At 56.2% G+C, this 40,909-nt stretch carries 37 protein-coding genes (1 of these 37 running past the window's edge); 22 read left to right on the top strand and 15 right to left on the bottom strand.

Going from position 1 to position 40,909, the window contains the following annotated elements; genetic code table 11:
* The coding region (locus tag VH413_05645) for an SIR2 family protein (GenBank protein HEX3798167.1) at window positions 1-1,401 on the bottom strand (1,401 nt) is incomplete at its 3' end.
* A 373-nt stretch (window positions 1,402-1,774) separates the two neighbouring features.
* On the opposite strand from VH413_05645, the gene VH413_05640 reads away from it, so the two are divergent.
* The 3 genes from VH413_05640 to VH413_05630 all read left to right on the top strand — a co-directional run bounded on the left by VH413_05640 (window position 1,775) and on the right by VH413_05630 (window position 3,930).
* The gene (locus tag VH413_05640; protein HEX3798166.1) at window positions 1,775-2,425 is read left to right on the top strand and encodes a hypothetical protein; all 651 of its coding nucleotides are present in this window, start codon (window positions 1,775-1,777) and stop codon (window positions 2,423-2,425) included.
* Between the two features lie 163 nt (window positions 2,426-2,588).
* Window positions 2,589-3,386, top strand: a complete 798-nt coding sequence (locus VH413_05635; protein ID HEX3798165.1) for a class I SAM-dependent methyltransferase — start codon at window positions 2,589-2,591, stop codon at window positions 3,384-3,386.
* 91 nt (window positions 3,387-3,477) lie between these two features.
* Entirely contained in the window at window positions 3,478-3,930 is a 453-nt protein-coding gene (locus VH413_05630) for a R3H domain-containing nucleic acid-binding protein (GenBank protein ID HEX3798164.1), read from the top strand.
* 446 nt (window positions 3,931-4,376) lie between these two features.
* On the opposite strand, the gene VH413_05625 is transcribed toward VH413_05630, so the two are convergent.
* A complete protein-coding gene (locus VH413_05625) occupies window positions 4,377-4,856 on the bottom strand; it encodes a hypothetical protein (protein HEX3798163.1) in 480 nt (159 codons plus the stop codon).
* 151 nt (window positions 4,857-5,007) lie between these two features.
* Window positions 5,008-6,246, bottom strand: coding sequence for a PQQ-binding-like beta-propeller repeat protein (locus VH413_05620; protein ID HEX3798162.1), 1,239 nt, complete (start codon window positions 6,244-6,246; stop codon window positions 5,008-5,010).
* Between the two features lie 288 nt (window positions 6,247-6,534).
* On the opposite strand from VH413_05620, the gene VH413_05615 reads away from it, so the two are divergent.
* From VH413_05615 to VH413_05555, 13 genes are all read left to right on the top strand, one after another.
* On the top strand, window positions 6,535-6,774 hold the full coding sequence (locus tag VH413_05615) for a hypothetical protein (GenBank protein ID HEX3798161.1): 240 nt from the start codon (window positions 6,535-6,537) through the stop codon (window positions 6,772-6,774).
* 108 nt (window positions 6,775-6,882) lie between these two features.
* Complete coding sequence (locus VH413_05610; protein ID HEX3798160.1) at window positions 6,883-7,491, top strand: hypothetical protein; 609 nt, start codon at window positions 6,883-6,885, stop codon at window positions 7,489-7,491.
* 6 nt (window positions 7,492-7,497) lie between these two features.
* Entirely contained in the window at window positions 7,498-8,226 is a 729-nt protein-coding gene (locus VH413_05605; protein HEX3798159.1) for a hypothetical protein, read from the top strand.
* Window positions 8,223-8,810: a TIGR00730 family Rossman fold protein gene (locus VH413_05600; protein ID HEX3798158.1), complete on the top strand. Its 588-nt coding sequence runs from the start codon at window positions 8,223-8,225 to the stop codon at window positions 8,808-8,810. The genes VH413_05605 and VH413_05600 overlap by 4 nt, the downstream gene beginning before the upstream one ends.
* A gap of 328 nt (window positions 8,811-9,138) precedes the next feature.
* Complete coding sequence (locus VH413_05595; GenBank protein ID HEX3798157.1) at window positions 9,139-11,259, top strand: immunoglobulin domain-containing protein; 2,121 nt, start codon at window positions 9,139-9,141, stop codon at window positions 11,257-11,259.
* Window positions 11,260-11,553: 294 nt separating this feature from the next.
* Window positions 11,554-12,597, top strand: coding sequence for a carbohydrate kinase family protein (locus VH413_05590; GenBank protein HEX3798156.1), 1,044 nt, complete (start codon window positions 11,554-11,556; stop codon window positions 12,595-12,597).
* Window positions 12,598-13,146: 549 nt separating this feature from the next.
* Window positions 13,147-14,328, top strand: a complete 1,182-nt coding sequence (locus tag VH413_05585; protein ID HEX3798155.1) for a fibronectin type III domain-containing protein — start codon at window positions 13,147-13,149, stop codon at window positions 14,326-14,328.
* A 200-nt stretch (window positions 14,329-14,528) separates the two neighbouring features.
* A complete protein-coding gene (locus VH413_05580) occupies window positions 14,529-16,529 on the top strand; it encodes a TonB-dependent receptor (GenBank protein HEX3798154.1) in 2,001 nt (666 codons plus the stop codon).
* Between the two features lie 5 nt (window positions 16,530-16,534).
* Window positions 16,535-17,176, top strand: a complete 642-nt coding sequence (locus tag VH413_05575) for a YfiR family protein (protein HEX3798153.1) — start codon at window positions 16,535-16,537, stop codon at window positions 17,174-17,176.
* On the top strand, window positions 17,176-19,179 hold the full coding sequence (locus VH413_05570; GenBank protein ID HEX3798152.1) for a CHASE sensor domain-containing protein: 2,004 nt from the start codon (window positions 17,176-17,178) through the stop codon (window positions 19,177-19,179). Before VH413_05575 ends, VH413_05570 begins: the two co-directional genes overlap by 1 nt.
* On the top strand, window positions 19,176-21,341 hold the full coding sequence (locus VH413_05565; GenBank protein ID HEX3798151.1) for a response regulator: 2,166 nt from the start codon (window positions 19,176-19,178) through the stop codon (window positions 21,339-21,341). The genes VH413_05570 and VH413_05565 overlap by 4 nt, the downstream gene beginning before the upstream one ends.
* Window positions 21,334-21,987: a hypothetical protein gene (locus VH413_05560; GenBank protein HEX3798150.1), complete on the top strand. Its 654-nt coding sequence runs from the start codon at window positions 21,334-21,336 to the stop codon at window positions 21,985-21,987. Before VH413_05565 ends, VH413_05560 begins: the two co-directional genes overlap by 8 nt.
* A 5-nt stretch (window positions 21,988-21,992) precedes the next feature.
* Complete coding sequence (locus VH413_05555; GenBank protein HEX3798149.1) at window positions 21,993-23,573, top strand: ATP-binding protein; 1,581 nt, start codon at window positions 21,993-21,995, stop codon at window positions 23,571-23,573.
* Here VH413_05555 and VH413_05550 read toward each other — a convergent pair.
* Together VH413_05550 and VH413_05545 are read right to left on the bottom strand one after the other, a co-directional pair.
* Window positions 23,515-23,943, bottom strand: a complete 429-nt coding sequence (locus VH413_05550) for a nuclear transport factor 2 family protein (protein ID HEX3798148.1) — start codon at window positions 23,941-23,943, stop codon at window positions 23,515-23,517. The genes VH413_05555 and VH413_05550 overlap by 59 nt on opposite strands.
* Before the next feature lie 4 nt (window positions 23,944-23,947).
* Window positions 23,948-24,547: a pyridoxamine 5'-phosphate oxidase family protein gene (locus tag VH413_05545; protein ID HEX3798147.1), complete on the bottom strand. Its 600-nt coding sequence runs from the start codon at window positions 24,545-24,547 to the stop codon at window positions 23,948-23,950.
* Between the two features lie 180 nt (window positions 24,548-24,727).
* Between VH413_05545 and VH413_05540 the strand changes: the two genes are divergently transcribed.
* Complete coding sequence (locus VH413_05540) at window positions 24,728-25,996, top strand: redoxin domain-containing protein (protein ID HEX3798146.1); 1,269 nt, start codon at window positions 24,728-24,730, stop codon at window positions 25,994-25,996.
* Between the two features lie 4 nt (window positions 25,997-26,000).
* Here VH413_05540 and VH413_05535 read toward each other — a convergent pair whose 3' ends face one another.
* The 10 genes from VH413_05535 to preA form a co-directional block, all read right to left on the bottom strand.
* Window positions 26,001-26,288 (bottom strand): hypothetical protein, encoded by a 288-nt coding sequence (locus VH413_05535; GenBank protein ID HEX3798145.1) that lies wholly within the window; start codon window positions 26,286-26,288, stop codon window positions 26,001-26,003.
* 73 nt (window positions 26,289-26,361) lie between these two features.
* Window positions 26,362-26,985 (bottom strand): sigma-70 family RNA polymerase sigma factor, encoded by a 624-nt coding sequence (locus VH413_05530; GenBank protein HEX3798144.1) that lies wholly within the window; start codon window positions 26,983-26,985, stop codon window positions 26,362-26,364.
* A gap of 138 nt (window positions 26,986-27,123) precedes the next feature.
* The gene (locus VH413_05525; protein HEX3798143.1) at window positions 27,124-27,936 is read right to left on the bottom strand and encodes a urate hydroxylase PuuD; all 813 of its coding nucleotides are present in this window, start codon (window positions 27,934-27,936) and stop codon (window positions 27,124-27,126) included.
* A 7-nt stretch (window positions 27,937-27,943) separates the two neighbouring features.
* The gene (locus tag VH413_05520; protein ID HEX3798142.1) at window positions 27,944-29,284 is read right to left on the bottom strand and encodes an aminotransferase class III-fold pyridoxal phosphate-dependent enzyme; all 1,341 of its coding nucleotides are present in this window, start codon (window positions 29,282-29,284) and stop codon (window positions 27,944-27,946) included.
* Between the two features lie 118 nt (window positions 29,285-29,402).
* Entirely contained in the window at window positions 29,403-30,878 is a 1,476-nt protein-coding gene (locus VH413_05515) for an NCS1 family nucleobase:cation symporter-1 (protein ID HEX3798141.1), read from the bottom strand.
* 343 nt (window positions 30,879-31,221) lie between these two features.
* Window positions 31,222-32,604 (bottom strand): dihydropyrimidinase, encoded by a 1,383-nt coding sequence (hydA, locus tag VH413_05510; protein HEX3798140.1) that lies wholly within the window; start codon window positions 32,602-32,604, stop codon window positions 31,222-31,224.
* A gap of 3 nt (window positions 32,605-32,607) precedes the next feature.
* Window positions 32,608-32,958, bottom strand: a complete 351-nt coding sequence (locus VH413_05505) for a hypothetical protein (protein ID HEX3798139.1) — start codon at window positions 32,956-32,958, stop codon at window positions 32,608-32,610.
* Between the two features lie 44 nt (window positions 32,959-33,002).
* A complete protein-coding gene (locus VH413_05500) occupies window positions 33,003-34,493 on the bottom strand; it encodes a CoA-acylating methylmalonate-semialdehyde dehydrogenase (protein HEX3798138.1) in 1,491 nt (496 codons plus the stop codon).
* A 206-nt stretch (window positions 34,494-34,699) separates the two neighbouring features.
* Entirely contained in the window at window positions 34,700-35,245 is a 546-nt protein-coding gene (tnpA, locus tag VH413_05495) for an IS200/IS605 family transposase (GenBank protein HEX3798137.1), read from the bottom strand.
* 280 nt (window positions 35,246-35,525) lie between these two features.
* Complete coding sequence (gene preA / locus VH413_05490; GenBank protein HEX3798136.1) at window positions 35,526-36,653, bottom strand: NAD-dependent dihydropyrimidine dehydrogenase subunit PreA; 1,128 nt, start codon at window positions 36,651-36,653, stop codon at window positions 35,526-35,528.
* Window positions 36,654-36,814: 161 nt separating this feature from the next.
* Here preA and VH413_05485 point away from each other — a divergent pair, with 161 nt between their 5' ends.
* The 5 genes in view from VH413_05485 to VH413_05465 are tightly spaced (at most 44 nt apart) and all read left to right on the top strand, a layout consistent with a single transcriptional unit that may run on beyond the window.
* Complete coding sequence (locus VH413_05485; GenBank protein ID HEX3798135.1) at window positions 36,815-38,062, top strand: Zn-dependent hydrolase; 1,248 nt, start codon at window positions 36,815-36,817, stop codon at window positions 38,060-38,062.
* A gap of 44 nt (window positions 38,063-38,106) precedes the next feature.
* Complete coding sequence (uraD, locus tag VH413_05480) at window positions 38,107-38,613, top strand: 2-oxo-4-hydroxy-4-carboxy-5-ureidoimidazoline decarboxylase (GenBank protein ID HEX3798134.1); 507 nt, start codon at window positions 38,107-38,109, stop codon at window positions 38,611-38,613.
* A gap of 7 nt (window positions 38,614-38,620) precedes the next feature.
* A complete protein-coding gene (gene uraH / locus VH413_05475; protein ID HEX3798133.1) occupies window positions 38,621-38,977 on the top strand; it encodes a hydroxyisourate hydrolase in 357 nt (118 codons plus the stop codon).
* Between the two features lie 3 nt (window positions 38,978-38,980).
* Complete coding sequence (locus VH413_05470) at window positions 38,981-40,231, top strand: allantoate amidohydrolase (protein ID HEX3798132.1); 1,251 nt, start codon at window positions 38,981-38,983, stop codon at window positions 40,229-40,231.
* Window positions 40,232-40,256: 25 nt separating this feature from the next.
* Window positions 40,257-40,909: the 5' portion of an allantoinase gene (locus VH413_05465; GenBank protein ID HEX3798131.1), read on the top strand. Its footprint extends 697 nt past the window's final position; only the first 653 of its 1,350 coding nucleotides appear in the window; it begins with the start codon at window positions 40,257-40,259; its stop codon lies beyond the right edge, outside the window.

The raw sequence follows: 40,909 nt of genomic DNA, 5'->3' as shown, positions 1-40,909 counted from the left end.
CATAGGCTCGGCATGTTTATAATCAACCCAATTATCCTTGCGGTCTTCCATCAACGAACATTCACTCAAAGAAACATAAACATTTTCCGGCTCGAGATCTAGAATTTGCTTGATCGCGTCTTTGGCCTCACGAAACTTGTTTAACCGGGCAGAGCAAAGAAATCTTCGATGCAATAGGATTTCCTTAAATTTTTTATCGTCTGTTTTGGCGAGTTCCTCACTTAGCTTGCTTAGAGCAAGCTCCGGATTTCTGTCCTTAAGGGCTCGCTCAATTTCTAAATAAACAAGCAAATTTTTATCTGTGAGGCCCGCCGAAGCGATTTTTTCAGTGTTTAATGCCTTCATTAAATCTGATAGAAGTGAAGCATTTTTATCTGCTTCTAGAATTTCGAGATGCTTCTTTATTGTTCGAGACGTCGTTATTTTTAGCTGACTGTTTTGAAGATAAGTTTCGATTATGTGCGCTGCCCTATCGGATGCTAATTTCGCATTGAAAGGAGTCGCGTCGGTAGAAAGCATCGTATACAGATCTGCCATTAGTTCATCAAATCCGGGAGTCAAAACATAAAATGAATTTGGTCTTTCGAGAATTGAAAACGCTTCTTGAGTTATTTCATCCTCGTCTCTAAAACACCAAAATAGGCCGTTTTTTAGGAAGAGCGGGCTATGGGACATTTCCTCGATGGTCCGTGTTATTGATTTATCCGATCCAGAATATCCCGCAATAATAAGCCCATATTCTTTTAGAAATTCTTTGAGCTTTTCTTTCATGTTTTCCTCCAAATTTTTAGTTTCATCGGAGGTGTTTTTTAACCCATCAAACAAATAGTCTCCGTGCAATTTAATAATTTTTGTGCGTCGAGACGTTATGCTGATTGTATGAACAGAGGAATCATGCGCACAAACGAGGGCCCTCTCAGATGAAAATTGATAGAAAGCCTCATTTAATAAATCGTCGAAATTAGTTGTAAAAATGGTCTTTAATTGGCCGGCTTCAGTTATCCTAACTAAATACGCGTAGCCAATAGATGGAGTCTTTTCAGCTACCTCTCTTTCAATAAATTTCCTTCGATTTGTTGGAAGGGGGTAATTTCTTTCGATTAGGCTGGAATATTCACGGTTTTCGTCGTACCAGTCGGATGCGTTTTCCCGCAGCCATTGTTTCATTTGATCAATCGGATGTTCACTAGAATCTCCTTTTAAATCCTCATAAATTATTTTCCTCCACTCTTCCACCATTTCACCCGCCGTTCTAATGCCGCTATTGCGAGATGCGCCAGCCCCCAAGAAAAGGCAGAAGTTTGGGTTTTGATCCGCACGAGTGGAAATAATCTGCTTTAGCTCAGAAACGGTTTTGTGTTTTTTCTTTCCAAGTCTTTTTTCCAATTCTATTGCTTTCATTTCATTATATACTGAAAACCAGTGTTTAAGTAACACGTAAAATATTTTAATGATGGTAAATAGTTTATCAGTTAATTAGGTATAGATTCACAAGATAAAGGTTTCCCACGAGTATTGATATTGAATTCCTGACATGGTATCATAATTTATGACGTTCTGCCAACAGTGATTTTTGCAGCAGCACTGTGACATTAAGCATCCTAAGTTATCGCTAAGCTCAAAATGAGCATAGATCACAGGGCGAGTCCGGAAACCACGTGCAGGAAGTATTTACACGCACAGATTACATGAATTGCTTTCACGGCGAAGACCGATGCCCTCAGCATAAAATCTGCACGCAACTTTCCAAAACCCGTGGTGTAACCCTTTAACCATGCTCCTCAAATCCCTCTGCCTTCTCTTTCTCACCTCAACCGCGTGCTTCGCGCAACCGCCCACCACCAACTCAATCACACCTGCCGAACCCAAAGGATTTCTGGTATTCGAAATCGAGCGGTATTTATACAGCACGAGAAACGGCAAAGGTGATCAGGACGGAGACCTCAAACAAAGTTTCAAAGTCCCTTTGATCCCGGAATTCATGACCAATTTCAAGGAACTTCCCGGCCAAAACAGTTCCGGCACTGGATTCTATTGCCGCGCGGGAGATCCTAAGAGCGATTCCACCGGCACCGGCTTTATGTGGTGGATTCGGAGAACCGCAGACCATCGGTGGGCGATCAACATGTGGGGAAAAGGCGCTGAAGCCATTGATGGAGTAAAACTCAACTCCGCAAACTGTAATGTCTCCCAAAACGTCACCATCAGGAACTGGGAAGACCTGGACATGAATTACCTGCTCTCCTTTTTTAGCAAAGATAAAGGGTTGAACGTCTCCTTCACCGCAAAATATCTCACCGCCCAGGAAATGAAAACCGCCGGCCCCATCCCCACAGCTCCCGTGGAAACCGCCGACCATTCAATTATTTTTAAAGGTGAAAACCCCGCTCAATCGCCCATCCAAATCGAATGTGGCTTCCAATGAACCCAAAGGCCACGCCAATTTTCCCCACTGAAAACTGAAAACTTGAAACTGAAAACTTCCCCACCCCATCCAAACGATAAAGATTGTGAACCACCCGCGTTTTTGCTCTCATCGTGCGATGCGCGCCAACGCCGCCGTCGCCAATCTTTGATCGAACCAGACCATGACCCAATCCAGTTTCACCATCCCGCCCCACCCGAAATCCTCCCTCAAGGAATCCGTCATGCGTTTCCTTTGGCACGCCTCCGGTCGCCGGCCCAGCCTCGACGGCTTTTTCACCGCCCTCCTCAAGCACCGCCACTACCTGCCCGAAGTGGACCCCGCCGCCTGCATCCCGCGCTTTGACGAATCCGAAGTCAAATTTCGCCGCTGCCCCGTCGGCGCCTGGTCCACCCCCATCATAGACGTTTACGTCCTCATCAAAGCCGCCATCGGCTTCAACTCCAAACGCATCCTCGAACTCGGCAGCTACCGCGGCGATACCGCCCGCCTCATCGCCGAAAACACCCCCGACGACGTCCGCATCTGCACCGTTGACGCCCACCCCGACCACGGCGCCTCCTATCGCGACACCCCCTACGCCAAACGCATAGACCGCAAAATCGGACAAATCTCCCCGCAACTATTCGCCCCCGGCGAAAAATACGATTTCATCTTCGTGGACGCCAACCACGACTACCACTCCGTCATGAACGATACTATGGTCGCCCTCCAGGTACTATCCGATCAAGGCGTCATCTTCTGGCACGACTACCACTTCAAAGCCTACTTCCACGGCATGGGCGGCGTGAACGAAGCCATGAAATATTTCTCCGCCCAACAACCCATCGTCGCCATCAACGGAACCGTCCTCACCATGTCCTCGCGCCATCCCGGCTGGGAAACCGACCGCATCCTCCGCGCCCTCCCCGGTAAAACCGGCGCCGCCAACGTCTGGCAAGACACCGGCTTCCGCGGCTAAAATACCGCTGCTGAAAACCGAACCGCTTCCCTTTAAAAAAGAAATAATTGACGGCCCCACGTTCGCCATTCAAAAATGGCAAAAATAAACTATGCCTGCGCAACCCAAAGCCACCCTCGAAAAACTTTTGCAACTCCTCGGCTTCGATGCCACCGTCGAGGAAAGTGCGCTCGAAGACGGCTCCTTCCTCGACGTGAAGACCGAGGATTCCGGCCGCCTCATAGGCCGCCAGGGCCAGGCCCTCTCCGATCTCCAATACATCACCAACCGCCTCCTCTTCCAGCAGGACCCGAACTGCCCCAAAGTCATGGTGGACGTGAGCGGCTACCGCGCGCAAGCCCGCGATGCCCTCGTCAAAAAAGCCAAAGACGCCGCCGAAAAAGTCCGCCGCTGGGGTGACGTCGTCGAACTCGAACCCTTGAGCGCCTTCGACCGCCGCATCGTCCACAACGCCATCAAAGACGACCCCGACATCGAAACCCACAGCGTCGAAGTCGAAGGCACTGATAAAAAAGTCATCCTCTTCCGTCCCCGCAACCGCTGACTCGCCCCCGCCGAAAAATTTTAGCGCGCCAAAAATTGCGCGTACAAAAACTTTCGCTCGCACCCTGGCGCCGGTGATAGCTCGCTTCGTCGTCAGTAAAATTTCCATCTTGGCGCATCACGAGAAACAATCCAGCGCCGCAGAGCGAGGATTTTTAATTTATGGCGAGGCTTCGGCGAAGGAGTGGGTCAGCGACCCACGACTGAGCCGAAACGAAGCCATAAACTAAAAAGACCGCTCTGCCTAAAAAAAAGAAGTGGGCCTTCGTGTACAAGCAAGGCCCGCTGGCGGATGTGCATTGAGGTATTGCGTTATACGCGGAGGTCTTGCCGAATTAGCCACCTCCATTTTCCCTTACGTTACGCGGCTCGTTCCTACTAATACAGACACCGCCCGGCGGATTTTGATTCAAAATATTTAAAAAATTTTTCTAACCTGCCCATGCCTCACTCACACTCCTTGCTCTCCCGCGAACCTTTTTCCAGCATATACTTCGTCATCAAAACCAGCCCCAGCGTCTGCACCCACTCCGATACGATATTTCCCACCACCTGGCCCCAGCGCGAATTCGCATCCATCCGCACATACAAGATCAACCACCCGATTCCCGTAATCACCAAAAAAATGCTCAACGAATGGCCGTGGATAAAATCGCGTATCCGGTTCTTCAAATGCCCGCGTGCCGGCCGGCTCTCCTCCGAACCCCGCTCCAAAAAATATTTCGTCGCCACGATGATCACCAGCGAGCCGCTCCAATCCGCAATCGCATTTCCAAAAAACGAACCCAAATGTTTGTTCGGATCGGATTTGCAATAACCCACGATCCAGAAAATCAAAATCCCCAGCGTGACGAGCGACAGCGAATGAAACCGAAAAAAATGTTTCCGGCTCGATACTTTGCTTTTCCGATGAAGTTTTTTTATCATGACTCGTTGTTGGTTACGGGAATATGAGTGCGAAAGCACCTGTTGTAAAGATGCAGGCAAATTCCAACGCCGCCAGCATCCTCGCCTCCGCGAAATAGCGGTAATCAGGTTTAACTTTTTCCCGCAACGCGAAAGCTTTCTCCCAACCCACTTACAACTTCGCCGCGCCCTTCCGCACGTCCAGGCAAACCAAATCGCCCTTCGCATTGCGACAATAAATCCGCCCGTTGGCCAACACCGGCATCGTCCAGCATTTCCCGCCCAGCACCTGCGCGCGCGAAATCGGCTTGAACGCCACCGGCGAAGCCTCCGCCACCATCAACTCGCCCTTGTCGCTCAGGCCAATGATTTTTCCATCGGCAATCATCAACTCGCCCTTGCCAAAAGTTGGCTCCTCCCATTTCACCTCCCCGGTTTTCCAATCGAGACATTTCAAAACGATCACGCTGCTCGACACGTCGTCTACGCCATAAATATATCCCTGCCACAACACCGGATTCGTGATGTGCGAACGCATGTTTTTGTTTTGCCAAATCGTCGTGGGTTTGTCGTTGCTGATGTCCACCAGCGCGCAGCCGTGGTCGCAGCCCGACGTGATGAACATTTTCTGGTCAAAAATAATCGGGTCGGCGGCGTTGATGTCGTAGAGCGTTTTCCACGGATAACTCCACACCGTTTTTCCATCCGCCGGTTTGAATGCCTCCGCCGTGGCCGACGCCGCGATCACCACTACGCGCTCGCCCTTATCCATGAATATATGCGGTGAGGAATATCCCGGAACCGTCGTGCCCGAATGCCAGACCATCTCGCCGGTTTTCTTGTTCAACCCCATCCCCGCGCTGCCCGCGTCCAAAATCAAAACATCCCCTTCGACCAGCGGCGAACCGGCAAATCCCCACGTCGGAATTTCCGCGCCGTAATCCGCATGCACATTTTTATTCCAGATTACCTTGCCCGTCGCCGCGTCGAGACAAAATAAATCCCCCTGCCGGCTGAGCGTATAGACGCGCCCATCTTCGACCGTCGGTGTGCAACTGGGTCCGCCCTCATAATATTTCGGCTCGAGAATGCACTGATAGGAATGCTTCCAGATCGGCGCGCCGCTGGCGGCATCGAAACAATAAATCGTGTCCGTCTTGTCGCCGTCATTGCCCATCGTATAAACGCGGCCCACGCTCACCGACATCGAGGAAAATCCCGTGCCCACCGAGGTTTTCCACAAACGCGTCGGACCTTCATCCGGCCAGTTCGCCGACCAGCCGGTCTCCTTGGAAATCCCATTCGCATCCGGCCCGCGCCAGCGATTCCAATCCTCCGCCCGCGCAACGGGAACGCTCAACGAAATTCCCATCCCCACCGCGAAAACCATTCCGATCAGCCTCAAATTCATGACGCAGAAGTACTGCAAGCGCAGGCAAGTGTCAACCGCCTCCCCACGGACCGCGAGTCTGCGACCCGCAGCAACTCCCGCCAAGATTGCCGCTTACGATTTGGCAATTATTTTGAAAAGTAACCAGCGGCTAGTTTTGAATGTTTTTTATACAATACGGGCTGAGCCGCAGGCGGCTTGACCGTATGAACCTTGCTGCGGGTCGCAGACCCGCGTTCCGTCAGGACAAGTTGACATCGCGCGCTTCGCGTGGCTCATTGAGTCCGCTCGGTTAATTTTATTACCTCCATGCACGCTGACATCTGCACCGCCAACGATGCCGCTGCCGTCGCCCGGCTTCGCGACATACTCCGACGCCTCGGCGCGCAACCCGGCGACAAAGGCTGGTTCACCGGTTGCGACCTCTACCCATTCACCATCGGCAGCGAACAACTCTGTGTCACCCGCGACGAATGGTCCGTGGATATCGAAGGCCCCGATGCTCTCGTCAAAAAAATCGTGAGCGAATACACCCAGGCCGAAACCTAAAAATCCTTTTCATTTCCATCCGTGTCCCGTCCGTGTTCCATCCGTGGCAAAAAAATTTCCACCATCCAGATAACTAGACAAACTCTTTCAAACGGGCCAAACTGGGCCATGTCTTTCAACCCCGAGTCGCGACTGGACGCCCTCTGGCAGGAATACAGCCAGGCGTTCGTGGATTTCGACGACCTCACGCTCGCGCGCTGGCTGGCGCAGACTCTCGGCCAGCTTGAAGGACGCGTCTGGCGTCTTTCCCATCCGCTCCTCGGCGCGTACCGGCTCGCCGCGCAACTCGCCCATCAGCGCCAGGTCTGGCTCAAGCGCCTCGCCACGCCGCCCGCGAGTTACTCCGAAGCTCCCTGCTGCCGCGCGCCGACGTTGCTTTTGCTCACGCGCGATGTCCGCGAATCCGGTTTGCTCTGCCAGCATTGCAACGAAACCCTCGTGCCCTTCGAGGAAATTCCCCAGCCTTTGCGCGACGAACTTTCCGACTGGGCCGCGAAGTACGCCCCCGTCCACGCCGTTGCGCATTGGGACGACCGCCAGCGCAAGTCCGCCGGCAATTACGATCAGGCTTACGAAGACGCCGCGGAGGAAGCGGAAATCCTCCTCGGCTTCGCCGGCCGCCAGCTCATGCCCAAGCTCCTCGAATATTATCCCGCCGCCGTCTGGGAAGACCAGGACGAGTGCCTCGCCGTGCAGCCCGAGGACATCGAGCTTTAACTTCGCATGAAGACCCTGTTTCGTTGGGCGTTTCGGCTCTTCCTCGTGCTGATCGTTTTGTTGATCGCCGCGATTTTGCTGCTGGACACGATGGCCCGCGAATTCGTCGAGTATCAACTGCGCAACGATACCGGCCTCGAAACCAAAGTTGGCCACGTCACCGTCGGCCTTCTGCATCCCGAACTTACCATTGAAAATTTGGTGCTCTATAATCGGGCGCAGTTCGGCGGCTCGCCCTTTATCGAATTGCCGGAACTGCACGTGGAGTACGATCCCGACGCCCTTCGCTCGCGCAAACTTCACTGCACGCTGCTGCGTTTCAATCTCGCGCGCGTCAACCTCGTCGAAGACAAACAAGGCCGCCGCAATTTTGAAGCGCTGTTGAAATTTTTCGCCGCGTCCACCACCACTCCCGCAGCGCCCGCGCCTCCTTCGCATCCGAACCATCCAACCGCCCCCGCGTGGCACGACGTTCGTTTCGGCGGCATTGACACGCTCAACATCTCCATCGGTCGGGCTACGTATCTCCACATGACGCAGCCTGGCAAAGTGGACGAACTTAAATTCAACGTCGAGCATCAGATCTTCACCAACGTGAAAACCGAACAGGATTTTTCCGCCGACCTCATCGTCGCACTGCTCAAGAGCAACGCCAGCCTCATGCAAAGCGGCAATCCGCAAACCTGGATACAACTGTTTTCACCGCCAGCGCCACCGCCAGCCAAAAAACCATGACGCTCAAACGCATCTGTGTGTATTGCGGCTCCAATAGCGGCAGCCATTCCGACTACGCGGACGCCGCGCGCGAACTCGGAACCACGCTCACCCATCGCGGTCTCGGGCTCGTTTACGGTGGTGGACGCGTCGGGCTCATGGGAGTCATCGCGGATTCGGTGCTCGCGGCCGGCGGCGAAGTCATCGGCGTCATTCCCGAGGCGCTCGTCAAAATGGAAGTGGCGCACGGCGGTCTCACCGACCTGCGCGTCGTCAAATCCATGCACGAACGCAAGGCTTTGATGGTGGACCTGTCCGATGCCTTTATCGCCATGCCCGGTGGCTACGGCACGCTTGACGAATTTTGCGAAGTCCTCACCTGGGCGCAACTGGGCATTCATCAAAAACCACACGGCCTTCTCAATGTTCGCGGTTATTACGATTCTTTCCTCGCGTTCCTCGATCACTCCGTCGCCGCCGGTTTCATCCGTCCGGCGCATCGTGAATTAATCCATACTTCCGCCAATCCCATCCAGCTTCTCGACCTGCTCGCCAACGCCCGGCCCTTGCACACTCATAAGTGGCTCGACCGCAATGAAACGTAAGCGTAGCTAAGTTGCCTGCAATTCCTTTACGGCCTTTAACCGCGCTCCCAAAATAAAAGGCGCAATCCATAATAAATCTAAAAACATATCTTATGCACACGTATCAAAAAATTCGGACTCGACCTTTTTTCCCAAAATAATCCGACTAACTGCTTGTCATTTATTTTAGTGATGTCAGGATAGCACGATTACGTTCTGACAAGTGAATGACTCTGGTTGTAACCGCATAAAGAAGTTGGCAAGTCGCAAGGAGATTTGTTTCTCGTAGTCTATTGAAGCTTCTGCGCAGCCGGATTCGTTCCCTTCCTGAAAAACCAAAATCCACGCCATGAAAACCAGCCTCACCAAACAAATCAGTCTGCTTGCCGCTTTCCTGCTGCTCGCCCTGCACCCGGCCTTCGCCCAAGTCACCCTCACCGGAACGAATTATTTCGAGGACTTCGATGATCTCGCAAATGGATTGCCAGCTAATTGGAGCATTTATAAAGGTGACATTTCCCCCACCTCTTTAGGCGACTTGGCGCCGCCCTTCACGAATTCCGCCACAAGCTGGTCTGCCACTACGGGTGCGTTTGCCAACTATGCTTCCACCACGGACGGGAATGGAACCACCTTTACCGGCACGGAAAGCACCGCAATTCAAAAAGCCGCGGTCAATCGCGCCTTGGGCGTCCGCGAAACGGCGGCTTTCGGAGATGGCAGTGGAAGCAGTCTGGGCGTGGCTATGGCCGTCGAAATCCATGACACCATCGGTCTGGGCAACTTCGTGCTGGATGTGGATTGTTTGAATCTGAGTCCGCAGGGCCGCACAATGCTTTGGGCGATTGAATATGGTTTTGGTGATACACCCAACAGCTTTGTCCAGGTCACCAACTTTTTGGTTCTCAGCACGACCTCGGGCGGCGTCTTTGGCGCCATGCACAAAACCATCACATTTTCCAATGTGCTCGACAACCAGCCCGGCCCCGTTTGGATTCGTTTTGTTACGGACACCAACACCATCAGCGGCAGCGGCAGCCGTCCTACCTTCGGCATAGACAATTTTAATCTCCAATATTCGGCGGTTGCCGTCACCGTCAATCCCGTGGTCATCACCAGCCAGCCCGTAAGTTCGACCAATGGTGCAGGCTCTTCCGTCACTTTCACGGTCGGCGAATCCGGAACCAGTCCCATCATGAACCAATGGTTCCAAGTCAAGGATGGCGTCACTAATCAACTCTTTGACGGCGGCTCTCCCAGCGGCGACGGCGCGCAAATTTCAGGTTCGAGTGGTCCGAGTCTCACGATCAGCGGCCTCCTTGGCTATGAATCCGCCACTTACTTCGCGGTCGCGGGAAATTCTTTGACGACCGCGACGAACAGCGCCTCAGCCACGCTCGTCGTCGTTGACCCTTTCATCTCCGCCCAACCGTCGGACAATACCAACCTTACCGGTGACCTCGATGAATTCTTCGCCACCATGATCGGCACATCGCCCTTTGAATTGACTTGGTATCACGGAACCAATGTCATCCTCGACGTCGTCACCAACAGTTTCTTGAATACAAATTCCATTCCCATCTTCGTGACCAATTCCGCCGCGAACTCCGGAAATTATTACGTCGTCGTCTCGAACATGTTTGGCGTCACCACCAGCCTCGTCGCCACCGCGACCGTGCCCGTCACGCCTTCCACCGTCATCACGCGCTGGGATTTTGACGACACCGGCGATTACACGCCCACTGCTCCGCTCGCCGCCGTCGGCACCGGCACAGGTTCCACCGTCGGCGGCCCGACGATCACTAATTACACATTCGCAAACGGTTCGTTCGCCGATCCGAATCTCGGCACCGGCAACTTCGCGTGGGAACTCGAGAATTATCCTCCGCAAGGCACCAGCAATAAAATGGTCGGCTTCCAATTCAACACCAGCACCGTCGGCTACCAGGATATTTTCCTCGCCTGGCAGGAGCGTCACAGTGCCACCGCCAGTTCCTACATGCGTTTACAGTACAGCACCAACGGCACGGATTTCATTGACGGCGATGTCATCCGCCAAACGCTCGTGCAATACAATTACGCTTCGAGCGATCTGTCGTCGAAACCCGGCGTGGCGAATAATCCCAACTTCGCCTTCCGCATCGTCGCTGAATTTGAAAGCACCGCCATCGGCACGACGAATAATAATTATGTCGCGACCACTTCTACCTCAACTTACGGCCCCGGCACCGGCGGCGGAACCGTGCGTATTGATATGATGACCGTGCTCGGCGATGCTGCCGGCTCCGTCCCTATCCCGCTCGCCATCCAGTCCAGCGGCACGAACATCGTTCTCAGTTGGTCCGACTCGGCGTTCCAACTCGAATCCGCGCCCGCCGCGACCGGCCCTTGGTCTGCGCCGCTCTCCGTGACCAGTCCGTACACGAACGCCACCACCGGCACGCAGCAATACTTCCGTCTCGTGAAGTAACCGCATTTAAAATTATCAACCGCAAAGGGACGGCGCGAGCCGTCCCTTTTTCTTTCCCACGGACCGCGGGTCTGCGACCCGCAGCAAGGTGAATAGGGTCAAGCCGCTAACGGCTCAGCCTATGGTTGTATTGCATCCAGGACCAGCAGCCTTGGTGATTTTCAACTGATCGTCAAATCGTAATCGGCAATCTTCGTGGAAGTTGCTGCGGGTCGCAGACCCGCGGCCCATCAGGACGCGAATTGAAACCCCCAAAAATATTGCCGCCTTGCGCGAACCCGATACCCTGTCGCCATGAAATCTACCTCCGCCCGCGCTGGTTTTCTTGCCGGCGGCAACTGGATCATGGACCAGGTCAAGATCATTGACGTCTATCCGCGGCGCGAACAACTTGCCAATATCCGTTCTCAATCCCAGGGAACCGGTGGCGCGCCCTACAATGTCCTCCGCGATCTCGCGCGCCTCGGCGTTTCCTTTCCGCTCGCCGCCGCCGGGTTGGTTGGCAACGATACCCTTGGCCGCGAGATTCTTGCCGATTGCCGCCGCCACAAAATTGACACGCGCCAGCTTCGCGTCACTCCGCGCGCGCCGACTTCCTACACCGATGTCATGACCGAAGCCACCGGTGGTCATCGCACCTTTTTTCACGCGCGTGGCGCGAATGCGCTTTGGGACGGCGCCGATCTCAATTTCAAAAAATCCCGCGCGAAGATTTTTCACCTTGGCTATTTGCTGTTGCTCGACGCGCTCGACCAGCCCGACAAAATTTTCGGCACCCGCGCCGCGCGCCTGCTCGCCGCCGCGCAAGCCGCCGGTCTCAAGACCTGCGTGGATGCCGTCAGTGAGGACAGCAGCCGCTTCGCACAAATCGTCCGCCCCGCACTGAAGCATGTGGACTATTGCATCCTCAATGAAATCGAGGCCGGCAAGACCACCGGTTTTCAAATTCGCCTGCCCGACGGCCGCCTGGACACCACCGCGCTCCGCCACGCAACCGGCGCATTGCTGCAATGCGGCGTGCGCGAAATTGTAGTCGTGCATTTTCCCGAAGGCGGTTTCGCGCGCACCCGCAATGGCGAGGATTTTTGGCAATCGTCCTTGAAGCTGCCCGCCAAATGCATCGCGGGCACGGCTGGCGCGGGCGATGCCTTTTGCTCCGGCGTTCTGTTCGGCTTGCACGAAGGCTGGGACATCCCGCGCTGCCTCAAGACCGCCGTGTGCGTGGCCGCCGCCTCACTCTCGCATGCCACCTGCACTGAAGGCGTGAAATCATTGAACTCATGTCTCGCGCTTGGGAAAAAATATGGCTTTCGCCCGCGGCTCGAACCGGTGGAATAAATTTTTCGTCAGATTATCTCTCCCTACTGTCTCGTCCTGCATTGTCCGTGTCTCGTTAAAGCCTTTTAGCGCGGGGACATTTTCCGATTCGGATTTGGCATGTGTCGGCCTCTGTGATTCAGATTATCCGCCGTTGGCCCGCGTGGTGTCAGTATCTATCTGACACGCTGTCAGCATTGCCGTACGATTTACTTCCTCACTTTCACTTTTGCTCTCCGCAAGCTCAGGCTGCAAACCAAATAATTCCGCAGAAAATTTGCGGAATGTGTCCAAGGAGTTTTCGTTTCGCACATTATTGAAAACCAGCTACTTCCAATCGCGCATAAATTTTTGTGCATCTGCAAAATCATTCGTTTTGTTATAAGCCTCGCCGACCCATGCCAATTTTTTCATGCAGACTATCGTGTTCGCAGTTTAAAGAAATTTTTTCTGTTCTCATTTGCGCCCGCCTTACACATCGCAAATTTTGGAATTCGCGTTGCTTGAGTGCCGGGCATGTTAGAAATTGCTCGACACTCGATTAGGAAGACCGCTTCGTGGTTTCAATTTTTGTGGCTGCTCGCGGCCTTGGTCATCGTCACGCCGGCGCGCGGTGCTCAGGACATCAGCCTGGCGTGGGATGCCAGCACGGACACGAACGTGATGGGTTACGCGATTTATTACAGCACCAATAGTGGCGACTGGAATGCGCGCTTCGATTGCGGCTCGAATATCCTGGCCACTTTCTCCTCGCTGAACATGGGAACGACCTATTATTTCGTCGTCGTGGCCTATGATTCCTCCGCGATGGAAAGCCTGCCTTCCGACGAAGTTTCTTTTACCGTTCCGACCAACACCACGCCCGCGCTTGATCCCATCTTCAATCAAACCGTGACCGTGGGCCAAACTCTCACCATCACCAACACTTCCACCGTTACGCCCGGCGCTTCGACCAACTTGACTTACACGCTCGTGTCCGGTCCGGCGGGAATGGAACTGAACCCCACGAACGGCGTGTTGACCTGGGCGCCTTCCTCCGCACAGGCGGGGAGCGTGAATATGGCGACCGTGCTCGTCAGCGACGACAGCGTTCCGCCGTTGACTTCCTGGCGGACGTTCACCGTGACCGTGGCTGACATGGTGCAACTCAAAGTGGATTCCACCGTCGTGGGCATGGGCCAAACCAGCACGGCGAACGTCACCGTGTCTTCCACCAGCCCGGCAACCAATTTAAGCTTCACCCTGGACGCCCCGGCTGGTTGGGTCGCGAACCTTTCCGTCCAATCTTTATTTCCGCAAAACGTCGCCGTCACCCAGAACCCGCCCGGCGCGGCGCACTCCGTCATCACCGTGCAAACGACTGATGGCTCCACGCTGCCGAACGGTCAACCTCTGGTGCAACTATCCATTACCGCCGTCGCCAATCAAACCACAGCCGCGACCATGCTCTACGCTTCCGCCATCACCACTTCACTGGCAGACGGGCAAACTCCCTTGGTTCCCAATGCCGCGTCCTCGCTGATTTTCGTCGGCTCCAGTTCCCTCCTTCAACTCCAGGTTATTAGCGGTCAACCGAGTCTGACTCTTTACGGCCAGCCGGGAAATTATCAGATTCAGTCCACCACCGATCTGACCTCCGGCAACTGGACGAATGAATCTTCCACCACCCTGACCGGTCTTTCGCAAACGATTCCGAGCACGAATTCCTCCGGCGTCACCGCCAAGTTCTTCCGTGCAAGCATCTCGCAATAAGTAGCTTGCGTTCAACGCAAGCTATTTTCATTCCGTAGGATGGCCGCTGACACAAAAATCAGCGGCCAAGGCATTCATGTTCTGCCGCATTCTGACGATTTCAAGATGGGAATACATGGATCGCAGGGCAAAAAGGCTGGATTAGGCGGGCGGGTCGAATTGTTTCGGCCTGTCCAGCCTTTTTGCGGGGTCCGGACCGAATGAATATAGTTTTAAAAAATAGTCTGGGTGCGCTGGCGCTGCTGGCGTGCCTTGCCGCCGAGGTTGTTCGCGCGGAAGACGCGGGTTCGAAGTCCTTTTCGGACGCCGCCGATCTTTCGCTCGAACAGCTTGTCAATATCCACGTCACGTCGGTGGCCAAAAAGGAAACCGAACTCAGCCAGTCTCCCGCCGCGATTTTTGTCATCACGCCTGAAGATATTGACCGTTCGGGAGTCACGAGTTTGCCCGATGCCCTCCGCCTCGTCCCCGGAATGGACGTCGCCCAAATCAATTCCAGCGATTGGGCCATCAGTTCACGCGGCTTCAACAGCCAGTTCGCCAACAAGCTCCTCGTCATGGTGGACGGCCGTTCGATTTACGATCCGGCTTTCGGCGGCGTGCTGTGGGAAATGCAAGATCTCGTGCTCGAGGATCTCGACCAGATCGAAGTCATTCGCGGTCCCGGCTCGACGCTTTGGGGCGCGAACGCCGTCAATGGCGTCGTCAACATCAACACAAAAAGTTCTAAAGATACTCAGGGTCTGCTCGTCACCACCAGCGGCGGCAATGTGGAGCAGCCCTCCACCAGCATCCGTTACGGCGGACAGTTCACCACGAATCTTTTCTATCGCGTCTATCTACAATACGCGAATGACGACGGCTTCACCGACACGGCGGGCAACAACACGCCCGACGCGCGCAATATTTTTCACGGCGGCGCGCGCATGGATTGGGAACCCGCCACGGGCGATATCGTCACGTTGCAAGGTGATTATTTTCGCGCGGATCTGGGCGGCCTTGCCCAGTTGCCCGCGCTGACACCGCCTTATGTCAATCAGTTCAACGGCGTGAATTTCAAGACTGGCGATAATGTCCTCGCCCGCTGGACGCATGATTTTTCTGAAACGTCACAGCTCACCTTGCAGGCGTACTACGATCATTCCGCCGACAGCGATGCCGACAGCAAAGATTTTCTCGATACCTACGACCTCGATTTGCATCATCATTTCACGCTGGGCGAACGCCAGGACATCGTCTGGGGCGCTGGCCTCCGCTACACTGTCGAAAATGCCCCGCCATCTTTCGGCCTGACGTTCACACCGCAACGCGATTACGATCACATTTTCAACACCTTCGTTCAGGACGATATTTCCATCGTCAAAGACCGCTTTCACGTCATCCTCGGCTCGAAGTTTGAGGACGTGACTCAAACTGGTTTCGAAGTCGAACCCAGCGGACGCCTGCTCTGGACGCCCACCGAAAAGCAAACCGTCTGGGGCGCGGTTTCGCGTTCCGTTCGCACGCCCGCACGGATTGATCAGGACGCGCGTTATAATTTTGCCGTCGTTCCGCCTTCTCCCGCCGTCCCGCTGCCGACGCTGGTCAGTATCCTCGGCGACACTGATTTTCATTCCGAGGAATTATACGCTTACGAACTCGGTTACCGCGTGCAACCCGTTCAGCAATTATCTTTTGATCTCTCTACATTTTATAACGTCTATCACGATCTGAATATTAACACGCCCAGCACGCCGTTTTTTGAAGGCGCTCCTGTGCCGCATGAAGTCCTGCCCGAACTGACTTCCAACGGCGGTTCCGCTGATACTTACGGCGCGGAATTGTCCGCCCAATGGCGCGTCAGCGATAACTTTAAATTGCAAGGCAGCTATTCCTATCTGCACATGCACCTGTCCCCCAGCGACGCCACCGCCGGAGACAGTCCGCAAAATCAATTTCAGCTCCACGCCTTCCTGAACGTCACGCGCGAAATCGAATTGAACGCCTCACTCTATTACGTGGACAAACTTCCCGACCTTAATATTCCCGCTTACACGCGCGGCGATCTCGGCATCACTTGGCGTCCCAACCAGCGCTGGGAATTCTCCATCTGGGGCCAGAATCTTTTTGATGCCAACCACGCCGAGTTCAGCAGCACGCGCACGCCCGTGATTACGGAAATCCCGCGCACGTTTTACGGCAAAATCACTTTCCGTTTCTAGCGAACATGAATCACACTCGCACCAACCGCCCGGCCGGGAGACTCGCGTGTCCCGCGTGGCGCGGTGTCGTCGCGTGGTTTGCCGGCACGGGTTCGCGGCGGCGCTGGATGATTCAGCTTCTCCTGTTGCTCAGCTTGTTTTTCCAATGCAGCACGATCACCGAGGCCGAAACCGGCGCGCTCACCGAGTACCAGGTCAAGGCGCTCTTTCTGCTGAATTTCAGCAAATACATTGACTGGCCCGCCGAGGCGTTTGCCCAGCCCGATTCGCCCATCGTCATCAGCATCCTTGGCGAAAATAAATTTGGCGATGACCTCGAGCACGCGCTTGCCGGCAAGACGGTGAACGACCGCAAAATTGTCATCCGCCCCATCACCAGCGATTCTGATTGGGCCAAGTGCCACATCCTGTTTATCAGCGCGTCCGAAAAGCGCCGCACCCCGGACGTTCTTGTGCGCGTCCGCAGCCTGCCCGTCCTGACCGTGGGCGAGACGGAACAATTCGCGCAACAGGGCGGCATCATTAATTTCACCAAACGCGATGGAAAAGTGCGCCTCGAAATTGATTTGCACGCCGCCCAGCAGGCGCGCCTTCAAATCAGTTCCCGGCTGCTCAGCGTCGCCGACGTCGTGCGGGGGAAACCATAATGAAACTCCTCCGCCAGGCCTCCATTCAGCGCAAGCAGATGTTGATCATCATGCTTACGACGACTGTCGCGCTGCTGCTCGCGTGCGCGGCGTTCGTCACGTATGAGATTTTCACTTTTCGCGCCGCGATGGTCCGCAACCTTCAGACGATGGCGGAAATCATTGGTGATAATTCCGCCGCCACGCTCGATTTCAACGACCCCAAAGCCGCCGAGGAAACCCTCGCCGCGTTGAAAAAAGAACCCAGCATGGTTGGCGCTTGCCTTTACTTGAAGGACGGCGAAATCTTTGCCACGTTTGACCGCGCAGGCGATGACGGCGTTTTCACGCCGCCCAAACTTCCCGGGCAAGGTTATTCCTTTAGCGGCAATCTGCTCACCCTGTTCGCGCCCATCCATTACAAGGGCGACAACATCGGCATGGTTTGTCTCGTGTCCGACACGCACGCCCTCTATGCGCGCCTCGAGCGTTACGCGGTGATCGTCTCGCTGGTTTTTCTCGTCACCCTTTCCACGGCGTTCCTGCTTTCCGGCCGCCTTCAGCGTCTTATCTCCGGGCCGATCCTGCAACTCGTCGAAACCGCCAGCGCCGTCGCGCGCGACAAAAATTATTCCCTGCGCGCCGTGAAGTTCAGCGAGGACGAACTCGGCGTGCTCGTGAACGCCTTCAACGGCATGCTCGAGCAAATCGAAAAACACGACCAGGTTCTGCAAGCCGCCCACGAAAATCTCGAACAACGCGTTGCCGAGCGCACCAAGGAATTGGCCGCCTCCATTTCCGTCCTCAATGCCACGCTGAACGGAACCGCGGACGGCATCATCGTCACCGACCGCCAGGGAAATGTTTGCAGCTATAATAAAAAATTCCTGGATATGTGGCGCCTACCCCATGACCAGATTGTTTTGGGCACGGATACCATTATCCCGCTCGCCTCGAACCAGATGAAGGATCGTTCCGGTTTTTTGGCGCGCGTTCATGAGCTTTACGGCAATCCCGACGTGGAGAGCCACGACATTCTTGAGTTCAAGGATGGCCGTACGTTTGAGCGCGATTCCCAGCCGCAATGTCTCAACGGCGAAAGTATCGGCCGCGTGTGGTGCTTCCGCGACATCACGGAACGCCGCCGCGCCGAGGCCGAACTGGTTTCGACCCATCGCCAGCTTATTGACACTTCCCGCCAGGCGGGCATGGCGGAAGTCGCCACCAGCGTCCTTCACAACGTCGGCAACGTCCTCAACAGCGTGAATGTTTCCAACGCCGTCGTCTCGGAAAAGATCCGCAACTCGCGCGTCATCAATTTGTCCAAGGTCGCCGCGATGATCTATGAGCACAAGCATGACCTCGCCGCGTTCTTCACCAATGATCCCAAGGGCAAACAGTTACCGGGTTATTTGTGCGACCTCGCCGTCCATCTCAAGGACGAGCAGCAGGAGATCATCCACGAACTCGGTTCTCTCTCGACCAACATCGAGCACATCAAGGAAATCGTTTCCATGCAGCAAGGTTACGCGCGCGTTTCGGGCACTTCGGAAACCCTGAATGTCATGGACCTCGTCGAGGACGCCGTGCGCATGAACGCCGGCGCCATCGAACGCCACGAAGTCACGCTCGTCCGCGAATATGGCGATCCTGTCATGGCGACGGTGGACAAGCACAAGGTCCTGCAAATTCTCGTCAACCTGATCCGCAACGCGAAATACGCGCTCGACGAAGGCCACCCCGATAAAAAATTGATGACCCTGCGCGTCAAGGCCAACGGTGATGACCAGATCAAGATTTCCGTCGTGGACAACGGCGTCGGCATCCCCGCGCGCAATCTCACGCGCATTTTCAACCACGGTTTCACCACGCGCAAGGAAGGCCACGGTTTTGGCTTGCACAGCGGCGCGCTCGCCGCCCGCGAACTCGGCGGTTCCCTGACCGTCCATAGTGACGGCCCGGGCCGCGGCGCTTCCTTCACTCTCGAATTTCCCCGGCAACCTGTACGCGAACAAAAATTATGACCAACTCATTGACCGAAACCAACCATCGCATTCTCGTGATTGATGACAATCGCGCGATCCACGATGACTTTCGCAAAATCCTTTCTTCGAGCGCGCAAGCGACCACGGGCCTGGAAGATGCCGAAGCCGCTTTGTTCGACGAACCCACTCGCGCCGTGAAGCGGACGAATTTCGAACTCGATTCCGCCTACCAGGGCCAGGAAGGCCTCGCGCTCGCCGAGCAGGCCGTCAAAGAGGGCCGCCCTTACGCCGTCGCCTTCGTGGATGTGCGCATGCCGCCCGGCTGGGATGGCGTGGAGACCGCCGCCAAACTTTGGGAAGCCTGTCCCGATTTGCAAATCGTGATCTGCACCGCGTATTCGGATTATTCGTGGGACGACATGTCCGCGCGGCTGAATCATTCGGACCAACTATTGATTCTCAAGAAACCGTTTGACTCCGTCGAAGTGTTGCAACTCGCCAATGCGCTCACCAAAAAATGGGGTCTGCATCAACAGGCGCGGCTGAAACTCGACACGCTTGAAAAACTCGTGCAGGAGCGCACCCAGGTTTTGCAATCCACCAACGCCGCGCTGGAATCGGAAATGACTGCGCGCCAGCTGGTCACTGAAAACCTGCGCCAGAGCGAAGAGCGTTATCAGTTGCTCTTCAGCAAAAATCCGCTGCCCATGTGGGTGCAGGACGGGCAGACCCGGGCCATTCTCGCCGTCAACGAAACCGCCATTCAGGAATATGGTTTCACTCTCGCCGATTTCCTCGCGATGAACGCCCAGCAGCTTTGTGTTCCGGTGGACGCGCTCGGCTCGTCGTTCCAGGCGGGCACGGCGCCGGAAGTTTCCGCCTCCGCTCCCACGCGCCATCGTCGCCGCGACGGTTCAGTGATGGACGTCGAAATCATTTCCCGCCCCATCGTGTTTGACGGACACCCCGCGCAGTTGGTTCTCGCGAACAACGTGACCGAAAAGAAAAAGCTCGAGGCGCAATTCCTCCGCTCGCAGCGCATGGAAGGCATCGGCACGCTCGCCACCGGCATGGCGCACGATCTCAACAACATTCTCGCGCCGATTCTCATGTCGGCCGGCTTGCTGCGCGGCGAGACCGAGCCCGCCGAGCGCGAACTGGCCGCCGACCGCATCGAGTCCTCCGTCAAACGCGGCGCGGAAATCATCCAGCAGGTCCTGACCTTCGGCCGCGGCGTCAGCGGCGAACGCGTGGCCGTGAATCCAGGCGAAGTTCTCCGCGAATTGTCCCGCATCATCGGCCAGACTTTTTCCAAGGACCTCGCGATCGGCGTGGAAGCTCCCGCCAATCTCTGGCCGCTCATCGGCGACAAAACTCAGATCCATCAAATCCTCCTGAATCTCTGCATCAATTCGCGCGACGCCATGCCCAACGGCGGCAAGCTCACCTTGCGCGCGGATAATTTCATCATGGACGAGGCGTTCGCCGCCAATCATGCGCCAATTCCTCCCGGGCCCTACGTTCGCCTCGAAGTCACGGACACCGGCGAAGGCATTCCCGCCGCCAACCTCACCAAGATCTTCGACCCGTTTTTCACGACGAAGGAATTTGGCAAAGGCACCGGCCTTGGATTGTCCACCGTCCTGGGCATCGTCAAGAGCCATCACGGCATCATCACCGTTTCCAGTGAAGTCGGGCGCGGCTCGACGTTCACCGTTTACCTGCCCGCTTCCCCCGCCGTCGCGCGCAAGAGCATGGCCTCCGGCGCGCACGAACTTCCGCGCGGCAAGGGCCAGACGATTCTGCTCGTGGATGACGAGACCAATATCGTGTCCGCCACCCGCTCGATGCTCGAGCAGCACGGTTACAAAGTTTGCGCCGCCAACCAGGGCCGCGAAGCCATCAACGTCTTTACGAAAAATGAACGCCCCGTTGATCTCGTCGTGACCGATATCATGATGCCCGGCATGGACGGCATCGCGCTCGTGCAGGCGTTGAGAGGCATTGACCCGCGCGTGAAAATCATCGCCTCCAGCGGCCTCGGCAAAGATCTCGCCGGCAGCCCGCGCGCGCGCGAGTTGGAATCGCTCGGCATCAAGGCGTTCCTGGCCAAGCCTTACACCGCGGAAAAATTGCTCACCGCGCTTCACGAATTGCTCGACGTGCAAAAACCCGCCGCGATGGAGTTGATGCATGCCTGATTCAACCAAAATCAATCCATCCGCTTCACCGGTGCGCGCGGGAAATTTTTCCACGATTGTCCTGGCCGTGATCTGGCTCGCGCTGGCGCTGGGCGGGACCTGGATTTTAATGGCTTATGCCAACACGCCCAGCGCTCCGGGCGAACCGCCCGCCATCTGGCCCAAAAGCAGCGCCCTGCAACCGCCCACCAACGGCCACCCCGCGCTGGTCATGTTCGTGCATCCGCATTGCCCGTGCTCGCGCGCGACCATCGGCGAACTTGGCCTGCTCATGGCGCATTGCCAGGGCCGCGTCCGCGCCGACGTATATTTTCTTCGCCCCGCCGCCATGTCTGAGGAGTGGGTCAACACCGATCTCTGGCGGGATGCCTCGCACATTCCGGGCGTCACGGTGCATCGCGACGACGACGGCCGCGAGGCGCATATTTTTGGTTCAGAAACGTCCGGCGATACACGGCTCTATTCGCCCGCCGGCGAACTCCTTTTTAACGGCGGCATCACCAGCGCGCGCGGGCACTCGGGCGATAATGCCGGCCGCGATGCCATTGAAGCGCTGTTGTCCGGCCAATTAATTTCGCAAAAGCAGATTCAAACCCGTGTCTTCGGCTGCTCGCTTTTTGAATGTTCAGCCACCACTAACCAATGAACCCAATGACCCCATTACGTGATTTGAAAGTCAACGCTCTTACCCGGCGCGCCGATGAATTATTCGCCGAGCAACAGGAACGGACCTGCCACCGCACCGACTTGATGTTCGCCAAGCTGATGCTTTTTCAATGGATCCTGGGTATTGTCCTGGCTCTTTGCATCTCGCCGAAAACCTGGATTGGCGCGCAGAGCACGACGCACCTCCACGTTTGGGCGGCGATTTTCATCGGTGGCATCATCTGTGGCTTCCCCGCGTGGATCGCCATGAGATACCCGAGCCGTCCCCTGACCCGCCACATACTCGCCGTTGGGCAAATGCTCATGTCCGCGCTGCTCATTCATCTGACCGGTGGCCGCATTGAAACTCACTTTCACGTTTTCGGCTCGCTGGCGTTCCTCGCGTTTTATCGCGATTGGAAAGTGCTCCTGACCGCGACGGTCGTCGTGGCGCTGGACCATTTCGTGCGCGGCACTTTCTGGCCACAATCCATTTTTGGTGTTCTCACCAGCAGCCCGTGGCGCTGGACCGAGCACGCCGCCTGGGTGTTGTTCGAGGATTTTTTCCTCTACATCTCGATCCGCGAAAGTCTCGGCGAAAGTTTCCTCGTCGCCGAACGCCAGGCGCGTTTGGAAAGCCTCAATGAAAACATCGAAGGCGTCGTCCGCGACCGCACCCGCGAGCTTGAAAAAAGCCACCATCAACTTGTCAATGTTTCGCGCCGCGCCGGCATGGCGGAAGTCGCCACCAGCGTTTTGCATAATGTCGGCAATGTCCTCAATAGCATCAATGTCTCGGCGGGTATCATCTCCGAACTCGTGCGCCATTCCAAAGCCGCCAGCGTTGCCCGCGTCAGTGGGTTGCTCAAGGAACATACCAACGACCTCGGCGAATTCCTTTCCAACGATCCCAAGGGCCGCCAGATTCCCGCTTATCTCACCCAGCTTAGCCAGCATCTCGCCGACGAAAAAACCACCCTGCTTACGGAGCTGAGTCATCTCGCGAAAAATGTGGACCACGTCAAAGACATCGTGTCTACGCAGCAAAGTTACGCCAAGGTTTCCGGTGTCACGGAGACGCTCAAATGTTCGGACTTGATTGACGACGCCGTCCGCATGAACGCCAGCGCCCTCGCGCGCCACGATGTCCGTTTTGTCCGTGAGTACGCCGAACCGGCCCCGACCGTGCTGGGTGAAAAACACAAGGCTTTGCAAATCCTGGTGAACTTGATCCGCAACGCCAAGCAGGCCTGCGACGAGGCGGGCGTCCTCGACAAACAAATGACCATGCGCATCACCAACGGCAGCGGCAAGGTGCGCCTCAGCCTCACCGACAACGGCAACGGAATTTCCGCCGAGAACCTCACCCGGATTTTTAACCACGGTTTCACCACGAAAAAAGACGGCCACGGTTTCGGCCTGCACAGCAGCGCCCTCGCCGCGCGTGAAATGGGCGGCTCGCTCTCGGTCCACAGCGAAGGCCCGGGCCGCGGCGCGACGTTCGTTTTGGAATTGCCCGCCGCGCCGGTCAGCCCGGCCGTTCCCAGCGAAACTTCCGCTCCGGCTCCCGTATTGGCAAATCATTGATGCTCGCGAACCGGCGGCGCATATAGCCCGCCTCGTCGAACTCCCAATTCTCATTGCCATACGAGCGATACCACTGGCCCGCGTCATCGTGCCATTCATACTCGAACCGCACGGCGATGCGATTGTTCGTGAACGCCCACAACTCTTTTTTCAAACGATAATCCAGTTCGCGGTTCCATTTGCGGCGCAAAAATTCCACCACCTGCGCGCGGCCATTGATGAACTCCGCGCGATTGCGCCATTCGGTGTCCTCGGTGTAGGCGAGCGCCACGCGCTCGGGATCGCGGCTGTTCCAAGCGTCCTCGGCGGCCTGCACTTTTTGGCGGGCGGTGGCTTCGGTGAAGGGCGGCAACGGCGGCTTTGAATTCATTGCGTCATTCCTGGTTCAATTTGAGTTGCGCTTCCAGTTGGGCGATGTATTTCCGCATCGGTGCGATGGCGCTTTCGATTTGCTCGCGCGTGTAACGCGGCGTGATGTGCTGCGAACAATTCCAATCGAATGAAACCACGTCTATGAAAAAAATTCGCTCCACGATTTTCTCAACTTCCGGTTCCGCAAATTGATGGACGAGTTCCGGATGCCCGCGCGCATCTTCGACTCGCGCGTGTCCCAGAATCTTCAGTCGCGCACGCTGTGGGTAATCCATAAGAAACAGCGTCACCCGGTCGTTCACCGACAAATTGCCGGTGGAAAGCATCTGGCGGTTTCCGCGATAGTCCGCGAACGCGAGCGCGTTCGGATTGATCACTCGTAAAAATCCTGGCTTGCCGCCGCGATGTTGCATATACGGCCAGCCGGTTTCACTCACCGTCGCCATGTAAAAACTATCGCGCTCATGGATGAACGCGAGTTCGTCGTCCGTCAGTGTATCACGCTCAGGCGCGCCCTCCACGCGTTGCGCCTTGCCGTAATACTTCGTTTGGGCGAGACGCACCGAATCCGTGAAAGCTAATTCATGAAATTTTTCCGCCATAAAAATTTCGAGGTAAACTCGTAAATCATTTCCCGTCCGCGAAGGTGCGCTTACTTGTCGTGCTTGTCAAACGAGCCCGAACCAGTTCTCTCGCGGCATTCTGGATTTATCCAAAAATTCACCGTAAGGTGAGCGATGCTCCGCGACTAAGAGACAAGTCCGTCATCATGAAAATCAAACATGTCTGAACGCCTCGCCCAAATACGCCGACGCCAGCGCCTCGTGATCTGGTTCGCGTTAATTTTTATCGCTGCCGTTTTGGTTTTGCTTTCGCCCATCCGCAATCAGCTTCTGCGCTACGCCGTCTTGCATTCGGAAACTGTCAATGAGGACATAGCGAAATCTCTTATTCAACGCGATCATCATCCAGATATTTTGATCTCGCAACTTTGGCGCACGCGCAAAATTCCACAACGCCTCGCCGCGCTCGATTATTTAAAAACTGCTCCGAAGTCTCTCGTGCAATCCGAAACGCCGTTGATCAGCGAGGCCGCGCTTGATCCCGACGCCAATGCCCGCGAGCGCGCGCTCGGCTTGTTGCAATCTTCCAGGAGCCCGCGCCTCCTCGATTTCGCCCGCGCGCAATTAAGCGATGCCGATCCGCAAATCCGTCTGCTCGGTTTGAACTATCTTCGCGCCACGGAAAATAAGCAGATGATTCCCGTGTTGCTTCAGACTTTGAATGACCCTGATCCCACCGTTGCCGCAACTGCGGATTCCGTTTTGCGCCTCTGGACCGGCAACGACTTCGGGCTGCGCGTTCGCGACATCTTGAACGATCCCGCACTCGATCCTTCTGCAACGATTGAACCGGACAAACTCGCGGCGATTCGTACCGCCGCAAACAAATGGAATTCATGGTGGCACACTAATCAATCCAACAACACCGCCGCGCCACCGATTTCCATTTCATTACCTTCACGCGCTGAAGATCCACTCGCCGGTGATTTCACTTTGAAAAATCTCGCCGGCCAATCCGTTCGCCTCAGCGATTTCAAAAACAAAATCGTGCTGCTGAATTTCTGGACGACCTGGTGCACCGCCTGTCAGGAGGAAATTCCCAATCTCATCGCCTTGCAAAAAAATCATCCCAACGATCTCGTGATCGTCGCCATCAGTCTCGACGGCGTCGGCGCCGAAGACGATGACGACATCGAGTTCAAAAATGCCACCAACGACAGCCCGCCCAACGCCACAATCGCGCGCATTCACGCTACGATCGCGCGCATAGTCCAATCACGCGGCATTAATTACCCCATCCTCCTCGATCCCCACGGCGTCATCGGCGCGCGCTTCAACGGCTTCGAATTGCCGACAAATGTCTTGCTCGATTCAAACCGCGTTGTTCGCCGGCGCTTCATCGGCGCGCGTTCACTCGCGACTTTGGAAGCCATGCTTCGCGACGCCTCCTTCCCCGCTCAGCAAACCGCCGCCCTCACGACCCGTTGAAAAATCAATCCTGCCGTTCCGTCCGCAACCTCGTCTTTATCCGCTCGCGAGCTTCGTCAGAAAGTTTTTGCGAAGCCGCCTCGACTAAATGATCCGGCTGATCGTGCGCGGCATGACTTAGAAATCGCAACTGCTCGCCATAATCGCGACACCACTTACAAAGCAGCAGATGGAACCACAACCCAAACCGCCGCGACACCGGCAATCGCCCATCCAGCGCTTCCGACTGCAATTCCGCGGCCTTCCGGCACGACGGCAGCATCAGCGCGAGGATTTTTTTAACGGCGTCCATTTTCAGCATGCGGGTACAACACCGCATTTAATTTCGTCGCGCGGGCTTCACAATCCTTACATCCAATTTCATTTTATTTTTCGTGGGCAAACCAGTTCGTTTCCAGGCAGCGGCGCAACGACATCCGCGCGCGATGCAGCATCACCCACAGGTTGCTGTCGGAAATCTTGAGCAACGCACAAATCTCCTTGCTCGCCACGCCGTCCACCTCGCGCAAACTGAAAACCGCCGCCACATTTTTCGGCAGCTTATCGCAGCAATCGCGGTAGGTTTTCCAAAACCGCTCGTCATCCAGGCTCTGGCCCGGGTGCGCCCATTCCTGCGGCGCCGCGTCTCCGTTCCAGGCGCCCCGGATCGCGCCGTCGTTCACGAAACTCTCGCCTTCATCCTGCGAAAAAAATTCCAGATCAGTGAATGAAGTCTCGCGGCTCGCCTTGCGATAATAATCGTAAATTTTATTTTTAAGGATTCCCGCCAGCCAGCTTTTTTCCGCCGACCGGCCCGCGAAAGTTTTCCCGCCCTTCAACGCCGCCAGGAAAGTTTCCTGCACCGCGTCCTCCGCCTTCGTGGCGTCGCGCAACCGGATCAGCGCGAACTTGAACAAATAATCGCCATACGCTTCCACCCACCGCTCGGGGTCGGAGAGACCCGTTGACGGCTTGGTATCTATCGGCTTGTCCGGTTCGGTTGGTTGCACGTTGATTGCTTGCGTGTATATGTTGCGGAAGGGTTTAATCCGCAACTCACATTTGTCACATCCACCGAAGAAAGTGAAGGGAATAACAGCATCCTCTGTAGCCGCGGCTTATGACCGCCGAACCGTGCACAAAAATTCTCACGCCCGCCGAATCATCTTCGCCGCGCCCCAGCCGACCAAAACCAGCGCCGACAAAATGATCCAATTATAACTGCTCCCGTACGTGAACGGATAATGATTGCTGATCATGATGAACACGACCGGGATGACGATGAACGAATTATGTTTCGAGCGCCCTTTCGCGCGCGCGCCTTCGTTATAATCCGGTTCGCGGCCATCCTTCAGCGCGGCGACCATTCGCTTTTGCGCCGGCAAAATCACCATCCACACATTCGCCGCCATGATCGTCCCCATCATCGCCCCCAACTGCAAATATGCCGCTCGCGCCGCGAAGTAATGGCACGACACCCACGCCGTCGCCACGATCAGCAAATACGAAATGACAATCCCCACCGTCTCCTGCTTGCAAAATTTCCAAACCAAATCGTAAATCACCCAGCCGCCCAAGATCATTCCCACGCTCAGGATGATCGCCGCAAGGTTGCTAAGTTTCGGATCTTCAAATTCCTCCATCAACCCGCCGTGATAATACAGCATCACAAACAGGACGACTCCCGTGAGCCACGTGAACGCCGCCTCCCAGCGAAACCAGTGCAGCGTCTGCCCCATCATCGTCGGGCGCTTTTGTTTTTCGACGAGATAAAACCCCCCGCTGTGGACCATCCAGACGTATTTCTCCGGGTTCTCGCCCTTCGCCACTTTTTCCTCCAGCTCCACAAACCGCCCGTCGAGCCAGGTGAAATAATACGTCGCGCCCACCCACATGATGCCCGCGAAGACGTGCGCCCAGCGAAACGCCAGTTGCAGCCATTCGTTGAGATGAAGGTCCATTTAATTGTCAGAGCGTGCTGAACGCGGCGTCGAACACTTCGAGCATGAAATCCGCGTCCGCCTGCGTCACGCACATCGGCGGCGCGAAACGAATCACGCTGCCGTAGAGGCCGCCCTTGCCGACCAGCAAGCCCAGGTCTTTGCAGACTTCCACCACCTGCGCGCATTCCGATTTCGCCGGCTCTTTCGTCGTGCGATCTTTCACCAGTTCGATGCCCAGCATCAAACCCTTGCCGCGCACGTCGCCAATGATGTTGTATTTCGCCTTCAATTTTTCGAGCCCGGTGAGAATGTAATTGCCGATCTTCAAGGCGTTCGCCTGCAAATTTTCTTTTTCGATCACTTCGAGCACTGCCTTGCCCTGCGCGCAAACTACCGGGTTGCCGCCGAACGTATTGAAATGAATTCGCTTCGCCAGCACGCTCGCGATCTGCGGAGTCGTGACCACCGCCGCCAGCGGACAGCCGTTGCCGATGCCCTTCGCCATCGTGACGATGTCGGGAATCACGCCCTGCGTTTCGAATCCCCAGAAATGCGTGCCCGTGCGGCCAAAACCCGCTTGCACTTCATCGGCGATGCACACGCCACCCGCCGCGCGCACGTGCTCATAAGCATGTTTCAAATAACCGTCGGGAAACACCACCACGCCGCCCACGCCCTGGATGGATTCCGCGATGAAGCCCGCCACTTGTCCCGACGTGGCGAACTCAATCACCTGCTTAACATCCGCCGCGTATTTTTTTCCGGCATCGGGATCGTTGCGGCCCCACGCGCCGTGATACGGATCGGGCGTCAAGGTGTGATGCACGCCGAAGCTGTGCGGCACGTTAAATTTCCAGGTGTTGTGCGAGGTCACCGACATGCCCGAGGAATTGCCGCCGTGATACGAATTGCGCAGCGCGATCATGTCGTAATTGCCCGTGTAGGCGCGCGCCATCAGCAGCGCCAGGTCGTTCGCCTCGGAGCCGGAGTTGACGAAATACACCACCTTCAAATCACCCGGCATTTTCGACGCGAGCTTCTGCGCGTACTCGGAAATGTTCGGGTGCAAATAAATCGTCGTCGAATGCTGGAGCGTTTCATTTTGCTTGCGCACCGCTTCCACGACGTGCGGATGGCAATGCCCCACGCTGACGGTGACGATGCCGCCGAGGCCGTCCAGGTAACGCCGCCCTTTTTCATCGAACAAATATTGCGCCTTGCCTTCGACAAACATCACCGGCTTTTTGTAATAAAGAAAAAGCGCGGGACTCAAAAACTCTTTGCGCAAACGCAAAACTTCTTCGGACGACGGTCCGGTATAAGGCTTCGGTTGATAATCAAAAGCGGGCAATGTCGGTGTTTTCATAACTCGATAATATAAAAAGAAAGCTTACGCTCGCATGCGGTGGCAGGCAAGCCAAACGAATGCTTTTGTGGAAATAGAGATACGCATGCGTAGTATTAATTTTGCTGTGCCAATGAAGTTATTTTGCACCGGCAATTTTTCGCAACCCGATATAGAGTCCGAACGCCAACCCAAAACCCACAAACCACGCGTAACTGTACAGCGTCACAAAAAATTCCGGCGCGGGCCATGATGCCGGCCATGCTTTGATCGTGATCAGAAATCCCGGCAGGTTCGGCAAGATGCTGAGCAGGAGCGAAACCATCGCCACCCAGCTTATTCCGCTCGTATAAACATAAGCGCCTTCAGGATCGTACAAATCAGTAAGCGAAAGTTGCCGCCTCCGCAAAACGAAATAATCCGCAATCAGGATCCCGCCAATCGGGCCGAGCAACGCGCTATAACCCACCAGCCAGGTAAAAATATATCCCGAAGGATCGGCCACCAGTTTCCACGGCATGATGAGCACACCGATGATACCCGTTATAAACCCACCGGTGCGAAATGAAATGTTTCGCGGCGCCAGATGCGCAAAGTCATTCGCGGGACTCACGACGTTCGCCGCGATGTTGGTCGCGAGCGTGGCGATGCACAAGGCCAGCATCGCAATGATGAGCACCACCGGATTTTTGAAACGCGTGAGCACGTCCACCGGGTCCCAAATCGTCGTGCCGTATATAATAGTGGTCGCCGAAGTCACGGCCACGCCGATGAACGCATACAACGCCATCGTGAACGGCAAGCCAATCGTTTGCCCCAGCACTTGGTCGCGCTGCGAACGCGCATAACGCGAGAAGTCGGGGATGTTGAGCGAAAGCGTCGCCCAAAAGCCGATCATGCCCGTCAACGCCGGCACGAAGAATCCGAAGAATTGTCCCGCCTTCGGCTGCCCCGGCGCGAACACCGAGGGCTGCGAAAGAATCGGCCCGAAGCCGCCCGCGTAATGATACGCCCACGCAAGCAGCGCCAATCCCAGCACGATCAGGAGCGGCGCCTTGATGCTCAGCAGCACGCGAATGGAATCAATGCCCTTGTAGATGATGAGCATGTTGATCGCCCAAAAAAACATGAAGCAAACGAACTGCGCCGGCGTGATGCCGAATTCATTCGCCGCCGAGCCGCTCGCCAGCGCGGGCACGAAGATGCCGAGAATTTTATAAATCGCATTTCCACCGATCCACGTCTGGATGCCGAACCATCCGCACGCGACCAGCGCGCGCAACAGCGCCGGAACATTTGCGCCCTTCGTGCCAAATGCCGCGCGGCAAAAAACCGGAAACGGAATTCCGTAGCGTGTGCCCGCGTGCGCGTTGAGAATCATCGGTATGAGCACGATGACGTTCGCTAGAAAGATCGTGAGAATGGCTTGCGACCAATTCATGCCCTCGCCGATCAGCGACGACGCCAGCATGTAAGTCGGGATGCACGCCGCCATCGAAATCCACAGCGCGGCGAAATTCCACATGGACCATTTGCGCCGCTCAATCGGGACAGGTGCGAGGTCGGGGCTGTAAAGCGAGCTTTGTTCCAATGCCCCGATATCAGTGGGATTCATTCGTAGGTAAAACCGCGACGGCGCGGTCATTGGAAAAAGATGAACGCAGGAAACCCACGTAAAATCAAGCCCTCGTTGAAACTGTAGCGGCGGTCCATGGCCGCCGTTTTAATGCGAGGGCGAGCGTACTCGCGAGCCGTAACTATTTCCCCAGCTTAAAATTCACCCATGCGGAAATTAGTCACCGCTCGCACACGCAATAAAATACCGCAAAAACTCCCGCGCTTCTTCTCCCTCTCCTGCAACGAAGTTGCGGGGGAGGGCCGGGGAGGGGGCGCGCTTGATGATGCACCGTGTGCCGAGTCTCAACGAAGATTATTTAACTATCGCCCTGCAAAGATAATCAAAAATGACTCGGCTTGCGCTCAAGAAATTTCCCGCGCCCAACCTTCCCCACAAATTTCCCCTCCCGCACCGCGACTTCTCCGCGCACAGTCACCACGCTCGGACGCCCCTCAAGCTTCCATCCTTCAAACGCGCTGTAATCCACATTCATCATCTGCGTCTTCGCTGAAATCGTGCCGCGATAATTCGGATCATAAACCACGAGATCGGCATCGCTGCCCGGCTGGATCGTGCCTTTGCGCGGGAACAAATCGAACAGCTTCGCGACCTGTGTGCTGCCCACATTCACGAACGTATGCAAATCAATCTTCCCCGTTTTCACTCCATGCGTGTAAAGCAAATTGACGCGTTCCTCCAGCGACGGAATGCCATTGGGAATCTTCGTGAAATCATCTTTGCCCATTGGTTTCTGGCCGTTGAAATCAAATGGCGCATGGTCCGTCGCGACTGTATTCACCAAACCGGAACGCAGACCATTCCACAACACCGTTTGATTTTTCACATCGCGCAGCGGCGGCGACATCACGTATTTCGCGCCCTCAAAATTCGGTTTCTCCGCGTAACTTTTATCGAGCACGAGATATTGGATCAGCGTCTCGACATTGACGCGCACGCCGCGTTCGCGCGCCGCAATCGCTTCCTTCAACGCCTCTTCACAGCTCAAATGCACGATGTAAGTCGCCGCGCCCGTGATTTCCGCGAACGTCATCAAGTGGTGCACGCCTTCGGCTTCCACGATCGGCGGACGGCTCTCGTGATGTTGCGCCGGATCGGTCTTGCCCGCCGCGAGCAATTCTTTTTGCCGCTCCGCCACGAGCGTTTCGTTTTCGCAATGCGCCGTCACGATGACACCCAACTCCTTCGCGAGCTTGAGCGTGCGATACAACTCCGCATCGTCAATCCCGAACGCGCCTTTGTACGCCAGAAAAATTTTGAACGAACTGATGCCGCGGCGCACGATTTCGCGCAGTTGCTTTTCCGTGTTCGCGTCGAACTTCGTCACGCCCATGTGAAACGTAAAGTCGCACGCCGATTTTCCCGCCGCCTGCGACATCCACAATTCAAATCCCGCCAGCGCCTCGTCCTGCCGCGCCGGGCAGCACATCTCGATCAGCGTCGTCGTGCCGCCCGCGAGCGCGGCCTTGCTGCCCGTCTCGTAGGTGTCCTTCGAATACGTGCCCATGAACGGCAGATATATATGCACGTGCGGATCAATGAACCCGGGAAAGACAAATTTGCCGGTGGCATCAATCACCTCGGCGCCCGCGGGCGCGGCGATATTGCGATCAATCCGCGTGATGGTTTCGCCTTCGCAAAAAATATCCGCGACGTAGCGTTCGCTGGCCGTGACGATCTCGCCATTTTTTATCAAGAGCGACATAATTCAGGGGGTTGCCGGTTTTTTCTTGGTTTGATAAATGTCCCAATAAAGCACGCGTTTCGCTTCAGGATCCAGCTTGAGATAGCAGTTGTCCGCCCCGGCGATAATGATGCCGCTCATCAATTTCTTGCCGCGCAATGGCGCCAGAATATCGTGGCGTTTCTGCATCTCTTCCGACCACTTGGGACCTCGCAGCGAAAGCGAAATCTGTTCCTTCAAAAAATCAAGATAGCTTTGATTGAGAACATGCTGATCAATGCTTCGGGCATTGCCAACATTTTCCCGAACCCACGCCGGCAACTCATCCGCCGCCAGCACTATTTGATGGAATTGCGCCGCGTCCTCACCTGGCACGGCCGTTCCTCGTTTTGCTCAGATCCGATCTGATCTTTCTGGTATTATTTTTTCCACACATCCCCCACACCTTCGCTAAACCAGCGCGTCGTGACAACTTTTTGTTGCGTAAAAAATTGCACGCCTTCGCGCCCTTGGATGTGCAGATCGCCGTAGAAGGAATCGTCCCAACCCGTGAACGCGAACATCGCCATCGTCGCGGGCACACCCACGTTGATGCCTACCATGCCGGCCTTCACGCGATGCTTGAACTCCCGCGCCGCCATGCCGGAATTTGTGAAAATGCTCGCGCCGTTGCCGAAAGAAGATTTGTTCGCCTGCGCAATCGCCTGGTCAAGATCCTCCATGCGCATGACATTCAACACCGGCCCAAAAACTTCCTCCCGCGCCAGCGTCATCGTCGTTTGCACATTATCCACGACCGTTGCGCCGACGAAAAAACCCTTGGGCGCGTCGGGAATTTTCACCTCGCGCCCATCGCAAACCAGCTTCGCGCCTTCCTTCTCACCGCTGGCCAGTAAACTCAAAACGCGGTCGCGATGCTGCGCGGTGATGACCGGCCCCATGTCCGGCTGCGCCGCGCGGTCCGTCGGGCCAACCTTGATGGCGCGCGCCGCTTCGATCAGCGCGGGCATCAAACGCTCCGCCGCCTTGCCGACCGGCAGCGCCGTCGAACCCGCCATGCAACGCTCGCCCGCGCAACCAAACGCCGCCGTCGCGAGATTCTCCACGCTCTTCCCCATATCCGCATCCGGCATGATGACGATGTAATTTTTCGCGCCGCCATTGGCCTGAACGCGTTTGCCATTGCGCGTCCCGGTTTCGTAAATGTATTTCGCAATCGGCGACGAACCGACAAACGAAATCGCGCGCACCTGCGGATGCGTGAGCAAGGCGTCCACGCAGTCGCGCCCGCCGTGAACGATATTGAAAACGCCCTTCGGCAAGCCCGCCTGCTCCAGCAGTTCGCCCAGCAGGATCGCGCTCAACGGAACTTTTTCGCTCGGCTTGAGCACAAACGTATTTCCGCAGGCGATGGCCACCGGAAACATCCATAGCGGAACCATCAGCGGAAAATTAAACGGCGTGATGCCCGCACAAACGCCCAGCGGCTGATGATGCGTCTCGCAATCCACCCCGCGCGCGAGATTCTCCAGCGTGTCGCCCATGAGCAGCGAAGGGATGCCGCAAGCGTATTCAATATTTTCGATGCCGCGAAAAACACTGCCGCGCGCCTCGGCGTGAGTCTTGCCGTGCTCACGCGTAACCACCTGGCAAAGCTTGTCGAAATTTTGCTCGACCAGTTGGCGCAAACGGAAGAACACCCGCGCGCGCTCGACCGGCGGCGTATCGCGCCACGCCGGAAACGCCGCCGCCGCCGCCTCCACTGCCGCCTTGACATCCGCCGCCGTGCCGACCGGACATTCAGCGATGACCTCGCCAGTGGAAGGATTAAAAACCGGCGTCGTCGCGCCGCCCGTCGCGGCGCGCCATTCGCCGCCAATAAAATGCGGGCAAGGTGTAAGAGTGCTCATAATTCAATTATTCTAAATTAAAAAATCCCGATCACAAATTTTTGATTCATGCTTTTGACTTGATACGTCATTACGGTTTGGCTCTGGCGTGCCCACACCGAAATAATTAAACAAAACCATGCATAACCTTCCGAAGACGATCGCATGTATGGTTGAAAGCAACGGTTTGAATTAGGTTCATGATGAATTACAGTTCGCGACTATTTTTACATTTGTCGAGAGCGCCCACCAACCGAGCGCTTCTCATTAACCCCTCGCTTCAGCGAGGGGACCACCGACGCGCGCGACGCAGAAACCGTTTTAACAGTTTCCTCCCCGCGCCAAACCAACCCATACACCTTCACAAACCGCTCATACTCTTCAGCGAAAGACTTGGTGCGATGATGCTCCGCCTGGTCGGATATATACTCAGCAACGCGCGCCACATCCGATTGCGAAACCGAGAAGGCGCCATAACCTTTTCCCCACGCAAATTTCCCACGAATCAGGTTGCTTGAGTTGATCCAATGCGACGAAGCGCCTTTGAATAATTGCGCCGCGTCCTCAATGGTCATATTCGTTGGAAGATCAATCAATGTATGGACGTGATCGGCATTCACGAAATTTATTTTCATGTACAGCCCCTTGTCCCGCGCATATTGAGTCAGGAAGTCGGAAACTTTCACCGCCGCGCCCGGCGGCAGCAGACGCTCACGAGCATGCGTGGCCCACACTAGATGGAGCCAGCAACGCGAGTAGGAGTTGTGTGACATGGGTAGGGAAACCGTTAAAACGGTTTCTGCGTCACGCGCTCGTGCGACCCCCACCTAAAGCTGGGGGTTAATGAGAAGCGTTGGATGAACATGCGCGACACTACAAATCGCGATTTCCAAAAGTATTGCGTAGCAGACGAATCTATTTGGTTTTCCTTAAATCTCATTTGTAAGCGGTTTTCTCACAGACCTTTTATTCGCCACAACACAGACAACGATAAGTTGCCGCCTTTTCCATGCGCTTATCCATATTCCGAAACTCGTACACAGATTTGATTTTTTAGCCGCGCGACAGCGCATCCGACTGCTTCACGAATTCATCCCCGCGCCATTCGCCATCGGCCTTCACGACGTCTTTTTTCGGGGCGGCGGCTTTTTGCGCGGCCTTGCGTTCCTGCTGGCGTTTCACCAGGTCGGCGTGGGTCGTGAAATAATCAAGGCTCTTGCCCTTGAAATCCGCGAGCGTTTCAAATTGATGCTTCTCCATGAACGCGAGCAATTCCTCGCACATCGGCTTCACGCATTCGTAGCCGAATTTCATCACGCCCGTGCAAACCTGCACCGTGTCCGAGCCCAGCAAAATAAATTGCGCCGCGTCGTTCCCGCTCTCGACCCCGCCAAGGCCCGACAGCGAACGCCCGGGAAATTCGTGGCGAATCACCTGCGCGATTTCCATCACCATCCGCAGCGCGATCGGTTTCACCGCCTTGCACGAATAACCGCCCGGCGTCGTGTAACCTTCCACGCTCGGCTCGGGTCGCAGCGTATCCAGATTCACGCCGATGACACTGCGGATCGTGTTGATCGCGCTGATGCCCGTCACGCCGCCACGCAAGGCCGCGCGCGTTGGGTCTTCGATGTGCGTGACGTTCGGCGTCATCTTCGCCCACACCGGTATCTTCGCCGCCTTCATCACCCAGCCGCAAACTTCCTCCAGCACGTCCGGGTCCTGCCCCATCGCCGCGCCCATCTTGCGTTCCGGCAAACCGTGCGGGCACGAAAAATTCAACTCAAACGCATCCACGCCCACGTTCTGGCAGCGCTCCACAATTTCCACCCACGCGTCCTTGCGATATTCCTCCATGATGGAAGCGATGAGGATGCGATCGGGAAATTGGTCTTTGCATTTTTTAAATTCGTCCTCCCAAAGCTTGAACGGCCGGTCGCTGATCAACTCGATATTTTCCCAGCCCACAACTTCGCCGCTTTGCGCGAGCAATTTTCCATAACGCGGCGTGACGTTGACGACCTTCGAAGCATCCAGGCTCACGGTCTTCGCGATGACCGCGCCCCAGCCTTCCTGGAACGCCTTGAAGATCACGTTGAGGTTCGTGCCGGGCGGGCCGGAGCCGATGACAAAGGGATTCGGCAATTTTAATCCGTCAACGGTCGTGGCAAGGGTTGGCATAGATTTAGTCTTTCAATTTTTGATTTGCTAAAGCATTTTTTACTCGCGGGCCGCACCGGCAACGGCCTATCTATGGCATAAGGGAAGGCCGAAGGAAAGAAAATCAGTTGCGCTCGCGAAAATAATTATTACGCATACATACTAAAATTTCCTCAAATTCCATGAGCGCTTCTCTCGATCCCAAACGCACTGTCGCCGAACTCAAAGAGCTTCGCGCCCTCACCGGCGATGCCCACGGCGCGCAGCGTGTCGCCTTCACCAAGACCTGGCTCACCGCCCGCGCGTGGCTCAAGGAAAAGCTCGCCGCCTTGCCCGTGCAAACGCACACCGATGCCGCCGGCAATTTGTGGACCACCCTTGTCGGCGCGAGCGAACGCGCCTTGCTCATTGGCGGCCACATTGATTCCGTCCCCAACGGCGGCTGGCTCGACGGCTGTTTGAATGTCATGGCCGGTGTCGAAATTTTGCGCCGCATCCATTCGCAATATGACGGCAAACCGCCCATCACCATTCGCCTCGTGGATTGGGCGGATGAAGAAGGCGCGCGCTTCGGCAAAAGTTTGTTCGGCTCGTCCGCTTGTTCCGGCACGTTGAATATGGACGAGGCGCGCGGCTTGAAAGATAAGGACGGCATTCGCCTGCCCGATGCGCTCAAGGAAATCGGCGTGGACTTCGAGCGCGTGAAAGACAGCCATCGCGAACTGAGCCAGGCGGCGGCGTATTTGGAATTGCACATCGAGCAGGGGCCGGTGCTGCTCGATTTGGATTTGCCGCTCGGCGCGGTGCTCGGCACGTTCGGCGTCGAACGTCATGCGATCACGTTTCGCGGACAGGCCGCGCACTCCGGCAGCACGCCGATGAATCGCCGCAAGGACGCCTTTCTCGCCGCCGGAAAAATGAGCCAGGAAATTTACGCCATCGCCGCGCGCCACGGCGGCGTCTGCACGATCGGTTCCTGCACGACGAAACCCGGCATCGTCACCAGCGTCGTTGAGGAATGCCGCATCACGCTCGACCAACGCCATCTCGACGCCGCCGCGCTCGCGTTGATGTTGCGGGACGCCCGCGAGGCCAGCGAAAAATTTGCGCGCGACGGAAATGTGCAGGTCGCGTGGGACCGCCTGTGGCAAATCGAGCCGGTGTTGTTCAATCCGCAGTTGATTGAATTCTGCGACGACGCCATTCACGAGACCTGTGGCAAACGCTTTCGCCTGCCGTCGGGCCCGCTGCATGACGCCGCCGAAGTCGCGCGCGCCGGCGTGCCGACAGTGATGATGTTCGTGCAAAGCCTCCACGGCATCAGCCACAATAAAATCGAAGACACGCGCGAGGAACATTTGGAACTGTGCGTGACGGCCTTCGACAAGCTCGCGGACAAAACGATGAATTGGATTCGCAGCCACGCGTAAGCGGTGTTGGAATTTTCCAGCGGCGCGGCGTAAGGTTTATTTGCATGACTCTCAGCCAACTCAATTCCCTCGACCGCGCGGAATTTGTTTGCGTCGTCGGCCCGGTGTTCGAGCATTCGCCGTGGATTGCGGATGCGGCGTGGTCATCGCGACCGTTTGCGGATGTTGAGGCACTGAATCGCGTGATGACCGACGTGGTCGCAAAGGCGGACGACGCCAAACAAGTCGCGCTCATCCGGGCGCATCCCGATCTTGTGGGTCGTGCTGCCCTGGCGGGCACGTTGACGCCGGAATCCAATCGCGAACAGGCGAGCGCGGGCCTTGGCCAACTCAATGCGGATGAAATCGCGTTGTTCCAAAAAAATAATCAGGCGTACCGCGAGAAGTTTGACTTTCCATTTGTGATTTGCGCGCGGCTCAACAAAAAGGCAGCCATCCTCAAGGGATTTGAAATGCGCTTGAAAAATTCGCGCGAACAGGAAATCACCGCGGCGCTCACGGAGATCGGCAAGATCGCCCGCCTGCGGCTCGAAGATTTGGTTCAGAAATAAAAATATTATGCCCGGCAAATTAAGCACGCACGTTCTCGATACCGCGCACGGCTGTCCCGCGCGCGGCATGAAAATCGAACTCTGGTCGCTGGCCTCGGGTTCGCCCAAACTTTTGAAGACGATTCAAACGAATGCTGATGGCCGGAGCGACGCGCCATTGCTGGCGGCGGACGAAATGCGCGCGGGCATGTACGAATTGGTTTTTTATGTCGCGGAATATTTCGCGCAGAAAGTTGCGGTGAAGACGGACGTTCCCTTTCTTGAGCGCGTGCCGGTGCGGTTCGGCATTGCCGATGCGCAGGCTGCGTATCATGTGCCGCTGCTGGTTTCGCCGTGGGCTTACAGCACGTATCGCGGAAGTTGAGATATGAATATTAATACGCTCGCGCAAACCGTCATGCAGCGGATTGACGCGCTTGGCCGCATCAGCGAAGAGCCGGACCGTTTGACGCGCACGTTTTGTTCGCCCGCGATGCGCCAGGCGAATGACCTCGTGGCCGGCTGGATGCGCGAAGCCGGCATGACCACTTCCGAGGATGCCATCGGCAATCTCATCGGCCATTATCCCAGCCAAAACGAACGCGCGAAAACGTTTCTCCTCGGCTCGCATCTCGACACCGTTCGCGACGCCGGAAAATATGACGGCCCGCTCGGTGTCATCACCGCGATTGCGTGCGTCCAGCATTTGCGCGAACAAAAAATTCACCTGCCCTTCGCCCTTGAAGTCATCGGTTTCGCCGATGAAGAAGGCGTGCGCTATCAAACGACTTATCTCGGCAGCAAGGCGCTCGCGGGCTCGTTCAAGGCGCCGGATTTGAAACGGTTTGACGTGCGCGGCGTCACCATGAGCGAGGCGATCAGCGCGTTCGGCGGCCAGCCGGATCAACTCGCATCTGCGCGGCGCGATCCTCACCAACTGCTCGGCTACGCGGAAGTCCACATCGAACAAGGCCCGGTGCTCGAGGAAAAAAATCAACCGGTGGGCGTCGTCACCGCCATTGCCGGGCAAACCCGCATTCGCGCGCGCTTCACCGGACAAGCCGGGCATGCGGGAACCACGCCGATGTCGCTGCGCCGCGACGCGCTGGCCGCCGCCGCAGAATTGATTGTCGCCGTGGAAAAACACGCGCAGTCACAAGCCGGACTCGTGGCCACCGTTGGGCAAATCGAAGCGCAACCCGGCGCGAGCAATGTCATTCCCGGCGAAGTCATCCTGAGCATAGATGTCCGCCACGCGCAGGACCAAACTCGGCATAACGCCTGCGCGCACTTGCAGGAACTCGCTGCGCAAATCGCCGGCAAACGCCACACGCCGTTGGAATGGGAAATCGTGCACGATGTGGAATCAGTTCCGTGCTCGCATGATTTGTCCGCGTTGCTCGCGAAAGCCGCGCGGCAGCATCTCATGGGCGTCATCGAACTTCCCAGCGGCGCAGGCCACGATGCCGCCGTCATGGGCGACATCACGCCGGTGGCGATGCTCTTCGTCCGCTGCAAAGGCGGCATCAGCCATCATCCCGACGAGTCGGTGACGGTCGAAGATGTCGCGGTGGCGATTGCGGTGATGAATAACTTTCTTCTGCTGCTGGCAAATCCGCAAAAGCTGCCTTCGCGCTGAGCGTTAAATCATATTATAGTATAATATGGGCAAACTCGATTTAATCCTGCGCGGCGGAACGGTCGTCACGCCCACTGAGTTGCGATCAGTGGACGTCGGCGTGGCCGGCGGGAAAATCGTCGCGCTCGAACCGAATCTTACCGCGTCGGGCAAAGCGGAAATCAATGCGTCTGGCCTCCACGTTTTTCCGGGCGTGATTGATGCCCATGTTCATTTCAACGAACCCGGCCGCGCGGAATGGGAAGGCCTCGCCACGGGTTCGCAATCGCTCGCTGCCGGTGGCGGCACGCTTTTTTTCGATATGCCGCTCAACGCGCATCCGCCGACCGTGGATGCCGCCAGCTTCGATCTGAAACTTGCCGCCGCGCGCGCCAGTTCGCTGGTGGACTTCGCGTTTTGGGGCGGATTGGTTCCCGGCAACGTGGACAAGCTCGGCGAACTTGCCGAACGCGGCGTCATCGGTTTCAAGGCTTTCATGTCGAACAGCGGCATCGAGGATTTTGCGAGCGTGGACGACACGACCTTGCGCGAAGGCATGAAGCGCGCCGCGCAGTTAAAAAAAATTGTCGCCGTGCACGCCGAAAGCGAAAGGTTGACCAGTGAGTTGACCGCGAAACAATTACGCGCCGGCAAAACCAGCATTCGCGATTATCTCATTTCGCGTCCGATCGCCGCGGA

It is taken from the genome of Verrucomicrobiia bacterium, from assembly GCA_036268055.1.
Taxonomy (GTDB): domain Bacteria; phylum Verrucomicrobiota; class Verrucomicrobiia; order Limisphaerales; family Pedosphaeraceae; genus DATAUW01.
The sequence above is the reverse complement of the archived record's forward strand: the minus strand, read 5'-3'. Positions and strand labels throughout refer to the sequence as shown.

Coding starts and splice junctions, on each gene's coding strand:
- VH413_05575 (HEX3798153.1), top strand. CDS start 16,535: ATGAATCACACTCGCACCAACCGCCCGGCCGGGAGACTCGCGTGTCCC.
- uraD (HEX3798134.1), top strand. CDS start 38,107: ATGACTCTCAGCCAACTCAATTCCCTCGACCGCGCGGAATTTGTTTGC.
- VH413_05535 (HEX3798145.1), bottom strand. CDS start 26,288: ATGGACGCCGTTAAAAAAATCCTCGCGCTGATGCTGCCGTCGTGCCGG.
- preA (HEX3798136.1), bottom strand. CDS start 36,653: ATGCCAACCCTTGCCACGACCGTTGACGGATTAAAATTGCCGAATCCC.
- VH413_05640 (HEX3798166.1), top strand. CDS start 1,775: ATGCTCCTCAAATCCCTCTGCCTTCTCTTTCTCACCTCAACCGCGTGC.
- uraH (HEX3798133.1), top strand. CDS start 38,621: ATGCCCGGCAAATTAAGCACGCACGTTCTCGATACCGCGCACGGCTGT.
- VH413_05580 (HEX3798154.1), top strand. CDS start 14,529: ATGAATATAGTTTTAAAAAATAGTCTGGGTGCGCTGGCGCTGCTGGCG.
- VH413_05565 (HEX3798151.1), top strand. CDS start 19,176: ATGACCAACTCATTGACCGAAACCAACCATCGCATTCTCGTGATTGAT.
- VH413_05560 (HEX3798150.1), top strand. CDS start 21,334: ATGCCTGATTCAACCAAAATCAATCCATCCGCTTCACCGGTGCGCGCG.
- VH413_05540 (HEX3798146.1), top strand. CDS start 24,728: ATGTCTGAACGCCTCGCCCAAATACGCCGACGCCAGCGCCTCGTGATC.
- hydA (HEX3798140.1), bottom strand. CDS start 32,604: ATGTCGCTCTTGATAAAAAATGGCGAGATCGTCACGGCCAGCGAACGC.
- VH413_05545 (HEX3798147.1), bottom strand. CDS start 24,547: ATGGCGGAAAAATTTCATGAATTAGCTTTCACGGATTCGGTGCGTCTC.
- VH413_05500 (HEX3798138.1), bottom strand. CDS start 34,493: ATGAGCACTCTTACACCTTGCCCGCATTTTATTGGCGGCGAATGGCGC.
- VH413_05595 (HEX3798157.1), top strand. CDS start 9,139: ATGAAAACCAGCCTCACCAAACAAATCAGTCTGCTTGCCGCTTTCCTG.
- VH413_05630 (HEX3798164.1), top strand. CDS start 3,478: ATGCCTGCGCAACCCAAAGCCACCCTCGAAAAACTTTTGCAACTCCTC.
- VH413_05515 (HEX3798141.1), bottom strand. CDS start 30,878: ATGAATCCCACTGATATCGGGGCATTGGAACAAAGCTCGCTTTACAGC.
- VH413_05625 (HEX3798163.1), bottom strand. CDS start 4,856: ATGATAAAAAAACTTCATCGGAAAAGCAAAGTATCGAGCCGGAAACAT.
- VH413_05485 (HEX3798135.1), top strand. CDS start 36,815: ATGAGCGCTTCTCTCGATCCCAAACGCACTGTCGCCGAACTCAAAGAG.
- VH413_05470 (HEX3798132.1), top strand. CDS start 38,981: ATGAATATTAATACGCTCGCGCAAACCGTCATGCAGCGGATTGACGCG.
- VH413_05590 (HEX3798156.1), top strand. CDS start 11,554: ATGAAATCTACCTCCGCCCGCGCTGGTTTTCTTGCCGGCGGCAACTGG.
- VH413_05555 (HEX3798149.1), top strand. CDS start 21,993: ATGACCCCATTACGTGATTTGAAAGTCAACGCTCTTACCCGGCGCGCC.
- VH413_05520 (HEX3798142.1), bottom strand. CDS start 29,284: ATGAAAACACCGACATTGCCCGCTTTTGATTATCAACCGAAGCCTTAT.
- VH413_05620 (HEX3798162.1), bottom strand. CDS start 6,246: ATGAATTTGAGGCTGATCGGAATGGTTTTCGCGGTGGGGATGGGAATT.
- VH413_05635 (HEX3798165.1), top strand. CDS start 2,589: ATGACCCAATCCAGTTTCACCATCCCGCCCCACCCGAAATCCTCCCTC.
- VH413_05570 (HEX3798152.1), top strand. CDS start 17,176: ATGAAACTCCTCCGCCAGGCCTCCATTCAGCGCAAGCAGATGTTGATC.
- VH413_05600 (HEX3798158.1), top strand. CDS start 8,223: ATGACGCTCAAACGCATCTGTGTGTATTGCGGCTCCAATAGCGGCAGC.
- VH413_05525 (HEX3798143.1), bottom strand. CDS start 27,936: ATGGACCTTCATCTCAACGAATGGCTGCAACTGGCGTTTCGCTGGGCG.
- VH413_05615 (HEX3798161.1), top strand. CDS start 6,535: ATGCACGCTGACATCTGCACCGCCAACGATGCCGCTGCCGTCGCCCGG.
- tnpA (HEX3798137.1), bottom strand. CDS start 35,245: ATGTCACACAACTCCTACTCGCGTTGCTGGCTCCATCTAGTGTGGGCC.
- VH413_05550 (HEX3798148.1), bottom strand. CDS start 23,943: ATGAATTCAAAGCCGCCGTTGCCGCCCTTCACCGAAGCCACCGCCCGC.
- VH413_05610 (HEX3798160.1), top strand. CDS start 6,883: ATGTCTTTCAACCCCGAGTCGCGACTGGACGCCCTCTGGCAGGAATAC.
- VH413_05605 (HEX3798159.1), top strand. CDS start 7,498: ATGAAGACCCTGTTTCGTTGGGCGTTTCGGCTCTTCCTCGTGCTGATC.